The 57,550-nt window shown below is 59.6% G+C and carries 52 protein-coding genes, 2 pseudogenes and 1 riboswitch (2 of these 55 only partly in view); of the genes and pseudogenes, 14 read left to right on the forward strand and 40 right to left on the reverse strand.

Translation table 11 applies throughout. From position 1 onward, the window contains the following. From AK2_RS10075 to AK2_RS10115, 10 genes are all read right to left on the reverse strand, one after another. Positions 1–121 carry the 5' portion of an aldehyde dehydrogenase family protein gene (locus AK2_RS10075; protein WP_067933912.1) on the reverse strand. It extends 1,349 nt beyond the left edge of the window, so 121 of the gene's 1,470 nt are visible here — the first part of the coding sequence; it begins with the start codon at positions 119–121; its stop codon lies beyond the left edge, outside the window. A gap of 124 nt (positions 122–245) precedes the next feature. Beyond that, entirely contained in the window at positions 246–1,808 is a 1,563-nt protein-coding gene (locus AK2_RS10080) for a class I adenylate-forming enzyme family protein (RefSeq protein ID WP_067933914.1), read from the reverse strand. Positions 1,809–1,827: 19 nt separating this feature from the next. Beyond that, positions 1,828–3,012, reverse strand: a complete 1,185-nt coding sequence (locus AK2_RS10085) for an acetyl-CoA C-acetyltransferase (protein ID WP_067933916.1) — start codon at positions 3,010–3,012, stop codon at positions 1,828–1,830. 7 nt (positions 3,013–3,019) lie between these two features. Next, positions 3,020–3,805, reverse strand: a complete 786-nt coding sequence (locus AK2_RS10090) for an enoyl-CoA hydratase/isomerase family protein (RefSeq protein WP_169794770.1) — start codon at positions 3,803–3,805, stop codon at positions 3,020–3,022. A 41-nt stretch (positions 3,806–3,846) separates the two neighbouring features. Then, the gene (locus AK2_RS10095) at positions 3,847–4,686 is read right to left on the reverse strand and encodes a 3-hydroxyacyl-CoA dehydrogenase family protein (RefSeq protein WP_281180644.1); all 840 of its coding nucleotides are present in this window, start codon (positions 4,684–4,686) and stop codon (positions 3,847–3,849) included. Between the two features lie 135 nt (positions 4,687–4,821). Continuing rightward, the gene (locus AK2_RS16500; RefSeq protein ID WP_083521070.1) at positions 4,822–5,073 is read right to left on the reverse strand and encodes an amino acid permease; all 252 of its coding nucleotides are present in this window, start codon (positions 5,071–5,073) and stop codon (positions 4,822–4,824) included. Positions 5,074–5,115: 42 nt separating this feature from the next. Next, a complete protein-coding gene (locus AK2_RS10100; protein WP_067933919.1) occupies positions 5,116–6,153 on the reverse strand; it encodes a ribonucleotide-diphosphate reductase subunit beta in 1,038 nt (345 codons plus the stop codon). A 36-nt stretch (positions 6,154–6,189) separates the two neighbouring features. After that, positions 6,190–8,541: a ribonucleoside-diphosphate reductase subunit alpha gene (locus AK2_RS10105; protein WP_245632857.1), complete on the reverse strand. Its 2,352-nt coding sequence runs from the start codon at positions 8,539–8,541 to the stop codon at positions 6,190–6,192. A 227-nt stretch (positions 8,542–8,768) separates the two neighbouring features. Continuing rightward, positions 8,769–8,967, reverse strand: a riboswitch (cobalamin riboswitch). Between the two features lie 130 nt (positions 8,968–9,097). Further along, entirely contained in the window at positions 9,098–9,832 is a 735-nt protein-coding gene (gene nagB, locus AK2_RS10110) for a glucosamine-6-phosphate deaminase (protein WP_067933921.1), read from the reverse strand. A gap of 59 nt (positions 9,833–9,891) precedes the next feature. Then, positions 9,892–10,533 carry an SCO family protein gene (locus tag AK2_RS10115; RefSeq protein ID WP_067933923.1) on the reverse strand — a complete coding sequence of 214 codons (642 nt, stop codon included), beginning with the start codon at positions 10,531–10,533 and terminating at the stop codon, positions 9,892–9,894. 191 nt (positions 10,534–10,724) lie between these two features. Here AK2_RS10115 and AK2_RS16895 point away from each other — a divergent pair. From AK2_RS16895 to AK2_RS10125, 3 genes and pseudogenes are all read left to right on the forward strand, one after another. Further along, positions 10,725–10,927, forward strand: a pseudogene (locus AK2_RS16895) (DUF4004 family protein); the annotation flags it as partial. Between the two features lie 122 nt (positions 10,928–11,049). Further along, positions 11,050–12,066 (forward strand): ATP-binding cassette domain-containing protein, encoded by a 1,017-nt coding sequence (locus AK2_RS10120; RefSeq protein WP_067933926.1) that lies wholly within the window; start codon positions 11,050–11,052, stop codon positions 12,064–12,066. A 2-nt stretch (positions 12,067–12,068) separates the two neighbouring features. Then, a complete protein-coding gene (locus AK2_RS10125; RefSeq protein ID WP_067933928.1) occupies positions 12,069–12,884 on the forward strand; it encodes an ABC transporter permease in 816 nt (271 codons plus the stop codon). A 677-nt stretch (positions 12,885–13,561) separates the two neighbouring features. Here the strand turns inward: AK2_RS10125 and AK2_RS10130 are convergent. The 10 genes from AK2_RS10130 to AK2_RS10175 form a co-directional block, all read right to left on the reverse strand. Next, positions 13,562–16,129 (reverse strand): beta-mannosidase, encoded by a 2,568-nt coding sequence (locus AK2_RS10130; protein ID WP_067933930.1) that lies wholly within the window; start codon positions 16,127–16,129, stop codon positions 13,562–13,564. A 46-nt stretch (positions 16,130–16,175) separates the two neighbouring features. Next, complete coding sequence (locus tag AK2_RS10135) at positions 16,176–17,204, reverse strand: BtaManbiosPhlase (RefSeq protein ID WP_067933932.1); 1,029 nt, start codon at positions 17,202–17,204, stop codon at positions 16,176–16,178. Positions 17,205–17,297: 93 nt separating this feature from the next. Next, on the reverse strand, positions 17,298–18,140 hold the full coding sequence (locus AK2_RS10140; RefSeq protein ID WP_067933935.1) for a carbohydrate ABC transporter permease: 843 nt from the start codon (positions 18,138–18,140) through the stop codon (positions 17,298–17,300). A 5-nt stretch (positions 18,141–18,145) separates the two neighbouring features. Continuing rightward, the gene (locus tag AK2_RS10145; protein ID WP_067933937.1) at positions 18,146–19,030 is read right to left on the reverse strand and encodes a carbohydrate ABC transporter permease; all 885 of its coding nucleotides are present in this window, start codon (positions 19,028–19,030) and stop codon (positions 18,146–18,148) included. Between the two features lie 36 nt (positions 19,031–19,066). After that, complete coding sequence (locus tag AK2_RS10150) at positions 19,067–20,353, reverse strand: ABC transporter substrate-binding protein (protein WP_067933939.1); 1,287 nt, start codon at positions 20,351–20,353, stop codon at positions 19,067–19,069. 84 nt (positions 20,354–20,437) lie between these two features. Beyond that, positions 20,438–21,394 carry an ROK family protein gene (locus AK2_RS10155; protein ID WP_245632862.1) on the reverse strand — a complete coding sequence of 319 codons (957 nt, stop codon included), beginning with the start codon at positions 21,392–21,394 and terminating at the stop codon, positions 20,438–20,440. Between the two features lie 693 nt (positions 21,395–22,087). Further along, entirely contained in the window at positions 22,088–22,522 is a 435-nt protein-coding gene (locus tag AK2_RS10160) for a FixH family protein (protein WP_067933944.1), read from the reverse strand. Between the two features lie 6 nt (positions 22,523–22,528). Then, a complete protein-coding gene (locus tag AK2_RS10165; RefSeq protein WP_067933947.1) occupies positions 22,529–23,158 on the reverse strand; it encodes an SCO family protein in 630 nt (209 codons plus the stop codon). Positions 23,159–23,214: 56 nt separating this feature from the next. Beyond that, positions 23,215–23,928, reverse strand: a complete 714-nt coding sequence (locus AK2_RS10170) for a YcnI family copper-binding membrane protein (RefSeq protein WP_067933949.1) — start codon at positions 23,926–23,928, stop codon at positions 23,215–23,217. 43 nt (positions 23,929–23,971) lie between these two features. Further along, positions 23,972–25,864: a copper resistance CopC/CopD family protein gene (locus tag AK2_RS10175; RefSeq protein WP_067933951.1), complete on the reverse strand. Its 1,893-nt coding sequence runs from the start codon at positions 25,862–25,864 to the stop codon at positions 23,972–23,974. A gap of 268 nt (positions 25,865–26,132) precedes the next feature. On the opposite strand from AK2_RS10175, the gene AK2_RS10180 reads away from it, so the two are divergent. Continuing rightward, positions 26,133–26,720: a TlpA family protein disulfide reductase gene (locus AK2_RS10180; protein WP_067933953.1), complete on the forward strand. Its 588-nt coding sequence runs from the start codon at positions 26,133–26,135 to the stop codon at positions 26,718–26,720. 114 nt (positions 26,721–26,834) lie between these two features. On the opposite strand, the gene AK2_RS10185 is transcribed toward AK2_RS10180, so the two are convergent. From AK2_RS10185 to AK2_RS10205, 5 genes are all read right to left on the reverse strand, one after another. Next, a complete protein-coding gene (locus tag AK2_RS10185; RefSeq protein ID WP_245632858.1) occupies positions 26,835–27,836 on the reverse strand; it encodes a Gfo/Idh/MocA family protein in 1,002 nt (333 codons plus the stop codon). 42 nt (positions 27,837–27,878) lie between these two features. Further along, entirely contained in the window at positions 27,879–28,748 is an 870-nt protein-coding gene (locus AK2_RS10190; RefSeq protein ID WP_067933958.1) for a sugar phosphate isomerase/epimerase family protein, read from the reverse strand. A gap of 114 nt (positions 28,749–28,862) precedes the next feature. Continuing rightward, positions 28,863–29,696 (reverse strand): carbohydrate ABC transporter permease, encoded by an 834-nt coding sequence (locus tag AK2_RS10195; protein WP_067933960.1) that lies wholly within the window; start codon positions 29,694–29,696, stop codon positions 28,863–28,865. Positions 29,697–29,742: 46 nt separating this feature from the next. After that, the gene (locus AK2_RS10200; protein WP_217994687.1) at positions 29,743–30,576 is read right to left on the reverse strand and encodes a carbohydrate ABC transporter permease; all 834 of its coding nucleotides are present in this window, start codon (positions 30,574–30,576) and stop codon (positions 29,743–29,745) included. A gap of 180 nt (positions 30,577–30,756) precedes the next feature. Next, a complete protein-coding gene (locus tag AK2_RS10205) occupies positions 30,757–32,163 on the reverse strand; it encodes an extracellular solute-binding protein (RefSeq protein WP_083521073.1) in 1,407 nt (468 codons plus the stop codon). Positions 32,164–32,580: 417 nt separating this feature from the next. On the opposite strand from AK2_RS10205, the gene AK2_RS10210 reads away from it, so the two are divergent. Further along, positions 32,581–33,735 (forward strand): GntR family transcriptional regulator, encoded by a 1,155-nt coding sequence (locus AK2_RS10210; RefSeq protein WP_067933963.1) that lies wholly within the window; start codon positions 32,581–32,583, stop codon positions 33,733–33,735. Between the two features lie 161 nt (positions 33,736–33,896). On the opposite strand, the gene cimA is transcribed toward AK2_RS10210, so the two are convergent. After that, entirely contained in the window at positions 33,897–35,501 is a 1,605-nt protein-coding gene (gene cimA / locus AK2_RS10215; RefSeq protein ID WP_067933965.1) for a citramalate synthase, read from the reverse strand. A gap of 282 nt (positions 35,502–35,783) precedes the next feature. Between cimA and AK2_RS10220 the strand changes: the two genes are divergently transcribed. Continuing rightward, entirely contained in the window at positions 35,784–36,548 is a 765-nt protein-coding gene (locus AK2_RS10220) for a ZIP family metal transporter (RefSeq protein ID WP_067933967.1), read from the forward strand. On the opposite strand, the gene AK2_RS10225 is transcribed toward AK2_RS10220, so the two are convergent. From AK2_RS10225 to AK2_RS10250, 6 genes are all read right to left on the reverse strand, one after another. After that, positions 36,523–38,226, reverse strand: a complete 1,704-nt coding sequence (locus AK2_RS10225; RefSeq protein ID WP_067933969.1) for a glycerol-3-phosphate dehydrogenase/oxidase — start codon at positions 38,224–38,226, stop codon at positions 36,523–36,525. The genes AK2_RS10220 and AK2_RS10225 overlap by 26 nt on opposite strands. Before the next feature lie 148 nt (positions 38,227–38,374). Next, positions 38,375–39,868 carry a glycerol kinase GlpK gene (gene glpK, locus AK2_RS10230; RefSeq protein ID WP_067933972.1) on the reverse strand — a complete coding sequence of 498 codons (1,494 nt, stop codon included), beginning with the start codon at positions 39,866–39,868 and terminating at the stop codon, positions 38,375–38,377. Between the two features lie 22 nt (positions 39,869–39,890). Further along, entirely contained in the window at positions 39,891–40,478 is a 588-nt protein-coding gene (locus AK2_RS10235) for a glycerol-3-phosphate responsive antiterminator (protein ID WP_067934052.1), read from the reverse strand. Between the two features lie 212 nt (positions 40,479–40,690). Beyond that, on the reverse strand, positions 40,691–41,086 hold the full coding sequence (locus tag AK2_RS10240) for a hypothetical protein (RefSeq protein WP_245632860.1): 396 nt from the start codon (positions 41,084–41,086) through the stop codon (positions 40,691–40,693). A gap of 62 nt (positions 41,087–41,148) precedes the next feature. Next, positions 41,149–42,087 carry an AzlC family ABC transporter permease gene (locus tag AK2_RS10245; RefSeq protein WP_067933975.1) on the reverse strand — a complete coding sequence of 313 codons (939 nt, stop codon included), beginning with the start codon at positions 42,085–42,087 and terminating at the stop codon, positions 41,149–41,151. A 63-nt stretch (positions 42,088–42,150) separates the two neighbouring features. After that, entirely contained in the window at positions 42,151–42,483 is a 333-nt protein-coding gene (locus AK2_RS10250) for an AzlD domain-containing protein (RefSeq protein ID WP_067933978.1), read from the reverse strand. A gap of 88 nt (positions 42,484–42,571) precedes the next feature. Here AK2_RS10250 and AK2_RS17650 point away from each other — a divergent pair, with 88 nt between their 5' ends. Continuing rightward, a complete protein-coding gene (locus AK2_RS17650) occupies positions 42,572–43,144 on the forward strand; it encodes a helix-turn-helix domain-containing protein (RefSeq protein WP_067933981.1) in 573 nt (190 codons plus the stop codon). A gap of 80 nt (positions 43,145–43,224) precedes the next feature. On the opposite strand, the pseudogene msrA reads toward AK2_RS17650, so the two are convergent. Continuing rightward, positions 43,225–43,758, reverse strand: a pseudogene (msrA, locus tag AK2_RS10260) (peptide-methionine (S)-S-oxide reductase MsrA); the annotation flags it as partial. 167 nt (positions 43,759–43,925) lie between these two features. Here msrA and AK2_RS10265 point away from each other — a divergent pair. Continuing rightward, positions 43,926–44,363 (forward strand): YqzG/YhdC family protein, encoded by a 438-nt coding sequence (locus AK2_RS10265; RefSeq protein WP_067933985.1) that lies wholly within the window; start codon positions 43,926–43,928, stop codon positions 44,361–44,363. Positions 44,364–44,447: 84 nt separating this feature from the next. Here the strand turns inward: AK2_RS10265 and AK2_RS10270 are convergent, their stop codons facing one another. Then, the gene (locus AK2_RS10270; RefSeq protein WP_067933988.1) at positions 44,448–44,888 is read right to left on the reverse strand and encodes a PTS sugar transporter subunit IIA; all 441 of its coding nucleotides are present in this window, start codon (positions 44,886–44,888) and stop codon (positions 44,448–44,450) included. Positions 44,889–45,177: 289 nt separating this feature from the next. Between AK2_RS10270 and AK2_RS10275 the strand changes: the two genes are divergently transcribed. Genes AK2_RS10275 through AK2_RS10285 form a run of 3 tightly spaced genes read left to right on the forward strand, consistent with a single transcriptional unit; the run spans position 45,178 to position 48,463 of the window. After that, entirely contained in the window at positions 45,178–45,948 is a 771-nt protein-coding gene (locus AK2_RS10275; protein WP_067933990.1) for a DeoR/GlpR family DNA-binding transcription regulator, read from the forward strand. A gap of 11 nt (positions 45,949–45,959) precedes the next feature. Then, positions 45,960–47,036, forward strand: coding sequence for a 1-phosphofructokinase (gene pfkB / locus AK2_RS10280; protein ID WP_067933993.1), 1,077 nt, complete (start codon positions 45,960–45,962; stop codon positions 47,034–47,036). 14 nt (positions 47,037–47,050) lie between these two features. Then, a complete protein-coding gene (locus AK2_RS10285) occupies positions 47,051–48,463 on the forward strand; it encodes a PTS fructose transporter subunit IIC (RefSeq protein ID WP_067933996.1) in 1,413 nt (470 codons plus the stop codon). A gap of 242 nt (positions 48,464–48,705) precedes the next feature. On the opposite strand, the gene AK2_RS10290 is transcribed toward AK2_RS10285, so the two are convergent. Together AK2_RS10290 and AK2_RS10295 are read right to left on the reverse strand one after the other, a co-directional pair. Further along, on the reverse strand, positions 48,706–49,488 hold the full coding sequence (locus AK2_RS10290; RefSeq protein ID WP_067929154.1) for an Rpn/YhgA-type helix-turn-helix domain-containing protein: 783 nt from the start codon (positions 49,486–49,488) through the stop codon (positions 48,706–48,708). Between the two features lie 217 nt (positions 49,489–49,705). Continuing rightward, positions 49,706–51,169, reverse strand: a complete 1,464-nt coding sequence (locus AK2_RS10295; protein WP_067933997.1) for a catalase — start codon at positions 51,167–51,169, stop codon at positions 49,706–49,708. Between the two features lie 174 nt (positions 51,170–51,343). On the opposite strand from AK2_RS10295, the gene AK2_RS10300 reads away from it, so the two are divergent. From AK2_RS10300 to AK2_RS10310, 3 genes are all read left to right on the forward strand, one after another. Continuing rightward, complete coding sequence (locus AK2_RS10300; protein ID WP_067934000.1) at positions 51,344–52,138, forward strand: thymidylate synthase; 795 nt, start codon at positions 51,344–51,346, stop codon at positions 52,136–52,138. After that, a complete protein-coding gene (locus tag AK2_RS10305) occupies positions 52,135–52,713 on the forward strand; it encodes a dihydrofolate reductase (protein WP_083521074.1) in 579 nt (192 codons plus the stop codon). Before AK2_RS10300 ends, AK2_RS10305 begins: the two co-directional genes overlap by 4 nt. Before the next feature lie 95 nt (positions 52,714–52,808). Then, positions 52,809–53,132: a winged helix-turn-helix transcriptional regulator gene (locus AK2_RS10310; RefSeq protein ID WP_067934002.1), complete on the forward strand. Its 324-nt coding sequence runs from the start codon at positions 52,809–52,811 to the stop codon at positions 53,130–53,132. Positions 53,133–53,276: 144 nt separating this feature from the next. On the opposite strand, the gene AK2_RS10315 is transcribed toward AK2_RS10310, so the two are convergent. The 4 genes from AK2_RS10315 to AK2_RS10330 form a co-directional block, all read right to left on the reverse strand. Beyond that, complete coding sequence (locus AK2_RS10315; RefSeq protein WP_157076301.1) at positions 53,277–54,488, reverse strand: GNAT family N-acetyltransferase; 1,212 nt, start codon at positions 54,486–54,488, stop codon at positions 53,277–53,279. 183 nt (positions 54,489–54,671) lie between these two features. Then, the gene (locus AK2_RS10320) at positions 54,672–56,243 is read right to left on the reverse strand and encodes an MDR family MFS transporter (RefSeq protein ID WP_067934006.1); all 1,572 of its coding nucleotides are present in this window, start codon (positions 56,241–56,243) and stop codon (positions 54,672–54,674) included. A gap of 14 nt (positions 56,244–56,257) precedes the next feature. Then, on the reverse strand, positions 56,258–57,004 hold the full coding sequence (locus AK2_RS10325) for a hypothetical protein (protein ID WP_067934008.1): 747 nt from the start codon (positions 57,002–57,004) through the stop codon (positions 56,258–56,260). Continuing rightward, positions 56,991–57,550 carry the 3' portion of a polymer-forming cytoskeletal protein gene (locus AK2_RS10330; protein WP_067934011.1) on the reverse strand. The gene runs 181 nt beyond the window's last position, so only the last 560 of its 741 coding nucleotides appear in the window; its start codon lies beyond the right edge, outside the window; it ends in the stop codon at positions 56,991–56,993. Before AK2_RS10330 ends, AK2_RS10325 begins: the two co-directional genes overlap by 14 nt.

The following is a 57,550-nucleotide window of genomic DNA, read 5'->3' on the forward strand; positions in this document are numbered from 1 at the left end:
AGACGATCGTTTGAATAATGTCTCCCGTGAACGGATTGCGATTGACAATGGTTTGTTGGCTCGACCCTTCCTGCCACTTACCAGCTATGAACTGCTTGGAATACTGTGTTGCTCCGTTCATGCTTTCATCACCCTTCTTGATTGGCGAAAATACTGAATTCTAATTGCGAAGTTTGACTTGCGCACAGAAACAAGTTGCATTCATCCACATCAATCAAACACGGATAGATGAAGCACGAATTCTTCTATGTTCTCACCCCTCGATACCCCAGCTTCAATTTGCTCACTAGCTCCGGCTTAACTACTTTCCCACTGGGGGTCATCGGGAGATCCTCCACAAAGTACACCCGACTGGGAATCTTGTAGTCCGCAAGCTTGGTTTTCAGAGATTCCAATATGTCTTGCTCCGTACAAGATATTCCCGGCCGCAGCTTGACAACAGCGCACACCAGCTCGCCCATCACATCGTCTGGCACACCAACGACAGCACACGCTTCCACGCGATCATCTTGCGATATCATACCTTCCACTTCTTGCGGGTAGATGTTATACCCACCGCGAATGATCATCTCTTTCTTTCGTCCCAAAAACTTAATGTAACCGCTATCATCCAATACCCCAAGATCACCGGTATGGAACCACCCCTCCCTGTCGAAGTTCTTCTTAGTCTCTTCCGGGGAGTTGTAATATCCTTTTAGGATGCCATATCCCTTACACACAATTTCGCCAACGCTCCCGGCAGGAAGCACATGTCCCGCCTCATCGACAATTTTTACCTTAGTGCGGTCCATTACTTTGCCCACCGTTGTCATAATGGTCTCCACGTCATCATCATACAAGGTCTGTGTAACCGTTCCGACTTCCGTAAGCCCGTAACCCACCATAATCTTCATGTTCAACACTTCCTGAACCCTCTCCACCAGTCCAGGAGGAACGGGAGCGCCACCAGTTAACCCACACCGCAAAGATGATAGATCAAATGATTCACGTTCTGGGTGATTCAATTCCATGATAAACATGGATGGGACAGCATTCCAGACAGTAACCCTTTCCTTCTCAATCAGCTCCAACGTGCCCTTGGCGCTGTATCGCTCCTGTAGAATAATTCTTGACTGAGCGTATAATGCAGCCATCAGGCACGATCCCATACCAAAAACGTGAAACAACGGGAGGTTGATTAAGAAAACGTCATCGGCTGTGCACCTCATGGCCGTCGCAACACCGACAGCTCCCATGGTTAAGTTGCAATGAGTGAGAATGACACCCTTGGGGAGCCCCGTAGTCCCAGACGTGTACAAGATGCAAAATGTATCTTCCAATGGATCTATCGTGACGGCTGTAAAGTCCCGGCCGGCTTGCATGCTCATCAGGACGTCATAGGAGAGAGCGCCGTTCCATTCGGATCGAACAGCTACCACATTCGGTACTATCCTCTGGATGAGGTCCATCCCCACGCTTTGTTCAAATTCCTTATTCGTGAATATGAGCTTCGGTCGGCAATCCTTCAGAATGTGTTCAATCTCATGCAAGCGATATCGCGGATTTAAGGGAACAAGGATTGCGCCCATCTTGCAGACGGCAAAATAAATGGTCAGAGTCTCGATCCAGTTAGGCAACACGACCGCCACTCGATCTCCGCGATGGACCCCTTGAGCTATCAATGCGGAGGCAAGTTGATCACTTTCTGCATCCAATTGTTCGTACGTCAATCGCCTGTTTCCGTCGTACAAGGCTTCGCGAGTCGGCCGTGATGCCACCGCGCGCTTTAACAGTTCCACGAAACTCGGTGCCGCATCCGCCTGTTTCATCCTGTTCACCTCCTCAAATCTAGAGTCTCTCCCAAACAACCGCTATCCCTTGGCCGCCTCCGATACAAATGGCGGTGACGCCGATCTTCTTCTTCCTCCTGGCCAGTTCATAGAGCAGCGCCAAGACGATCCTGCCTCCCGTCGCGGCCATCGGGTGGCCCAAGGCAACGGCTCCTCCATTGACGTTGGACAGATCGGGATCAAAGTCGAGTTCTTTCAAACAGGCCAAATATTGAGCCGAAAATGCCTCGTTGATCTCCAACAAATCCACGTCAGCCAGGCTTAGATTCGCTTTGGACAGGGCCGCTCGGATTGCAGGAACAGGCCCAATGCCCATCACAGTGGGTTCAACGCCTACCACTCCCCAGCTGACCAGTCGCGCTATTGGACGCAATCCTCTCTCCTCGGCAAATCGCTCCGACACCAGAACCACAGTGGAGGCCCCGTCATTCACGGGACTAGCATTGCCCGCGGTGACAACCCCCCCTTCCTTGAAGCGCGGACGCAACCTGCTGAGCTTTTCCAATGACGTGTTTCTGGGTTGTTCATCCTCGTCCACGATAGTCTCTCCGTATTTGTCTGACACAGTGACAGGGACGATTTCTTGACGAAGATAGCCTTTCTCCTTGGCTTGCAAAGCTCTTTGGTGACTGGACAAGGCGTGCCGGTCAATCTCCTCGCGAGTCAATTCATATTGCACTGCCAGGTTCTCAGCCGTCATGGCCATAGTGCAACCAGCGTACGTGTCGGTAAGGCCCTCCCACAATACATCCTCGAAGACGCCACTGCCACCGTATGGGATTCCCCACCGAGCCCTGCGCAGGACAAAGGGAACCTGACTCATGTTCTCTGTGCCCCCTGCCAGAACTACGGTCGATTCGCCGGTTTGAATCAGCCGTCCACCCTGAATCATGGCCTCCAGGCCGGACCCGCAGAGTCGATTGATGGTCAAGGCTGGCGTCTCAATGCGCGCACCCGATTTGAGCGCAACGTGCCGAGCCAACAGGTGCGCGTCCTTACTTGATTGATAAGAGTTGCCAATGACCACCTGGTCGACTTCCTGTGCACTGACTCCCGACCGGGCCAGAGCCTCCTTAGCTGAAATTACGCATAAATCCGTGGCCGATACTTCACGCAGAGCACCACAAAACTTCCCGAACGGCGTACGGGCGCCTTCAAGCAAAACAACACCGTTTGAGGCCATGGTGTAACTACCTCCCAGAGAACTGTGGCTCCCTCTTTTCGCGGAAGGCCGCGAGTCCTTCTTTCCGATCCTCACTCAAAAAGGCAAGCAACGAGCATGCGTCTTCAATATAGAGCGCGTCCTGCAGGCGCATGTTCATGCCAACATTCAAGGAGCGCTTCAGCATGCGAATGGCCATTGGCGACTTTTGCGCCAACCGATTCCCCCATTCCAGCGCGGACTCTCGCAACGCGTGCGCTTCCACAACACGGTTCACCAAGCCAAATTCCATCGCCCGACTGGCGTCGACCCTATCGCCCAGAAGCATCATCTCTTTCGCGCGCGGATAGCCTATCAAACGAGGCAACCGCTGGGTTCCGCCTGCCCCAGGTATGATTCCCAACCCGACCTCCGGAAAGGCGAACTGTGCAGTGTCCGAACAAATCCGTAAGTCACAAGCGAGCGCCAGCTCACACCCGCCTCCAAAGGCCACCCCATTCACCGCAGCGATGACGGGCTTGGATGAATGTTCAATGCTACCGAACGCCGTTCGTGCTAGCTCTGAAAATCGCTCCAACCCACTGTAATCCAGACCGCCCATTTCCTTGATATCGGCCCCGGCTGAGAAAGCTTTTTCACCTTCACCCGTCAATACCACGGTACGTATCGTGTCGTCGGACTCCATCCGAATCATCATTTGCTGCAATTCTCGAAGTATCGTGCTGTTGATAGGATTGTAGGGAGGTCTGTTCAACGTAATCAGGGCGACCCTGTCGTACACTTCACAACGAACCTCATCAATTCCACTACTCAATGTAGGAAAACCTCCTAAGGCAAAAGGGATGACAACTCTGTTCAATATTCATACCAACCCGCACCCGTCTTTCTCCCCAACCTTCCTGCCCTCACTAACCTCCGCAGCGACTGAGGGGCAGCATATCGATCATCTTTGAATTCCTCGTAAAAGTAATCCATGACACTCAGCCCGACATCCAGTCCGCCCATGTCCTGTAACGCAAAAGGCCCCATCGGATAATTCAAACCCAGCGTCACGGCCTTATCGATGTCCTCAATGGAGGCTACTCCTTCTTCCACCAGCCGTATAGCCTCTATAAATTGAACGGTCATAATTCGGTTTACAATGAAACCCGGGGTATCTTTTTTCACCACAACCGGGGTTTTTCCCAGTTGTTCAGCCAAATCGACCGCTCTGCAAACGCTTTCATCGCTGGAATGGTACCCTCGAACAACCTCCACCAGCCTCATCACTGGAGCCGGGTTAAAGAAGTGTATGCCTACCACCTTGTCGGGCCTTGACGTCGCACGCCCAAGCAAGGTGATAGAGATCCCGGACGTGTTCGACGCGATAATAGCGTTTGGATGCAGCACCTGATCTAGCTTGCTGAACATATCCTGTTTCGCCGACGGGTCTTCGATGATAGCCTCGATCACCATATCAGCCCCAGATATACTCTCCAACGTGGATGTGACATGGATACGGTCTAAAGTTTCTTTGCCTTCTTCGACTGTCAGTCTGCCTTTCTCAACGCTGCGGTTAACCGAGGCCCGAATGCGCTGAAGAGCGTTGGTCGCCAATTCTTCTGTGATGTCCCACAGCACCACGTCCAGGCCCTTGGATGCTGCCAATTGCGCAATTCCACTGCCCATTGTGCCTCCGCCAACGACTCCTAACACTCACGACGGCCCCCTTCTAGTGGATTGAACTTCGCGATCGAACGGTTTATGACTCTGTTTCACAAATGTTGACACCATAATTGAATTCTTTATTGTTAACAATTTGATTGTACATCCAGCCTTGCTTTTAGTCAATCAAATCATGAGATTCCGTAGTTCACCTGGTGACGAGACGCCACCGGCGATGGCAGAAATCGCCACAGACAGGATGATCCCGCGTGGTACACGGCGGTCGGCAGGAACGGTTTCTTCGAACACGTGTGCGGATGCGTCATATCCGGTGAAGGTGTACTGGGCGGGCAGCAAGCCTCTCAAAAATCCGAACCATCCCCCAATCATCCACCGCCTGGCCGGACGGCGGCATGCGCCGCCAAACCGACTCCACATTCCATAGTGACATAGGCTCCGCGAGGACCGCGGCACTCAGGCTCACAGCTCGTCCCAGTTCAGGTTGGCCGACTTGGTGTAGCTGGTCACCTTCTGCTCAAAAAAGTCGGTCTTGGTCGAGTTGATGGCCGCGTATTGGTCAACCCAGCGCATGGGGTGATCCGTGACCGCGGGATAGAGCGGGTGAAGATCGAGGGACTTGAGACGCTGGTTGGCCAAATATTTGATGTAGCGGTCAATCAGATCGTCACTGAGGCCGGCGATCTCGCCCGCGGTCACGTATTGACCCCAGGCGATTTCGTGCTCGACCGCCTGGGCCATCATCGCGCGCAGTTCCTCAACCAGGTCGTCCGTCACCAGCTGCGGGTTTTCCTGCCGAATCTCCTGGAAGATATGGCGGAACAGGGCCAGGTGTGTCAGTTCGTCGCGCTGAATGTACTTGATCTCGGACACGGTGCCGAGCATCTTCCCCTGGCGGCCGAGGGCGAAGAAAAAGCTGAATCCGGAATAGAAGTAGACGCCCTCGAGGATGAAGTTGGCCATCACCGTCTTAACCAGGTTCCTGTCACTGGGATCGGCGATAAATTCCTCGTAGCGGTCGGTGATGAACTGGTTGCGGCGGAGCAGGTGTTCGTCATTTCGCCACTCGTTGTAGATTTGGTCCCGCACCTGGGCGGAGACGACCGAGTCGAGGATGTACCCGTACGACTGGGAGTGCACCGCCTCCTGGAAGGCGTGCACGGTCAGGCACAGGTTGACCTCGGGGGCGGTGATGTACTCATTGATGTTGGGCAGGTTGTGCGTCTGGATGCTGTCCAGGAAGATGAGAAAGGACAGGATTTTGTTGAACGCCCGCTGCTCTCCTGGCGTCAACTGTGGGTACTGGCGGGCATCGTCCGCCAGGGCAATCTCCTCGGGAATCCAGAAGTTGCTCATCATCGCCCGGTACATCCGGTACGCCCACTCGTACTTGATGTTGTTCAGCTCAATCAGGTTGGTGGTGTTGCCGCCGATGATGCGTCGTTTGCCCCAGTCACGCTCTCCGGCTTCGTTGAACAGCTTGGTTCGCTCCAATTGCATGGCTGCATGCTCCTTCCGCTTGTTGTACGTCGTCGCTCACGCCGAGCAGGCGGCGCAATCCTCCACTTCGAGCGACTTGTTGCGCACGTAGTAGATGGTCTTCAGGCCCAACCGCCAGGCCTGCAGGTACAAATCGAGAAAGTCGCGGACATGGATGTCCGGCGTGATGTACAGGTTGAACGACTGGGATTGATCAATGTGGCGCTGGCGCACCGCGGCCGCCCGGATGCTCCACGTTTGGTCGATGGTGTGCGCCTCCTTGTAATACCAGAAGGTGCGCTCGTTCAGGTTGGGCGCGGTCTGGGGGACGACGCCGTTCTTCTTCTCCTCGAGGAAGAAACGGGCGAATACAGGATCAATCCCGGCGGTGCTGCCGGCAATCAGGCTGGTGCTGCTGGTCGGCGCGACGGCAAACAGGTAGCCGTTGCGCAGGCCGAAGCGGGCCACATCCTGGCGCAGGCCATCCCAATCGGGGCCGCCAGGGCGCGTACGGTACCCGCGCAGGTCAAAGTAGGCGCCCGTTTGCCAGTCCGATCCGTCAAACAACGGGTACGCCCCCTTTTCCTGGGCGAGCCGCATCGACGTGCGGATCGCAAAGAAATTTATCCACTCGAACAGCTCATCCGCGGCCTGCAGGTGCTCCTCCGACTCCCAACGGATGCCCCGCTCGGCCAGGTACTGATGGTAGCCGCTGATGCCAAGCCCGACGGCGCGGTAACGGTGGTTGGTGATCTTGGCCTGCGGCACCGGGTACTCGTTTTGGTCTATCACGTTGTCGAGCATCCGCACCTGCCGTTCGACAACGCGCTCGATGTCCGCCAAGTCGCCGCAACGCCCGAGATTGAGCGAGGACAGGTTGCAAACCACGAAGTCCCCGGCTTGATAGCGGATGACGATGTCGCCCTCGTCGGTCGTCTCCTCCACCACCTGCATGGGGCTCATGTTCTGCACGATCTCGGTGCACAGGTTGCTGCAGTAGACCATGCCGGCGTGCTTGTTCGGATTCATGCGGTTGGCGGTGTCGCGGAAGAACACAAACGGTGTGCCGGTTTCAAAGGCGGACTGGAGAATGCGGCGCATGACGTCAATCGCCGGCACCTCCACCCGGTCGAGCTGCGGGTGGTCGATGCATGCCTGGTAGCGGCGCTCAAACTCCTCGCCCCAGCTGTCTTCCAGCCGAAAGCCCAGCACCTGCTCCACCTCGTACGGACAGAACATGTACCAAGCGTCGCGCCGCTCCACCCGGCGCATGAACTCGTCCGGCACGCAGACGGCAGGGAAGATGTCGTGTGCCTTCATCCGTTCATCGCCGTTGTTGGTGCGCAGCTGCAGAAAGTCGAGGATGTCCTTGTGCCACACATCCAAGTAGACGGCGGCGGCACCCTGGCGCATGCCCAGCTGGTTGCAGCTGACCGCGGTGTTGTTGTAGTTCTTGATCCACGGGATGACGCCTCCGCTGGCCCCTTTGTGGCCGCGAATGGCCGCGCCGCGGGAGCGGATCTTGCCGACGTAGATGCCCATGCCGCCGCCGTGTTTGGATACACGGGCGAACGCTTTGTCGGTCTCGTAGATGCTGACCAAGTCGTCCTGCGGCATGTCGATAAAACATGAGCTGAGCTGGTGGTGCCGCTTGCGAGCGTTGCTGAGCGTCGGGGTGGCGACCGTCATCTTCAGGCTCGACAGAACGTCGTAGAACTCCTTGGCGCGCTGGACCTTGTCCACCTCTCCCAAGGCCAGGTGCATGGCGACGCCCATGAACATCTCCTGGGGCATCTCCAGCAGTTCCCCGTCCAGGCCGCGAATCACATACCGGTCCAAGAGCTGCTTGAGCCCGACGTAGGTGAACAGGAGATCCTGCTCGGGCTTTAGGTACGCCTCCAATTCCGCAAGCTGCGCCCTTGTGTATCCCTGCCGGATGTATTCTCCGTAACGGCCGATTTCCTCCAGGTAGCCTATCAAACCGGTGAAGTTTTCGTATGCTTCACCGGCGATGCCGGCACGCTCCCGATTCTCGCGCACCTGCCGCTGGCTCCTATAGAGGAGCAGGCGGGCAGCCACATACTGCCAATCCGGGGCATCGACCGACGTCTGTTCAACCGCAGTCTGGATGACGAGATCCATCCAGGCGTCGACGGAAGCCTGCGCGGGCGCCTGGGCCCGGATGAGCGGCCACAAGGTCTCCGGCTGGCAGGCGGGAAACGCGTCACAGGCCGCTTCAACCAGGGTGGTCACCTCGTCCGGAATCCCTTCCGTCCCTGCGTCGATGGTGGCAAGATGCGGCAGTGTCGTATCTTGCAGCATCTGAATCCTCTCTCCCTCGGTATAGTGATGGATTTTTCCGATCCCGCCCGCAGACGGCGCCCCGGCGCCAATCCCTCGCCCAGCCATGTAAAAACCCCATCTCCGGGTGGAGAATGGGGTTGAGTCGGCGACACGCGACCTGGTTCTGCCGGATATGGTCTATTCAGGAATCACCAGCCGTCCCCAAGCCACCCTAAGCCCACCGGCTGCGACCAACGGCCGCAGGCCGGACGACCCGCAGGATACGACCGGATGCCAGCAAGGTGCACAGGTCAGATATGGTGTTCGCCCTCTCCCATCCTCGTGAGAGATCCGCTGGGCACGAGCTCTGGCAGGTCTTCGGACTTGGGCTTCATGCGCCAAGACCCGCCTTCCCCGGCTAGCGCCGAGTGGCTGAAGCGTCTGTCTGCTCCGCATGGGTCTTGGCCTCCACCTCACCGCGGCGGGACCGTTCCGGATTTGCACCGGATTCCCTTTTCAGCCCAACTGGGCACCAGAGGCTCGATATTCGTTTGTGGTGTGAGTATATCACTATATATAGTGCCGATCAAGGAATAATTCAGGCGTGGAAACACTACATCCAGACAAAGGGACGGCTGGCTTCATCGCCGCGACCGTCCGTCCCCGAGTTCGATGGCGGGTCTTAGGCAGGCGTCAATCGGACTTCGCGCGCACTCTCCCTGTCCAACACGAAGGTCACGTCCCGGTGCAGCTGCAGGATGCTCGCCGGAACGTCGGTGCGCACCTCGCCATGGATGGCGCGGGCCACGATGTGCGCCTTCTCGGGGCCAAACGCGAGCAAGACGATTTGGCGTGCCTGCAGGATGGCCTGCACGCCCATGGTGATGGCCTGTCGCGGCACTTCGGATTCGTCCTTGAAGAAGCGGGCGTTGCTGCGGATGGTCTGTTCGCTGAGTTGGACAACGTGCGTGCGCGAGACCAACAGGTCGTCCGGTTCATTGAAGCCGATGTGACCGTTGACGCCGATACCGAGGATCTGCAGATCAATGGGGTACTGGCGGAGCAAGGCGTCGTACGCCTCGCACTCGGCATCCAGGTTGTCGGCGTTGCCGTTGGGGATGTGAATCTGGCTCTCCGGCACCCGGATGTGGGCAAACAGGTGCCTGCGCATGAAATCGTGGTAGCTCTGCGGATGGTCCGCAGGCAGCCCTATGTATTCGTCCAGGTTGATGGTGACCACATTCTGCAAATCCAGCCCGCAACGATGCAGGCGAATGAGTTCCCGGTACAAAGGAATGACGGTGCTGCCGGTGGCCAGGCCGAGCACCGGCCTGGCCGTGTCCAGAACCACCCGCTCAATCAACGAAGCCGCGTACAAGCCGGCCTGGTCCGGTGTGTCAAAGACGCGGATTTTCATCTCTCCCACTCCTCCGTCCATCTGTCTCTCCATACGTCTCTTGCCTTTGGATGCCCCTCTTACGTTTCCAGGGACCGCACGGCCGCGACGATCTCCGCGTAATTCGGGTGCAGCCCGTCGTACACGTGGACGACCTTGCCGTCAGGGCCCACCAGGTAAAACTCGGTGGAGTGAGTGTACTGGTTGCTCTTGGGGATGCTCTCAACCACCGCCTTGAATCCGTCGCGGGCGAAACGGGTGATGCTCCGGCTTGAATAACCGGTCAGAAAGTGCCAATTCGTCAAATTCGCGTGATATTCCTCCGCATAGGCGCGCAGGCGCTGGGGCGTGTCATGGGACGGATCGACCGTGAAGGACACAAGCTGCGCGTCCACACCCGCCTGCCTGAGACGCCGCTGCAGCTTCGCCATGTGGGCGGTGGTCAAAGGACAGACGCTCGTGCAATTCGTAAACATGAAATCGGCCATCCACACCTTCCCGCGCAGGTCGGACAGGCTGAAGGGCTTGCCCTGTTCATCCGTATCGCGGAAATGGGGCACCGGCCAATTCAGATTCACCTGGCTGGAGTCCGATTTACCCGCCTGCATGGAGGTGGCGCCTTGGGCAGACCCGCACCCCGCCGCCAAGCCAGAACACAACAGGACGGCCGCCCACGCCCAAATGCGGCGGCGCCACGGCTGTCGTCCATACCGACTGACCACACCCGACACCTCCCAGGGACCAGGTTCTCCGACGGTGCCTTGTGCGTGCTTGCGATAGTCCCCAATGGTTGATCTCACCGTCACTATACTATAGGGATGTGCGAAAATTAAGCCATGCCTGTTCACAGATCCCGCTTTGGCTTGCTTTGTGTAACAATGTTATGTTACACTCCACGCGGAGAGGGGTGATTATGAAAGCCGGTCAGCATGGCTATGCGGACGAAGCCCTGATTTCAAAGAAAGAACTGGAGACCGGCGTCTCGTACGGGCAGCTGTACCGCCGGAAGCGAAAAACCTGACCCCGGAGGCGTGGTTCATTCGCCGCTCCACCTTCACAGCACAGGAAATGTTCTCCACTCTTCGGGAAATTCTGGCGCGATGGGGCCGCCTTCGCGTGAGTTGCTGAAACGAAACATTGTTACGAAAGAAGCCTCGACTGCTTGAAAGCCCTGTTCATATTCAGTTCATAAATATGGGTTATTGTTCCCATATGTTCAGCCTACAGGAGGAGTTGCAATGAACAGCGTACACACAAGAGAACCGGCGACGCACAGCCGGGATTGGGCCGTTGAAGCGCGTGGGCTCGTGAAGACCTTTGGCGACAACCGGGCGGTTGACGGCGTTGACCTGAACGTGCGGGCCGGTACCATCTATGGTGTGCTGGGCCCGAACGGGGCAGGCAAGACCACCACCATCCGCATGCTGGCGACCTTGCTGCGGCCAGATGCAGGTTCGGCGCGCATCTTCGGGCACGACGTGGTGAAGGAGTCGCATATTGTCCGCCAATTGATAGGCGTGACAGGTCAGTACGCGTCGGTCGACGAGACGCTGAGCGCCTGGGAGAACCTCATCATCTTCTCCCGCTTGCTCGGGCTGGGGCGCCAAGAGGCGCGGCGCAAGGCGTCCGAGTTATTGGAGGAATTCGGATTGGCGGAGGCCGCCAAACGCCCGTTGAAGAATTTTTCCGGCGGCATGCGGCGACGGCTGGACCTGGCGGCCAGCCTCATCGCGCAGCCACCGCTCATCTTTTTGGACGAGCCGACGACCGGATTGGACCCGCGCACGCGAGCGCAGATGTGGGATACCATCCGTCGCTTGGTCCAGACGGGATCGACCGTGCTGTTGACGACACAGTATCTGGATGAGGCCGATCAACTGGCTGACCGCATCGCGGTCATCGACCATGGCCGGGTCATCGCCGAAGGCACCGTGGATGAGTTGAAGGCTTCGGTCGGAAGCTCCTCCCTGCAACTGCGGATTCAGAATCCAGGGGACATCGAAGTGGCTCGGCAAGCCGTGGAACGGGTGCTCAAGGTGCAGTCCATCGTCTCGCCGGAGGCCGGGAAAATCACGGCGCCGATGACCAACGCCGATCTCGTTGCCGACCTGCTCATCACGCTGCGCGAAGCGGGAATCCGCCTGACCGAGATGAGCGTGCAAAAACCGACCCTTGACGAAGTCTTTCTGACCATCACCGGACACGGGGTGGAAGAAGACGCGTCCGACGAGGCCAAGCAAGAGGAGGCGATGTGAACATGAGCAGTCTGCCAATCACGCCCGTATCCGAGCTGCAACTGAAAAACCACGCGAGCCTGCGCCAATCGGTGCGCAACTCGTTCACGATGGCGTATCGAGGTCTGCTGAAAATCCGGCGCACACCGGAACAATTGTTCGACGTCACGTTCCAGCCCATCATCTTCACCCTGATGTTTACTTACATCTTCGGCGGCGCCATCTCCGGGAACGTGCACAGCTATCTGCCTCTCATCATCCCCGGCATCCTGGTGCAGACTGTGATCACGACCTCCATCGTGACCGGCGTCCAGTTGCGGGAGGATATGGACAAGGGAGTATTTGACCGATTCAAGTCGTTGCCCATCGCGCGGATTGCCCCATTGGCGGGTGCCCTATTGGCCGACACCGTTCGGTACACCGTCGCGACTGTGCTCACCTTCGTGATGGGCTACATCATGGGCTATCGACCCCACGGAGGATTCGGCGATGTCGTCATCGCCGGGGTGCTGGTGATTGCGTGTTCCTGGGCGGTGAGCTGGATATTCGCCTTCTTCGGCGTGATTGCCCGTACGGCTTCCAGCGTACAGGGCATCGCAATGCTGATCTTATTCCCGCTCACCTTTGTTTCCAATGCGTATGTGCCGGTCAAAACCATGCCAAACTGGCTTCAGTGGGTTGCCAAAGTCAATCCCATCTCGCACCTGATCTCGGCTGTCCGAAACCTGACAAACGACGGAACGATTGGCGGCGATTTCGGCATTTCTCTCATCGGCGCCGCCATCATCGTGGCCATCTTCGCGCCGCTCACCGTCCGCGCGTACATGCGCCGGACCTAACCTTGAACAGCTCAGGACGGGGATAGGAGGGCCTAGAGGAACTCGGGATGCACGGCAGCAAGTCAAGCATAGATGCACAGAAGAACGATGACCGCGGCCAACAGCCCGACACCTGAAGCTGCTGATCCTGCAGTAAAACCCTCTCGGGCTTTCCCCCCTGGTCTCCGGCCAGAGTCAACTGCATGTAGTAAAACACCCCGTACGCGACCAACGGCACGGTGACAATCAACGCGTGCCCGTGACCGGAGGAGAAGGTGAACATGGAGTAAGTGAGAGCTTTGGCCTCTCAACGCGAATTCTTACACCCAAGTTTGGCGCAACATCCGTCAAAATCCTCGCCCGTGGAAGGCTTACCCATTTCAAGCGACCGAACCCCGGACGGTCAGTTCGCGGGAGAACACCTCATAAGGAGAGAAGTGCACAGTATCGCCGGATCGGTCACGCCACACAATAGGGCTTACCCACTTTATTGCACAGCGGAGCGCTGCTTGCATGTTCGCCAGACGTTCGACGCATTCCGCCAGGACGTCTGCACTGGTGCCTAACGTCCCGAACACCGAATCTCCCGAGTCCGCGGGAATACCGGCATATGTTGCAATAGATGTTTAGGTTCCTAGCCACTCTATCTCCCCGCTGCAAACCGGTGACCCTCGGACCGATGACGCCCCCTAGACAGCTTATTCCCTAAGCTTCTCTTGTCGCCCTTGCTCTTTTTTAGAATTCATGGCGCTGACGCGCAAGCCGTCAAAGCGGACGGGCTCTTCTTCCAGGTGCTCGATATGAATGATTCTGGTCTCACCAGCTATGAGATCGAAGTAATTGTCACTGCACAACACCATCGGTTGGCTAAACTCCAGCTTAACCATGCGAGCGTGATTCGTCGTGGTGATGGTTACGATTCCTTTCTCCGGATCCACTCGCCAAGTTATGTGCGTTTCCGGCAACCTGAGTTCCTTGTGAGCCCGGAAATAATAGAAATTCTCATAGGCTTGCCCTGTCGCCGATCCGATTCTCAATGCAACAAAATCCTCAGGTCCCCCTTGGAGCAGTTCTTCTCGATTGAAATGCCCCACGCAGACCGATTCATTGCAGACGTCACGGACTGGAATGCGGCGCGACCAACGGACGGTTCCATGGAAATCGACGACGTCCACTTGGATTTCATCTGTGTACGGGTCACGTCCGTCGTGGACCACCCAGAAAGACACCTCGCCGTAGGGTTCAAATCTTGCCATCAATAAGACAGGATGATAGAAGCGCTTCGCGTAATAGTAAGCTGCCTTGGGTAGGAGATGATAGTCTATGATAGACCAGCTGGTTCCCGGCCAGCAGTCGTTCAACTGCCAAATGAGAGCCCCGCTGGTCTGGAACTTGCGACGCCGGTAATGTTCCACACCGAATTTCAACCCTTCGGCCTGGGTCAACATGGAAAAATCCATATATTCATCCAAGGTGAACGGAAGACCCGTATATCCTTCCATCATACGAAGGCCTTTCTCCGGGTGACTGTCCTTGTTTCGATAAGCCAACTCCGGACTTTCCCAGTACAGCTGCCCTTTGGGAATCCACCGTTCCAGGGTGTACCGGTTGGCCACCGCGTGGATGCCGAATTCACTCACGAAACGCGCTTCATCGTGACCATAATGCCTAAAGGACACTCCTTCCACACTGTAGTCAACCCGGTCCGGCTCCCCGAAACGGCGCGGATACGTCTGGCCGTGCCACACCTGCCAGTTGTGCCGGTCTCCTTCCTCCGCGGAATTGTGATCATTCCCTCCATACGGAGAACTGGGCCAGTAAAAGTGGTCTGGATCCAGCTCCGCCAGGATGTCCGGAATCAGTTGATGATAGATCCGTTCCCCGTAGAATGGCGTCGTAATCTCGCCGCTGGATCGACCACGTTCGTAAATCCAGTCGTTCTCATTGTTGCCGCACCACAGCGCCAAGCAGGGATGATTGCGTAGACGGAGCACCGTGTGGCGGATTTCAGCTGCCACGCTCTCCATGAACTCACGGTTAAAATCCGGATACAAAGCGCAGGCAAACATAAAGTCCTGCCAAACAAGGATACCCTGGCGGTTGCACTCTTGGTAGAACACGTCTTTCTCGTAGATTCCTCCACCCCACACGCGCAGCATATTCATGCCAGCCTCTCTGGCCAGCCGCACCAGGTGTTGATAGCGCGTATCCGGCGATGATGCAAAGAAGCTGTCGACAGGGATCCAGTTAGCACCTTTCGCAAATACGGGTACCCCGTTCAGGATGAAAGTGAATACAGGTTGACCTTGCTCGTTCTTCTGGCGAACCTCCAAGAGCCGGATCCCTACCTCGCACTCGGAGTGATCAACAGCTTCTCCCTCCACCAACAATTCTGTTACAAGCTTATACAGGTTGGGCGTGCCCATATCGTGGGTCCACCATAGCTTTGGATTCTCCACATGGACGGTGAATTCAACCTGCTGGGAACAGACTACTTGCTCTTGAGCCATTACACAGGTCCCTGCCTGTTCTAATTTGATGGAGGCTCTCAGTCTTGGCGAGAGCGCAGTCAAGTCGTCTGAACCCCCATACCTTCCTAATACATCCACATCCACGGTGATCAACAGTGTCGCACGTGTCTCCGTGGCCGACAACGTCCGAACAGCAACCGATTGGATTTTCGCCAGACGTCTTTTCTCAATATGCACGTCCTTCCATATGCCGGTAGTGACGAGCCTCGGTCCCCAATCCCATCCGAAGTTCATCTGCGCCTTTCGGGTCCAAATTCGCTCGCCACTGAAAGCAGACCAATAGCCAAGATTCTTATCACGTAATCGCTCCGCAATTGGGTCGAATTTTATGGCTATCACATTGCGGCCCATAACTAGCTCGTGTGTCACATCAAGTGTGAGACCGACAAACATGTTGTCAGAGGAAGCAAGTTCCAACCCGTTCAGATATACGGTCGCGAACGTGTCGAGACCCTCGAAAATCAACTCTACTCGTTCGTCCGTGCCAAGGCTCTCTTCCCAATAGAATTCTGTGCGATACCACCAAACTTTTTCCTCGACCCATCGACACCGTTGGTCATTGTAACCAAAGAATGGGTGCTCAATTACCTGATGACGAATCAGCGTGGAGTGAACGTCTCCCGGAACGTCGACATTCAGCCAGCCACGGTCGTCGTAATCCGGATTTGCCACCTTCACATCATTGCTGGCCCCCGGGTCGAACCAGTTCATCTTCCAATTCTCGTTGATCTTCATTCGCCGTTTTTTCACTCCAAATGAGCATTGTCACTATCAATTAGAATCACGATAAACACGATAGAATGTCTTTAAGACTGGCCGTGGCACACGCCATCGACGTATCAGCGACCCCGTAATACATGGTTACCTCATCATCCTGCACAATCACACCACACGAGAACACAACATTGCCAAAGAATCCGTCCACCTCGTAAGGCGCTTCCGGTTCAAGAATAGGATGCTCGGATCTGGCAAGCACTTTCCAAGGCTCCTCCAGGTCAAGCAAGATTGCACCCATGCAGTATCGATTGCGTTTGGACGCTCCGTGGTACAGCTCCAACCACCCCTCTTTTGTCTTAATTGGTACCGCCCCAGCCCCGATTCTTCCGTCATCCCATTTCCCTTCCCGTAAACCAAACAGGAGTCGATGATTTCCCCAACTAAAGAGATTGTCGGATTCGGCGATCCAAACCTCCGGAAGGCCAATGCTCTTGCCTATAGGTCGATGCAGTATGTAATATTTTCCCTGTATTTTCTCCGGTAAAATCACCACATCCTTGTTTTCTGGAGGCAGAATCAACCCCTGGCGTTGCACATTCACAAAGTCCTTTGTTATTGCCAGACCAACCCCAACACCAGCAGGCGAAACCGCACTATACGTGATGTAGTAAGTATCGCCAATTTGTGTGACACGGGGATCCTCAATGCCAAATGTCTCGAACGGTGTATTTGGAAACAAGAAGGGATTGGGATCCACAGTAAAATGCCGACCATCTCTGCTTCTAGCAATACGCAAATAGGAAAAGGAAGTTAAATAGCGAAACGTGCCAGGAGAATCCGACTTCAACCGGATCGCGCGTGTATCCGAGAACTCATACGTACCATCGGTTCGATCGATAACTTTGATTTGCAGTTTATTGGTTTCAGTATCGAAAATCGGAATCCGCGTATCACCGCCTTCCCATCCCACAGGGCGCTCCGCCACGCGAAGCAATAGAATAATTTCCCCTTGGTACCAAGCAGTGCCTGCATTAAACACTCCAATGACCTCAAAATCCGGTCGATGTGGCTGTACTTGGGCTGGCGTCAGCATGGGATTGCCACTACAACGTTTAAAAACGCTAGATGTCAACTCTATCCCTCCAAAAAGTTGCCTGCGGTACGTAGATTGTTGATGACAGTTGCTTTAGCCCTTAACAGCTCCTGCCGTCAACCCTTTCACGAAAAATTTTTGCAAGAACATGAACACCACCAGGACCGGAATAATGATCATGACAATCGCAGCAAACAACAAAGGCCAGTCGTAGGTGTACTGTCCCTGGAAATGCACCAGGCCAGTCGGCAATGTCATCATGTTTGGATCCGTCATGAATACTGTTGCATACAGAAACTCTGACCAGTCGGACATAAAGCTGAATATCGTCACTGTTGCTATCGCTGGCAACGCCAGTGGCATCATTACGTTCCAGAAGGTACGCATCATACCGCACCCGTCCATCTTGGCTGAATCTTCCAACTCATTAGGGATTGTCATAAAATAGTTTCGAAACACAAATATGCTAAAAGGCGTTTGCATCGCGATATATGGAAACACCAAAGCCAGATAGTTATTTAGCAGATTCAGGTGTTGTAAGAAAATGTACAGGGGGATAACAGTGACTTGGGAAGGAATGATCATCCCACTGAGCACAATCCCAAACAAGATGCCTCTCCCCCAAAATCGAATCCTCCCAAATGCGTATCCAGCCAAAGCTGTTACAACAACCGTAAGGAATGTAGAAATTGCCGTGATAACTACGCTGTTGATGAAGTAGTGACCCATTCCCGCCATTGACCAGGCGCGCTCATAGTTGGCAAAGTGAAACTGATTGGGAATAAGCGCGAACCCTCGCATTGCGGTTGCTGGTGTTCGCAGAGAGTTACTGAATACATATAGAAATGGAAAAACCTGAACCACAAACAATACAACCGCAATCAAGTACAGAACACCGCGACGTTTTGCGCGGAGGCTTACTCCCCCTTGCACCATTTACCTCACTCCGCATCCGTTCGACTAAACCACATTTGAAGTCCCGACCAAATCAGAACAATGATCAAAAGAACCACAGACATAGCGCTGGCATACCCAAATTTCATGAACTGGAATCCCTGTTGAAATAGATCCAAGACTATCACCGTCGACTTCTCAAACGGACCTCCCCCTGTCATCACGTACACCAAATCGAAAGCCTTGAACGAACCAATGATGGTTGTAACGATGACCACGATGCTGACGGGTCTCAACAACGGCCAAGTGATGCGAAAAAATGTCGTGAACGCTGATGCTCCATCCACCCGCGCCGCCTCAATGATATCGTTAGAAATGGTTTGAAGCCCGGCAAGAAACAGCATCATGTTGTAGCCCCACCATTGCCAAATGTTTACGAATATCACGCAGTACAGGGCTGTTTTGGGATTTGCTAACCACTGCAACGCTAGGGAATTCAGACCCAAGAAACGAAGCAACGTGTTGAGCAATCCGTTGCTGGGATCAAAAATGCCCTGCCAAGCAAGTCCGATGGCCACCGTTGGGATTAAACTAGGAAGAAAATAACTGGTACGAAAAATGGATTGTCCTCTCAGAGACTGATTCATCAACACTGCCCCCAATAAGGAGGCAGTGTAAATGAAGATCAAACTGAGGGCCGCATAAACGATGGTGTTAGCGATAGCCCTAAGGAATGTCGAATCATGGAGTAGGGCCAAGTAGTTCCCTAAGCCAATCCAATGTTTGCTTCCCATGATGTCCCATTGCAAAAAGCTGTACTGGATGACCCGCAACATTGGATAGATTGTAAAGAGCGCCAGAATGACCAGAGCGGGCAGCACAAATCCATAGCCCACCAAGGTGGTTTTTAGTTTGCCGCGTACAGAATTCATTACTGCGCCCCCTGTTCTGTCGGACATATACCTAATTCATGAATTGTTTCCTTGCAGGGCCGCGTTTGCCTGTTCTGTAGCGGCTTTCAGTGCAGCCTTGGGTGAGACTTGTCCGACCAGGGCTTCCGACAGTTCTTTGTACAAGATATTACGAGTCTGATCCTCATTGGCGATAGCATTGTAAGGTCCATAAGACAGTGTGTTCTTCAACAATTTGGCAAACTGCTGGGCATGCGTATCGGTCAGGGTCTGATCTGAATTAGCATCCGCAACCGGAGACAATTGCTGCGTTGATTTCACATATTGCTTAGCCTGCTCCACCTGTGTGATGTAGTTCAAAAAGTCAATCGCTTGTGCGGCATGGGGTGCCTTAGCTGGTACCACAAGGGTCACTGCGGCCCCTCCATACAGTTGACCCTTGGGGTTGTCGGTTGGGGCAGGCCACTTGATAAGCCCATAATGGAGGTTCGGGGCCTTGGAAGCCAAGTCTCCAACTTCCCAAGATCCTTCGTCAAACATAAATGCCGCCTGTCCATTCATGAAATCCTGGTTTGCCTGATCCCAAGTTTGTGACAGAGGACTGGGCATAAATACTCCGGCCTTATACAAATCAGCCAAAAAAGTCAACGCTTGGACACTCGCCGGCGAAGTGAAGTCAAACTTTCCGTCTTTCATTTGAAAGACATCGGTCCCCTCCATTCCTGCCAAACCCGACCATGCATCCAGCAAAGGCCACCCGTCTTTCACCCCGAACACCACACCGTAGCGGCCGTTGCCGGTCAACTTTTTGGCATCTGAAAGCAATTCGCTCTCGGTCGTAGGTGGCTTTAGACCAGCCTGCTTGAGCATGGCCTCGTTATATGCAATCAAGCGGGTGTTCATTTGAAACGGGATGCCATAGATTTTTCCGTTGTAAGTTGAGAATTTCCACGACGATGGAATGAATCGGTCTTTCATGTCATACTTGTTGACTGCCGAATCCAGGTCCTTTAGTTCACCGTCCTTGGCGGCCTGGTCTAAAAATCCTGCTTCAGTCACCCACATAATGTCCGGTGGATTATTGCTCTGCAAGGCGAGCGGATACTTTTGTTTCCATTCTTCCCCCATCATAACCCATTTAATTTTTACGTTTGGATGAGCGTGCTCGTAAGATTTGATTGCATGAGTAAAGAACGGAACCTCTTCTTGTCCACCTCCCCAGAAGGTTAAAGTGATCGACCGGGACCCTTGACTTGTCGAATTGCTGCTACTCGAAGAAGTTCCGCAGCCGGCGAGTAACCCTGTGACGACAATGGCAGCTCCAACAACTGACAGCGATTTCATTTCGTCAACTCCTCCCCCTATTCACATAGAATCTATTCCTTGAAATAGCAGACAGCCAGAACAGATTGACTTCTCGCTGTCACGCTATCCAGGCTGCTGTGGAGTAATCAATCGTTGAGGATTATAGACATTTTGGAGAACTAACGTCGCAGCGCCCACAGCTACCGCATCCATTCCGAAATGGGTAACTTGAATCTGGATGCCGGAGTGAGGGATAAGGCGCTGTACTTCATTGATGACCCCGTTGGCTACGAAGTCATTCGCTAGCATCAACCGACCACCAAGAAGAACAGAGCCTGGATCAAACGCTTCGACGAGATTTGTAATAGCGAGTCCGAGAAACTGAATGGCGCGATTGATCACAGAATGTTCTGGTTCTATACCAGCAGAAGCTCGCTGGAGTATCTCCAGAAAAGGCTCGTCAATGGCCGAGGGTCTAACCTTACTCAGGGCCGTTCGAATCGCCTGCATCGAAGCAACAGCATTCACGCAGCCGCGTCGCCCGCAAGAACAGAGGGGACCATCGAAATCTACAATCATGTGGCTGAATTCACCAGCACGCGACTTGGTGCCTCTGTAAATCATTCCATTAACAATGATACCTGCACCAGGACCGGAATCAGCCAAGATGAACAAGACATTCTCGGTATTGAGTTGTCCAAACCAAGCCTCGGCTAACGCTGCAGAATTTGCGTCGTTCTCCAGCCACGCAGTTTTGTTAAACCGTTCACCGACGAAGGAAACAATGTCAATTTCATGCCATTCTCGGGGCATATCCTCAAGTACAAGCAACTTTCCTGCAGCGGGATCGAGCGGTCCAGGCGCCGCAATACCCAATCCCAAGATGGACTCTGAAGAAATTTTGTTCTCTTCAATGAAGTCTTCAAGTAAATCCACCAATCCTCCGGGTCCCTTTACGTCACACAAACGAAGCTCACGGCGAAGGACCGGTACGGCCAGAAGATTCGTATGAATAAAGGTCACTGTGTTGCGTCCCAGTTCGATTCCAATCGCTCCTGGTCCACACGGATTGATCTCCACCAACTCAGGCGGTCTCCCTCCGCGGGAATCACCCATTCCGGCTGACCGAACCCATCCCAGGTTCATTAGATTTTCCACAATTTGAGAAATGGTCGGAAAGGCGATCTTAAGCATTTGCTGGAGTTCAGCCCGGGATACAGGTCCATGTAACCGGATGGCATCCAGCACCCGGCGCTCATTTAACTGCCTCAGTAGCGGTGGTGCTCCAATCACTCCAGACACTCACCTAACTTATTTAAGTTTACTAAGTAACCGAGGTCAGAATACTACTCACCTCGTTAACCTGTCAAGTGCTCGTGAGCCCTGTAAATCGTGAAGAGCGAGAAAAATACCCGCCCTGTGCGGCTAGGGAGAACGTCAAATTCAATTGAAGTGTGCGTGTAATTCAACGCGTTTCCAAGAGCTGGTCGCGGCTCAGATCGTTTCGGATTCTCTCTAGCGGGTACCGCCGGTACAATCGGCATACTATCCGGAATTTTACAATCGGATCAACAGATTGTATCGGTACCCACACAGTTCACCAAACCCAAAGGAACGCGGTTCGTTGAAACGCCGGCTCTCTAGTTCAAACTTCACATAATGCCGGTACCCCAGTCATGAGTTGTGGCTCACCCAGCACGTGCGAAAACCATTCCATACAGCCCCCGCCGGATGCCCATCGCGGAGAAGATAAACTCCCCCAGCTCCCCATACCTACTTCACTGTCACCCGCGTCGGTTCCATCACGTGCGTCCCGCGCGCGGTCACATGGTACATCACCTGCCAAGGGCCGGCAGCAGGGAAATGATAGACGGCCGAGTACACCCCGTCGCCGGTCCGCTTGGCGGTCAAGAAGTGATGCTTGAATGCGGGCGCACCTTGCTGCCAAAGCTCAAACTCGACCATATCCGCGTCATTGACCGGCTGTCCGTTCTGCGTCACGCGTACGGAGATGGTCACCGGTTGGCCGTGGCTGATACCGTCTGGCCCGTCCAGATGCAGTTTGACCTCGGGCAGCGATTGCATCTGCGAAATGTGCGCCTTGGCCTGCGCCTCGTTCACGTGGTTGGTGGCTTGACCGCAGCCGGTGGCCAGCCCAAGGGCAGCCGCGCCGACAGCCGTCAGGACGACCCGCAAATCGCCTCGCATGCCTGGTTATACCCCCCACTTCTCACGCTGTATCAACCCGTTCACGTCGCTCGCCACCTCGTCCACATTCAGGTTGGCCGTGTTGTACGTCTTGCGAATGTTCCCATCTTCGTCTACGAGGACAGTCTTGATAGTGTGAGAGACGTAGACGCTGCCTGGAATCAGCTTCCGTTCCACCCCCCACGCTTTCAATATACGTTTTGTATGCTCGGGATCCGTCCGCACAAAGTACCAGCCGTGGTAGTTCGGGTTGAAGTGGCTGGACCAGACGCGAATGTCGTGCAGGGAATCGCTTTCAGGATCCAGGTCGATGGCCACAATGTCGACCTTGCTCGCAAACACGCCCTCGGCCTCTAGCTTCGTTTGAATCTGTTGCATGCGATGGGCGGTCAGCGGACAGACGTCAGGGCAGTGGGTGTAAAACCAAGTGACAAGACGGATCTTCCCATCCAAGGAAGAAAAGCGAATGTTGCGCCCATCGACGTTGATCGCGGTAAAATCGGACGCCTGCCCTTCAATCGGCAGGGTGCCGCCGGCGGCCCGGACCATATAGACCAGGCCGCCGGCGATAGCCACCACCAATACAGTCACGATGCCGATAAACGCCATGTTCCACCAACGTGTCCGTATGCGCATGGACAACGCCCCCTCCGCGTGTCCTCCGAATGACACGCGCAGTGTCGGGTCAGGGGTCAGAGCCGGCGCTTGCGCAAGCCGACGGCCGAAAGAAACAGACTCACGACGCCGATGATGAGCGCGGCCAGCGAAACCGGCGCCAGCCAGGACGGACCGGTCGAGTCCTGCGCCGGAGTGGCGGACGCGCCGGGCGTCGTCGATTCCTGCGCCCCGCCTGATGCGGTCGCCGTGCTGGTGGACCCTGCCGCCTGCTTGCGGATGATGGTCAGCGAATGCGGGGTGTCGCTGCCCGGCTTGCCAGTCCACTCGACAATCGTTCCGTCCTTGTAATACTGGTACGCGTTCCAGGCGATGCTGGTGTCATGAGACGGGTTTTGCGCAATGAACGGAAACTCCAGGAACTGCCCCGGTTGGATGCCCCCTCCCGTCGCAGTCCAAGTGGCTGTCGTGACCTCACCGGAAGCGTTCTTCTGCTCGCTGAACTTCCATCCGGCAACCGGCTCGTACTGCTCGAATTCCACCCCGGATGGAATCTTCAGAACCACTTTGACGGTCGGATCGTTCCGTTCCGTGGGGACGCGCATCGTGTATTTCTCCCACGCCCCGGGGGTCGATGTCTGCGGCCAGACGGTCACGTGCGCGCTGGCCACTCCCGCCCACAGCAACATCGCCGCGGCTCCGGAGAGAGCGCCGGCCGTGGCCCTGCCCAAGCGCCGGCGCGTCCGGCTCCCCTGACCCTTGCCCCTCCAGTATGCCATCTTTCTGACCATTCGGTCATCCCCTTCTCAAAAAGTTTCCGCTCCTCCCCCGACCTCAATCCGCGCTCTGACTGCCGACGACCATTTGAAACTCGGCGTTCTCATCCGTGAACTCCTGTGTCAAGACGTGCACACGGACCCGCCAGTGACCGGCCATCGACAACCAGGCGCCACGGGCCGTGTAGCGTCCGGGATCGCGCTCTTGCAAGCGCACCGTCTCGTCTGGCATCGACATGTCGAGCATCGTGAACGTGACCGTCACCTGCTGGGCGTCGGTGTCGGGCCTGCCGTTGTGCGTCAGCTGGACGACCAGGCGATTGACGCCGAGCACGTTGGGCGTAACCTGCACCCGCGCCTGCACGTCCTTGGCCAGGGCCACCGTCTTGTCGACAGGCCCGGGCGCGGCCATGGCGGTCGGCAGATTGGCCAGGACGGCGGTGACGGCGAGAATACACACGCCAAGGCCCGCCTCCACCCATAGGGTGGGCAAGCGTCTGCGCAGGCCGCCAGCACTGGCCGGCGCCTCTGGGCCTGTGCTGCCGGCCGGTGTGTCACCCGTCTTGGCAGTCGCGCCCGCTGCTGCGGACTGGCCCGCTGACCCAGTATGGCTGCGGCGGACCAGCCAAAAGTGCAGGGCACCCAGGAGCGCCATGATGAACACCAGCACGACCTTTACGAGAAGCGTTTGCCCGTAGCTGGTGCGCCACAGCGCATACCAGGTCGGCACATGCAGCAGTGCCGCGTACAGCCCGGTGCCAGCGAGCACCACCAGACTGGCCCCCGCCCAGGGCCCGAAGCGCCGCAGCGCCGACACCCAGAGCCGGACATCGCCAACAAAGGCCAGGAGCAGCAAGCCTGTGACACCACCGAGCCAAACCGAGGCGGCGAGCATGTGCGCCACGTCCGCGATGACCGGCCAAGCGGGCGCGCTTTCGGCGCCGGCGTGGCCACTGAGCGCCTGGCATAACAGCACCGCCGCCGCCACGGTACAAATGGAAATCTCAAGCATACCCATCCAAACAATGGTAAGGATGTATGTATCCGCGGCCACCGTGGGCGTCTCCTCCGCCCGCTCCCGGTCCCAACGGGTCAGCGCCCGGTCCGCCGGCAGGGAGAAGCACGAAAGCGCCAGCAGCGCCAGGGCGAGGCCGAATTGCCAGGGCCAGATGTGGCCGAACTTGGTGGCCGACAACATCAGGCCAAGGAGACCAGGTGAAAACGCCTGCCCCCATCCGATACCCGCATCCACCCGCGTCTGCAGCGGCAGACTGAGGCCCACGCCAACGAGCAGGGCGCACGCCCCCGCCACGCGCAGCCAGCGCAGGCGCCGGCGCGCCCGCTGCACGCCCGGAAGCCTGGCCAGCACGGCCGTGACGAGCAGGGTTGCGCCCAGACTGACGGCGATGCCCAGGTAGCTGAGTGCGCGGATGACCACCATGTCCGGCCCCGGCAGGTACCCGCTCGTCACCTGCGCCGGTGCGGTTTCCGCCTGTCCCTGTCCCGCGGCGGCGCCGCCCGGTGCGGACGCGGCACCGGCGATGCGAAACGGGATGTCGCCGCTGACCGGATGCCCGTCGGCCGAAATCACGCGCCATTCCACGGTGTACAATCCCGGCGGAAGATGGGGTTGCAGCGTGCACTCCAGCAGGTGGCTGTCCCTGGCGTCGATCCGGGCGTCGTGCTCGTCCACCCGCTGCCCGGTCTGGTTGACCACCCGCATCGCGTCGAACACCGCCTGCACCGACTCGTCAAACCAGATCTGCACCCGCCGGGGTTCCTTGTGGACGACGGCGCCAGCGGACGGATTGGCCCGCACGATGTAGGCATGGGCGGAAACAAATAGCGGTTGCACCCACACCAGCAGCCCCGCCGCCAGCGCCGCGACCAGGGCGCGCCAGCACGTGTTGAACTTGAAGTCGCGCAAGGAATGCTCGGCAAACGGTGGCATCCTGAGCCCCCCATCCGTGCGTTCGCCAGGGATAAGCTGTCCAACTCCAGTATAACGCCCGCCTGTTGGGCCGGAACCGGCACACCTGGCCTGTCTATGACAATCTTGAGACATTCAGCCGGAAAGCCACACCCTAAACCCGCTGCGGCCGCTGTCTTCAGACCGCCGGATGATTATAATGAGAGCGGACGGATTGCATCGGGAATCCTGATCCCCCGTTGCCCAGCATGAAGGCCGACGGGACGGCTGACGGACAGGAGGCGTGATCGTGCTCATGCGGCGTGTATGGACCGGACTGGCGGTGACGCTGACTGCTGCCTTCGCGCTGGCGGGTTGCCAGCCGCTGCAAAAATCCTCCTCTGTGCCCACGACCTTCACGAACCGGTTAGCGGATGAGAAGGCCACTCCCGTGGCCAAGTTTGATGCCACCACCAAGGGCGCGTCGCTCTACGAACGCGTGACCGTGTACGACGCATCGGGCCGCAAGGTTACTCTGGACGCGCACAAGCAGCCGCTGTTGTTTGAGGCGTATTGGTGCCCGCACTGCCAGCGTACCATCGTGCTGTTGCACCAGCACGCGTCCCAACTGCGGAGGCTACCGGTGTTTGTCAGCGTCGGCTTCGCAAAAGGAACCACGCTGGCAGAGGCCAAGCGCATCAACGCGCAGGAGATGCGGGCGTTTGGCATCCAACACGCCAAAGTCTACTATCTGTTGGAAGGCGATCACGGCCAGTACTCGTTCCCCACCCTGGCCTTCGCGCGCGGCGGACAGGTGGAATTGCTCAAGGGCGAGCACACCTTGGCGGTCTGGAAACAGGCGCTGGGCGCCACCAACGGGAACGGCTTGACCACCTGAAGCCACCCGGCCTGCCTCTTCAGGCGTGCGTGCACCACGACCGTTTGCCCCCGCACTCATTCCCCTAGACAAAATATAGTAATTCGTTAATTCAGGCTGCCGCTTTGAAAACCGTCAAGCCTGCGGGACAAAGGGCACCCACGTCCCAGTTTCGGCGCTCTGCCAGGCGGCCTCGGTCAGTCTGGCCACCCTGTAGCCGCACTCGGCAGGCGCGGCGGCCGCAGGGACGCGGCCCAGCACCAGATCGACAAAATTGGCGTCGGGACTGCTTTTGGCCGGCAGTCGGTCCGCGTCCACGCGGTTGAGCGGCTGGTTCAAGCCGGTGGAGACGAACAGCTCGCCGTTGCGGTAAAGCGCACTGCCCCGCGTGCCATGAATCGAGACGTCCTCCCACCAGGCGATGCTGGCGCTGCCGACAATGCTGAAAACGGCCATCGCGCCGCCGGCAAACTGCACGGTGAGGGCGCTGTCGATGTCCACTTCAGTGCCGCGGTTGTCCACCTGGGCCAGCACCGCCTGCGGCTCCATCCCCGTCAGCCACAGCACCACATCCAACAGGTGCGATCCGGAGTCGTTCAGCTGCCCGCCGCAGGAAAGCGCCTTGTTTTGCCGCCAGGTGCCCCGCTGCGACTCGAGCCACGACTGCGCCTGATACGCGGAGACAAACCGGATCTCTCCCAAAGCACCCTCGTCAATCAGCCGCTTCAGGTACAGATACGGCCCTTCCGTGTGACGCTGGTAGCTGACCGCGACGTGCAGCCGCCGCGCCTTCGCCTCGTCAATCAGTCGGCGGGCGTTCTCGCTCCCCGCGACGAACGGCTTTTCCATCAGGACATGCAGCCCGCTGTCCAGACAGGCCATGCCCTGCTCGAAGTGTTGGCTGTGCGGCGTCACGATGACCGCGGCGTCCGCCGTCACCGACGCCAAGGCGTCGCTGAGGGCGGCAAAGCGCGGCACGCCCACGAGTCGGGGCGAAAGCGACTGCGCGCGTTGGAGCGCGGGAGCGGACGGATCGACCAATGCGACAATCTCCGCGTCCGGCACGGCCAACAGGCTGCGGATGTGCGCCTGTCCCATGCCACCGACACCGACCACGAGAAACCGGACTTTCGCCATGCCCATCCATCCTTTCCAGGTAGGTAAGCCGGGGGTTCCCCATCAAACAAAGCATCGGCGCAGGTGGGCGAACGCGGTTTGGATGCCAAGCAGCTCCCGCTCCAGGCTGCCCCAGTAACCAGCGTCCTCCAGCTCGATGCACACACACCCCGAATAGCCGATGCGTTGCAACCGGTAGGCGACGCGCCGCCAGTCCACCTCGCCGGCGCCGGGAATCGTATAGCGCCATGGCCCTTCCGAAAAACGAGGCGGCGGATAAAGCCGCGCGGGCAAAGAGCCGTACAGGTACCGCTGTTCCGGCAGAAGCTCGGTGTCCTTGCCGTGGCAGTGGACGATTCTATCGGCGAACTCCTCAAGCACGCGCAGGTAGTCGATGCCCAGGCGAACGAGATGGGACGGATCGAAACAAAGACCGACGGCTGGAGAGGGGACGCGCGCAAACATGGCGCGCCACACCTCTGGCGTGTACCCGAGCGTTGGGTAGTGGGGAGCGGGCCCGGGCCAGCCCTCAAGCGCGACGCGGACCTGCGCCTGTTCGCAGGCTTGCGCGATGGGCGTGAAGCTATCCACGAAATATTCGAGGGATTCGGGGATGGGCTGCTCAAGTCGCTCCGGCACCAAACACGCGAACAGGGCCCGGCATCCGGCAGCGGCTGCGCGCCGGACTTGTTGACAGACTGACTCGACCGCCTCCCGGCGGGTGTTGGCGTCAGGACTCAGGAGCTTAGGCACCCCTTGCATGTCGACCGTGCCGATGGTCAGGTCGTGACGCCGCACGGCCGCCACCGCCTGTTCGTTCAGTTCCGGAAGGTCGATTGCGGTCAACCCCACACTCTTGAACAGCCTCACAGCTTCATCGATGCCCTGGCGCATCACCTGCGGCGGGATGCGCGCCCCAATCGGTATGGACATGGGTCTTTGCGCCTCGCTTCCTTTAGAAATAGAAATTCCGGCCCTCATAAGTTCGTCCGTCACGCCATCTCTCTCCGGCAACCAAGCGGCATGCCCTCATCGAGCGGCGGTTCATCACCCCTTGGTGGCGCCGCTGAAGTTGAAACCGGCCGACATGTAGCGCTGGCCGAGGATATACAACACCACCGCCGGAATGGTGTAGAGCATGGAAAAGGCGGCCAGCTGCCCATACGCGACAGAACCGTACTGGCCAAAGAACTGAAAGATGGTCACGGACGCCGGCAGCTTCGCCGGGTTCTGGATGAGGATGAACGGGACGAAAAAGTTGCCCCAACTGCCGGCGAAGGTGAAGATGCCGACCGTGAAGATGCCGGGCACCATCAGCGGAGCCACCACCCGGCGCAGACTGGTCAGCGTCGAGGCTCCATCCGTCCACGCGGCCTCTTCCAGTTCCAAAGGCACCGAATCCATAAAATTTTTCATAATCCAGATTGCGTACGGCAGACCGGACGCCGACAGAAACAGCATGGTCCACCACAGCGAGTCGGTCATATGCAGGAAGACGAACAGCTCGTACACCGGCACCATCACGGCCGTGATCGGCAGCGTGGTGGAAAACAGGATGATGTACATGAACGGCCGCTTGTACTTCAACTGGTAGCGGGACAGGGGGTAAGCCGCCAGCCCCGCCACCACCACGACCACGATGGACTGGCCCAGCGACAGCAGGAGGCCGTTCAGAAACGCCTGCTGATTGGCGGGCTGCTGGAGAATTTGCGCAAAGTTCGCCAGCGACCACGACCGCGGGAAGGTGATGGAAAGGGTGGCGTTGGGCTCGAACGATGCGAAGATCATCCACAGCAGCGGGACGAGAAACACAATGCCGATGAGGGCGAGAACGCCGTAGGCGAGCACCTTGTCCAGGGTGAAGCGACTGACGCGCGGCATGCGGCCGCACCTCCTTAGCCACAGCGTGATGCCGAAGCCACACGCCTTACAGATCGATTTTCAGCATGCGCATGTAGAGCAAACTGGCGAGGATGCCGATGACCAACAGGATCAACGAGATCGCCGTGCCGTAGCCGAGCTGGTAGTCGGCAAACGCCTGTTGATACATGTAAATGGGCAACGTCTCAGTCTTGTTCCCCGGCCCACCGCCGGTCAGCGAGTAGATCAGGGTGAACAGTCCCAGCGTCTGCAGGGTGATGAGCACCACGTTGGTTGCAATCGATCCCTTGATGATGGGCAGAGTGACCCGCGCCAGCCGCTGCAGGCGGCCCGCGCCGTCTATCTCGGCCGACTCCAGGATCTCTTTGGGCACGTCGCCCAGCGCCGCTTGATACACCAGCATGGAAAACGCCGTGCCGTGCCAGATGTTGGCCACGACGACGGCGGTCATGGGAAACGTGTACAGCCACGCGACGGGCTTTTGATGCAACCAGCCGAGGACCGTGTTGAGGGTGCCTTGGTCACTGAAAAAGGCGTAGAAGATGAACGCCACCACGATTTCCGGCGTCACCCAGCCAGCCAACACCAGCACGCCCACCACGCTGCGGAACACCCGGTTCCGTTCGTTCATGAGAATGGCCAACAGCAGCCCCAGCACCTGTTGGCCGATAATGGCCGAAAACACCAAGAACGTGATGGTGCGCAGGATGCTGACGCGGAAGGTGGGATCGGAAAACATGGAGGCGAAGTTGCGAAACCCGACAAACGTCACCGCGGAACTGGAGGTGCCGGTCAGGGACAGGTTGGTGAAGGCGAAGTAGAACGTCAGCACAATCGGCACAAAGAAAAATACCAGCAGCAGAATCCAGGACGGCAGCATGAACAACGCCGCCTTCCAACCGTTGCCCGCCCCGCGCGGCGACACGCGCATAAGGCGCCCGCCGCCGACACTGGGCACCGAACTCGGATTGACCGCCATGTGCATCGCCCCCTCACTGGCCGAATCTAGCCGTACGTTGGGCGCCTGGATTGCCCGGGCGCCCGCGCATAAGGCTTGGCGTCACTTGCTTTCGGTATGGCTCTGGCCGACGATGCGGGCCACGTTATTCGCGTACTGCTGCATGGCCGCTTGCGGTGTAGCCGATCCGGTCGCCACCGATTCGACGGCGGTCTGAATCTGGGTGGACACGCTCGGGTACTGCGAATTGGCCGGCCGGAAGTGGGTGAACTTCTCAAACGACGTGGCCACCTTGAAGAACTGCCCAGGGGCATTTTGGTACTTCGGATCGGCCGCGATGTCCTCACGCGGCGACAGGTTGCCCTGATGGACGTCGTACCACTCCATGTTCTGCTTGTTGGTCGCCACCTTGATGAACTCCCAGGCCAAATCTTTGTGGGACGACTTTTTGGCAATCGAGAGCGCCCAGCCGCCGGACATCGAGGTGTACCCCGGCGCCTGGCCGTGTTGGGTTGGCATAGCGGTTAACTGGTACGCCTTGGTGCCGTCGGGCCACGGCGACGGTCCCGACTTGAGCCAGTTGCCCGGCAGCCAGTTGCCGTCCAGCGCGATGCCGATTTTCTGCTGCGGCATCAACTCCTGCGACTCCGTGTTCCCCGCCTGCGCGTTGAGGATCTGCGACAGACTCGGCCCCAGGTTTTGTGAATACACATCGTGAATGAACTTCAGGGAATCGAGAAAGCCCGGACTCTTGACAATCCACTTGTTCGTCTTGGCGTCGTACAGCGTATCCCCCGTGCCGTAGAGCAGCATCTCAAAGGTCTGCATCGTGGTGGCTTCGCCGGTGGCCTTGCCGACTTGTATCCACAGCGGCACCACGCCCGGCACCTTGGCCTTGATGGCCTTGGCCGCCGCCAGGATGTCATTCCAGTTTTTCGGCTGCCAGGGGACCGGCAGCCCCGCCTCCTTGAAGATTTTGACGTTGTAATACAGGCCGCGCGTGTCGGTGCTGAACGGCACTCCGTAGACCGTCCCGTCGTTGGAGGTCGATCCGGACTTCATCGCGCTGCTGAACTTGGACCAGTCACTCCAATGACTGACGTAGCCGTTGAGGGACTGCAAATACCCGGCCGATCCGTCCGCGTTGATGAGGAATGTATCTTCGGTCACCACATCCGGTGCCGTGCTGGCGGATTTCATCATCAGGTCAATCTTGGTGTAGAAGTCGTTTTCCGAAGCCTGTATCGGCTCCAGTTTCACGTTGGCGCCCGGGTGCTGCTTTTCAAACTGCTTGGCCGCCTTCTCCAGCCACTCGGCGTTGTAATACGGCGGCTTGCCGAACTGCTGATAGGCCACTGTGATGGTCTGCTGACCCGAATTTCCGTTGCCGTTGGCAGACGCATTGTCCTTGTTGCCCCCGCCCGAGCCGGATGTCCCACACCCCGCCAGCACGACCCCCGACAGCGCCAGCGTCGACACGACGCTCCAGACAACCCTCGTTTTCTTCATACACACGCCCCCTCTGGTTTTTTTGGACCGTCAGACTCGACCATCCGACAGCGCCTAGGCCCCGCCATCTCGACGCGCGCCGACACGCGCCGACAATTTTGAGTAAGCGTTTACATCAGACATGGACAGACCCCCTTGCTGCGAGTCGGGTTAGGGACAATGCTCTTGGAGCTATATTAATATCAATAATATCTTTTGTATATTCATGTATCAATACCCGCTGAACAAATCTTTTTGAAAATGGGCGCTATGCCCTTGCCGAGACCGCAGAAAATCCTTGCTCGCAAAGCCCTTGATCTCTTACCCGCCAGCAAGGAACTGGAAGAGGAAATTGAATTCGTAGGGAGAAAGTTATATTGTATCAAATATACATGAATGGACAATCAACCCGAACATTTCGCGTGAAGAGGGACTGAGATGAAACCTGAGACTCCCCTGCAACGCCGCGTCTACAACTTCATCCGCGAGCGGATCGACTCGCGCGAACTGCTGCCCGGCCAACAGTTGCCGACCGAACAAGAGTTGAGCGAGTACCTTCAGGTCAGTCGCATCACCGCACACCGGGCGCTGCAGCGCCTGGCGAAAGAGGGATTGATCCAGCGGTTTCCGGGGAAAGGGTCGTTTGTGGCCGAGGCGGCGGCCACCGAGGTGGCGCGACCGACGCCCCACATGGCCGGCGCCGCGCCAGAACATCCAGGAGCCAGTCGTCTCCTTGGCTTCATCTGCCCAGCCGTGTCGGACGATTTTGGACTGGATGTGCTGGCCAGCGCGATTGCCCGCGCTGAGGAACACGGTTGGTCGATGATTGTCAGCTTCACCCATCAATCGCAAGCGGCAGAGGAGGCCGCAATCCAGCGCGCCGTCCGGGCAGGCGTCAAGGGGCTCTTGGTCAATCCGGTGTACGGGGAGTATTACAGCGACCAGCTGTTGTCCCTGCACCTGCGCCAATTCCCGCTGGTATTGGTCGATAAGCGGCTGGACAAGATTCCCATTCCCTACGTGAGCACCGACAACCGGGCCGCCGCCTATGACCTGACGCGGCACCTGATAGACCTCGGGCACCGGAAAATTGGCTTCATCTCTCCGGGGGTGACAGCCACCGCGACCCTGGAAGACCGGTTTGCCGGCTACCTGGCGGCCCTGGAGGACCATCGCATCCCCTATGACCACACGCTCAACCTCTCTTCCCTGCCCACGGGCGGCGGTGTCAACTGCCCGCAAGAGCAAGACGTCTACCAGACCATCCGCCATTATTTGCTGGAACACCGGGAGTTGACAGCGGTGCTGATTACAGAATACGTGTTCGCCGGCATCATCTGTGAACTCTGCCGGGAGCTGCAGAAACAGATCCCGGAAGACCTGTCCGTGGTCTGCTTCGACAGCCCGCGATCCGCTCCGTTTATGAAGTTTACGCATATTGATCAGCAGCAGGCGGAAATTGGCCGTACGGCGGTGGACATGTTGCTGGACCTGATTGAAGGAAAGCAACCGACCGACTCGTCGGTGCAGCTGCCCGGCCAGTTGGTCGTCGGCCACTCCAGCGGGCGTGCACCGGCTGGATTTGCAACCTGACCGAGGCATCCGAGTACGTGGGGCGGGAAGACGCATCCTGGCACCAAGCCCGCGTCGCCACCTTCGCCCAGCGCCCGCGTGGCGCCGGGCAGGCGTAAACCAACCCAACAAGCAAGCAGCGGCCAAGCGGAACACCCTGCCGCAACCCGCGCTTGCCGACCTCAGTAGGTCAGCACCCCATTGGCCGCCGACCCGGGCTTGTTGACGCACAACAGGTAGTAGCGGACGCTGTCGGCGAGCGCCTCCCAACTCGCCTCGACCACGTTGCGCGAGACGCCGACGGTTCGCCATACCTGACTGCCGTTGGTGGACTCAATCAAGACCCGCACCTTGGCGGCGGTGCCGTCCTTACCGTCAAGCACACGCACCTTGTAGTCCGCCAGGTGCATCTCGTCGATGGCCGGGTAAAACGGGCGCAACGCTTTGCGCAGGGCGTTGTCCAGCGCGTTCACGGGCCCGTCCCCTTCGGCCACCGCATGCACCACCTCGCCCGAGACGGACAGCTTGAGCACCGCCTCGGCCACGATGTCCTCCCCCGTCTGCTGACTCACGTGGATGCGCAGGGACTGGACCGTCAACACGTCTTCAAAATCGCCAAAGGCCCGCAGCAGCATTAATTCTTGCGACGCCTCGGCGCTCTCAAATTGGTACCCGAGGTGCTCCAGCTCCTTGATCTCGGCCAACAGCCGCCGCGTCTCGACCGGGCGTTCCTTGAGGTTGAGCCCGAGCCGCTCGGCCTGGTGCAGAAGGTTGGACACCCCGGCCAACTCGGACACCAGTACCCGCCGGACGTTGCCCACCTTTTCCGGCTCAATGTGCTCATAGGTGCGCGGATTGCGCAGGATGGCGCTGACGTGGATGCCGCCCTTGTGCGCGAAGGCGCTGTGGCCGACGAACGGCTGGTATCCGTGCGGAACGAGGTTGGCCACCTCGGAGACAAAACGCGACACCTCGGTCAGCCGCCGCACATGGTGTGGCGTGGGCAGACAGCGCAGGTCCAACTTCAGTTCCAGGTTGGCGATGATGGAAGTGAGGTTGGCGTTACCGCAGCGCTCCCCAATGCCGTTCATGGTGCCGTGGACCATGGTCGCCCCCGCCTTGATGGCGGCCAGGGTGTTGGCGACCGCCAACTCGCAATCGTTGTGGGCATGAATGCCGACCGGGATGCGGAGTGTGTCGGACACCGCCCGCACCGCGGAACGGATGTGATCCGGCAGGCTGCCGCCGTTGGTGTCGCACAGCGTCACCCAGTCGGCCCCGGCTGCCTCTGCCGTGCGCAGCACCTGCAGCGCGTATTCCGGGTTTTCCCGAAAACCGTCAAAGAAGTGCTCGGCGTCGAAGATCACCTCACGGCCATGCTGTTTGAGCCACTGGACCGAATCGCGGATCATCTCCAGATTCTGCTCCAGGCTGACCTGCAACGCCTCCCGCACATGCAAATCCCAGCTTTTCCCTACTATCGTCAACACCGGCGCCTCCGACGCCAGCAGGGCCTTGAGCCCTTCATCCTGCTCGGCCGACGAGGAGGGGCGGCGCGTGCTGCCAAACGCGGTCAGGCGGGCGTGCTGCAGGTTGAGCTCCGTGCGCGCCCGTGTGAAAAACTCGTGGTCCTTCGGATTCGCCGCCGGAAATCCACCTTCGATATACGTGATGCCCAGTTCATCCAGCTTGGCGGCAATGCGCAACTTATCGGAAACCGACAGGCTCACACCCTCCGCCTGGGTGCCGTCCCGCAGCGTCGTATCTAATAGGGCGATACGCTCCATTCGACTTGCTCTCCTCTCCCAAATCGCCTTTCCCAAACAAATCTGTCTTTTCTCCGCTGTCCCGTCTCCGCCTGAACTCAGCACCCCGGCGAGCGCAGCGATTGTAAGGATTCCTATTCTCCACATAGTACCGGAAGTTTGTGAGTTCTGGCAACCGAAGGCCCATCGCGCCCCTGCGCTCATATTCCATAGGCTCCTGTTTACACATCGGCCCGCTTCCTGGTATGATGGGTTCGCTTTGTTGAAAACTGTTTTCTATAAATCGAGAGCGGGGAATCGTCTATGTGGGTCATCTTTCTACTCTGCGTCATCGCTGCGTTCGCCGATGTCATTGGTGGGGCCCTGACCGTGTTCAAACGGTTGACCGACAAGCAGGCGATGCTGGTCACCAGCCTGGGCGCTGGATTTCTGCTGGGGGCGACGGTGCTGGACAGGCTTCCTGACGCGATGGACGCGCTGCCGGCCACCGCTCCGGTCTACATCCTCGCCGGCTACCTGAGTCTCCTTCTAATAGACAAGTACGGCGCCGGCCACCAACTGCACGCGCACAACCACGCGCCAGCCGGGCCGATAGCCCGGACCGACGCCTACCTCATCAACCCCAGGGCGGCTCTGGTCTCGTTCGTCGGCCTGCTGTTCCACACCTTCATGGACGGCGTGGTCATCGCCGGATCGTTCAACATCAGCCTGTCCACCGGCATCCTCATCTTCTTCGCCATCGCGCTGCACAAAATCCCGGAGGGGTTCAGCATGGCCAGCATCAGCCTGGCCGCCGGCACGTCGCGCAAACGCGCCTTTCTGACCGCTTTCGGCCTGGCGCTCTCGACCATCTTTGGCGCCGCCGTGACCCTGGAAATTGGCGCCCTGGGCCCGTCATCGGTGGCCATCTTGATGGCCCTCGCCACCGGAACGTTCTTGTACGTGTCGACCACCGACATGATTCCCGCCATCCGCGACCGCGGACCAGCGGCCATTTTCCCCATCATCGTCGGCGTCGCCTTGTTCTACGTCTCGCTGCGGCTCATCCAGCATGTGGGCTTGAGTTAGCCGGCCGGGGGCGGTCCCCAGCCCCCAAAGGCACCGTCGCGTCCTCCAGGCTTTGCGCCAACTCGGCCTCCATCTCGGCGTACACCGCCGCGTCCCAGCCCAGCCAATCCGCCATGCACGCCAGCACCCCGTCGCGATACCGCCGCACCCCATCCATGTCGAAGTACATCATCCCAGTGCGGCGGACGAAAAAGTCGCTCGGCTTGACCACCATCTCGGCCTCAAGTCCGTACACCAGGCGCGCATACAGGTCCCGCGGCAGCCCGTACGATTCCGCTTGGCCGCCCGCGTCCGCCAGCACAGCGAACACCTTGTCTGTGTTCGATCCGTACGTTTGCGCCACCTGCAGCGCCGCGTCCCAATCCAACCCCAGCCGCGCGCCTTCGTCCGCCATGCGCGCGACAAAGCCGGGAAAACGGGCAGACCCGCCCACGTCCCCGCCGGAATACGGGATGTGCGCCGTGCTGCAGTCAGGAAACGGGCCCACCCCCGCCTTGGCCAACTCCCGCGCGACGAGACTGACCACCTTGTCAGCCATTTTGCGGTAGCCGGTCAGCTTGCCGCCGGCAATCGAGATAAGCCCAGACGGAGACACAAACACCTCGTCGCGGCGAGAGATCTCGGACGGACTTTTGCCCGCCTCGTGAATCAATGGCCTCACCCCGGCCCAGCCGGATTCCACATCGCCGGAAGTCAGGTGCACGCTGGGGAACATGAAGTTCACGCAACGGACGAGGTAGTCCACATCCTCCACCGTCATCCGCGGCCGCGCCAGGTCGCCGTCGTAATCGGTGTCGGTGGTCCCGACGTACGTCTTGCCGGCGCGCGGCATAGCAAACACCATCCGCCCGTCCGGGACGTCAAAGTAGACCGCGTTTTGCAGGGGGAAACGGCTGCCGTCCACCACGATGTGCACCCCTTTGGTGTGATGCAGCGTCTTCCCAGACTTGGACCCGTCCCACTCGCGGAGTTCATCGACCCACGGTCCGGCGGCGTTAACCACCTTGCGCGCCCTCACCTCGTGCCGGCGACCGGTTAACCCGTCGCACACCGTGGCGCCGACCACGCGCCCGTGCTCGTACAAAAGCCGCTCGGCGCGCGCGTAGTTGACCGCAATCCCGCCTCGTTCCACCGCCGCCTTGAGAATCTCCAGCGTCAGCCGCGCGTCGTCCGTCCGGTACTCGACGTAATACCCGGCTCCGAGCACATCCGGCCGCAATAGCGGCTCCTTGGCCAACGCCTCCTTCCTGCGCAGCATTTTCCGCCGCTCATGGCGCCGTACGCCCGCCAACCGGTCGTAGAGGAAAATCCCGAACGAGGTCGTCCACCAGCCGTAGGTCCCGTCCGCGAGAATGGGCAGGAGCATCCAGATGGGGGTGGTGATGTGCGGCCCGTTTTCGTAGACAATCGCCCGTTCTCGGCCAACCTCCGCCACCAGACCGACCTCCAGCTGCTTCAGGTAGCGCAGCCCGCCGTGTACCAGCTTGCTCGAGCGGTTGGAGGTGCCGGCGGCAAAGTCCTGCATCTCGACCAGGGCGGCCCGCATCCCGCGCGCCGTCGCATCGAGCAGAATTCCCGCCCCGGTGATGCCGCCGCCGATGATGAGGACGTCGAACAGGGAATCTGAAAGCTGCGTGAAGAGAGCGGATCGGGAAGATACAGAAAAAGGCGTCGACACCGCGCATCACTCCTTCCAGGGATAACGTTGAAAAAGACAAAAACCACAGCGCCTTACGCAGCCCGCGCAAAGCCCGTGGCTTTCTCCGAGGTCTCAACCGAGTTATGAACTTGTCCGCAAGGCGGTCATGCGTCTGTCGCCCCGCTTGTCAGCGGAACGCCCGCGCCGCCTGCACTGCCTTCTGCCACCCATTATACAGCGCCGCCCGCCCGTCGTCATCCATCTTGACAGCAAACACCCTCTCCATTTCCCAATTGTGGGCGATTTCATCCCGGCTCTCCCAAAACCCGACCGCCAAGCCGGCCAGGTATGCGGCCCCGAGGGCGGTGGTTTCAAGCACCCGCGGGCGTTCCACCGGGACGCCGAGGATGTCCGCCTGAAACTGCATCAGGAAGTTGTTGGCCGCCGCGCCGCCGTCCACCCGCAGCCGCTTGAGGGCAATCCCCGAGTCCGCTTCCATGGCGGACAGCACGTCCTTGGTCTGGTAGGCGAGCGATTCCAGCGTGGCGCGAATCAGGTGCTCTTTTTCCGTCCCCCGCGTCAGCCCGAACACCGCACCGCGCACGTCGCTGTCCCAATATGGCGTCCCGAGCCCAACAAACGCGGGCACCACGTACACGCCGCCGCTGGATGCAACCTTCTGCGCGCAGATTTCGCTTTCGGCCGCCGTGCGAATCAGGCGCAACCCGTCACGCAGCCACTGGATGGCCGATCCGGCCACAAATATGCTCCCTTCCAAGGCGTACTCGACGCCCCCGTCCAGCCCCCAGGCGATGGTGGTCAACAGGCCATGGCTGGAGGTCACCGCCTGGCTTCCGGTCTGCATCAGCATGAAGCACCCAGTCCCGTAGGTGTTCTTGGCCATCCCCGGCTCAAAGCAGGCCTGCCCGAACAACGCCGCCTGCTGATCCCCAGCGACACCGGCAATCAGCACCCGCTCCCCAAAAAACAGCGCCGACTCTGTGTAGCCAAAGTGCGCCGAAGACGGTTTCACCTCCGGCAGCATCGCCCGCGGCACGTCCAGGATGGCCAGCAGCTCGTCATCCCAATCGAGTCGGAAGATGTTGTACAGCATTGTGCGCGAAGCGTTGCTGTAATCGGTCACGTGCGCCTGTCCGCCGGTCAGCTTCCAGATGAGCCAGGTGTCGATGGTGCCAAACAGAAGCTCTCCCCTCTCCGCCCGCTCCCGCGCCCCGGGCACGTGCTGCAAAATCCATTTCACCTTGGTGCCGGAGAAGTACGCGTCAACCACCAGGCCGGTCTTCCCGTGGATGGTGGATGCGAGCCCCTGGGCGCGCAGGTCGTCGCAGATGTCGTCCGTTTGCCGCGATTGCCAGACGATGGCGTGGTAGACGGGCTGACCGGTGCGCTTATCCCAGACTACCGTCGTCTCCCGCTGATTCGTGATGCCGATAGCAGCAATCTGCGCCGCCGACACAGCGTGGGCCGCCAGCACCTCGGAGATGACGCTTTCCACGGAGGCCCAGATCTCCATCGCGTCATGTTCAACCCAGCCGCTGTGCGGAAAGTACTGCGTCAACTCGCGCTGCGCCATGCCCACCATGCGTCCCTGATGGTTGAACAAGATGGCGCGCGAACTGGTGGTCCCTTGGTCAATCGCGAGAATGTATCGATCCGTCATGTGAGTCCCCCTTTACCGGCGCCTACTCCAGCTCCCACAACTCCTGCTGCGACGTGGTCACGGCCGCCGCCCCGGCTGCGAGGGCCCGCTCCACGTCGTCCCGCGTGCGAATGAAGCCGCCGGCAAGCAAGGGCACCTGCACCCTGGCCTTGATCTCCGCCATCACGTCGGCCAGGACGCCGGGAATCACCTCGACGAAGTCGGGCGTGGCCGCCGCCAGCAGCCGCAGACTGGTGTCGAGCGACTGCGAGTCCAACAAAAACATGCGTTGGATGGTCGTCAAGCGATGCTTGCGGGCCACGGCCAACACGCTCGAATGGGTGGAAATCAAGCCGTACGGGCGGATGTACTGACACAGGAACTGCGCCGCCGCCTCGTCGTGTTTCAGGCCTTGAATCAAGTCGGCGTGCAGCAGCACCCGCTTTTCCTGTTGGCACGCCAATCGAAACAAGGGCGGCAATTGGGCCAGGTGCGTCTGCAGCAGGATGATGTATGTATGCCCGGACGACAGGAGCCGCTCAAAGTCCTTCACGGTCTTTGCGGCTGGTATCACACGCTGACCGCCAAACGCAGATGCGCTCACTGCAGGCCACCCCCAACGGCCCGTCATCACCAAGTCTATTTGTGATTTGCATAAACCAAGGATAATCCAGCTTCACAGAAAAGTGTAGCCGAAAGGCCTCGCCCGCAGGAGTGATGGACGCTGAAACCACCGCCGGACTGTTGCCAAAGGGACGAAGGAAAGCCAAAACAACAAGAGCCGCTGGCGGATGCGGCTCTTATCCATTCGCATGGCGTGCTGGGTTCGCGACAGGCGGGTGTCTACCACCACAGTCCCAGCCCCAACAGCGTAAAGATGATGAGAAAGGAAACGGCCCAACGCCCCCAATAGGCGCCTGGATAACCCCAGCCATACCCACCGCCATACGGCCCGTAGCCGGAAGCCAAGACGGCGTCAATGCGCTTCTCCTCATCGGCCTTGAGGCTCTCGGTGGCAAATTGGGCCGGGATGTATTGACGAGGCGACAGGACGATGGCATGCCGCTGCGTCACTCGTTCCAAGATTCCGCGGTGGACGCCGTACGGTGTAGAAAATTGCACCCATTGTCCAACGTATCGCTCACAGTCGCGCTGGCTGCACATGATAAGCTCACCCCCCATCGCGTGCTTGCTCCAGGGTACGCAAGCCAACGCCACCAGGGGACGGTGGATGTCCATGGGCGGGGCACCATGTTCCCAAAAGGCCCTTGGTTCCACAAGCTTCGCCGGTCCGTTTGGAATCAGTCCGAGCCCACAGGCGGAAGTGGCGTCTGGGCACGTGCCTCCCGCCATACGGACAGGCCGCAACCGACGGCCGCGCCGACACCCGCTCCTATCAGGACGCTGAAACTGCCGAGATGAACCTGGGCGGATGCGACGGCAGCCAGGGCGCCGGAGACCGCCGCCGCGAAATGCGGCACCGTCCGTTCCCCCAACAGGATGAGCGCCAAGAACAGCGCCGGCAGCGCAAAACTCAGGATGTTAGCCACCGGTTCCGGAATCACGGCACCCACACCAAGCCCAGCGGCCGTCCCGGCGAGCCAGGACGCGTAACAGGCGAAGGTGAGCGACAAGTGGCGGGCTGGCTCCGGCGGATGCGCCCGAACGCGGCCGGATGCCAGGGCGAACACCTCATCCGTGAGCCCAAAGGCGGCCCATAGCCGCAGCCGCTCAGGCCAGGCGGACAGTGCCGGTCCGAAGGCAGCGCCGTACAGGAAGTGGCGCAGATTCACCAGCAGCACGCTGGCCGCCGCCGGCAATGGCGGAACACCGGAAGCAGCCAGGCTGACCAGCATGAATTGGGCACCGCCCGCGTAGACCAGAGCCGAAATGAGAAATCCCAAGATGGGTGGCACACCGCTCGTGGAACAGACGACGCCAAACGTGGCCGCAATCGGAAAATAAGCCAAGATGATGGGGGAACCATCCCGAAGGCCAACCGCGACCTGCCGTCCCAGGGACAGCGGCATCCCACCATCCGCAGGCACCTCCCCGGCCGTAGCCTCCCCGCCTACCGCAGCCGCCTCCGCGGCCAATCCATAGGAGGCCACGCCGGGTGCCGAGGCAGCGGCCTCCGATGGGTTCATACCCGCATGACCGACACCAGAATTAACCTTGGGTTTGTTGTCTGTGCTCCCCTCTTCCATCGCGGGCACGCCTGGATACCTCACTTCTGCCACCGCCACTCCCCCCTTGGTCCAACGTGTAGGCCCCACACAACGGGCTCTGCGCCTTGTCGCACCTCATCCGAGCGTGACACGGCCCGAAACCACTCCGGCCAGGGCATACGCCGCCACCCCGACGCCGACGGTCCATAACAGCTGCCGCGTCCACCAGGCGGCCAGAACTGTCGGTATCGCCGCCCACAGGGCCGGGTTTCGCCACGGCGCGACCGACGCTCCGGTCGACCACAGCATCGGGCCGACGAGCGCGCCCAACACCGCCGGCGTCACAAACGCCATCACCCGTTTGAGCCAACCTGGCCACACCAGGCGACTGCCAAAACTGAGCGAAACGGCGCGAATCAGATAGGTGCCGAGTCCCACGCACAGCACTTCCCAAAACAACGGATGCACAAAGGGCGCCCCCTTGAACCTCGGGATCGTATAACATCTATTTGTATGTTATAGTATACAAGAACATCGGTACGGAGGGAATTCCCACATGGAGACAGAGAAGTTATCGGCACATATCGGACAGGCGCTGCGGCGCCTGCGCAAACAGCGGGGCTGGTCGCTGGATCAGTTGGCAGCCGCAAGCGGCGTCAGCAAACCGATGCTGGGCCAAATGGAGCGCGGGGAATCCAACGCGACGGTGGTCACCCTGTGGAAGGTAGCGAAAGGGCTGCGCGTGCCGTTTTCGGCGTTGCTCCAGGACGTCGAGGAACCTGCCGTGAACTTGGTGCGCCGGGCGGATCAGCCCGTGGTGGCGGATGACGACGGGCAATACGTGGTGCGCAGCGGGTTGGCCATTCCATCCCGACATCCGGTGGACCTCTATCAAGCCCGGCTCTCCCCCTTAGCCACTCATGAAGCCGACAGACACGGTGCTCACGTACGCGAAGCGGTCTGGGTGCAAACCGGGGAACTCGACCTCAGCGTGCTGGGCGAGACCTTGCATCTGCAAACGGGGGACGCGGCCCACTTCCTAGCCGACGCCCCCCACACGTATCACAACCCGTCCGCGGATAAGTTCTGCGAATTCCTGATCATCATGACTTACGAGCAGGTCCCTTGATGGGCCCCGCAAGGCTTGGGGTTTTATCCTTGATGGCCGCTTGTGAACCCCAGCTGGCGAACGGACTGGGCAGCCACCTATGACCAATGTTTGGCGAGAAATTCGTCACGCCCGGACGCCGACCGATAACGATGGTAGTGTTCCGGGTTCTTGCGGTAAAACCCCTGGTGGTATTCCTCCGCCTCATAGAACGGGCCGGCAGGCAGGATGGGAACGACGATAGGTTTGTCGAACCGGCCGCTTTTCGCCAGAGCTTGCTTGGAGGCTTCCGCTTTTTCGCGTTGCTCTTCATTGTGGTAGAAGATGGCCGTGCGGTAAGAAGAGCCGCGATCAACGAATTGCCCGCCGTTATCCGTCGGATCTATCTGTTGCCAGTATAGTTCCAGCAGCCTCTCGTACGGGAACACCGACGCATCAAACGTGATCTGGACCGCCTCGACGTGGCCTGTGGTCCCGGAACAGACCTCTTCATACGTTGGGTTCTCCTTGTGGCCGCCTGTGTATCCGGAGACGACCTTCAGAATCCCAGGCTGCTCCTCAAACGGCTTCACCATGCACCAGAAACAGCCGCCGGCAAAAGTCGCCACTTGCATGCGGTCTGTACTTTCCGTCATGTCTGTCCCCTCCTTGCTGCGCCCCATTATGGCACATTCCGAGTCCATTTGCACCCCGAAAAGGCGGCACCGCACCCACTCCCGGGGCGTGCATAAACGCCCGCTTTGCATGCAACAATATCCCTGTTGGACCAGAAAATTCCTCACCCTCGCCGAGGTGATGCGCCGTGTTGCCTGCCCTCCTGTCTGCGCTCTGCAGCGCCTTGTTTGCCGCCGCGCCTCCAGTAGCGACCTGTCCGATTTCGGCCGCCTGGAGGCCGGCCGCGACCTGTGCGACGGCCTCGCACATTCCGGATGCCCGCCTGCTTGACTCGGGGACGCGCCACGCGCCGGTCAATCGTTCGCCGCAGATGAGTGACACAACCCCCGAGTACGCGCGCTGGGGAAAGATTGCGGTCGATAGGACGGCCACCCGCTACCCGAACGCACGGGTGGTCGATTACCTGCACGTAGGCCGCAGGACTCTGAGCGAAACCCGGGCGGTGGAGCGCTTCAAGCTGTGGTTGCGCGGAGGCGGCAAGGAATTCGGGGTCTATGTGGACGTCACATTCAACCCGAAAACAGAACAGTTGATATCGGTCGCTTTTCACGAGACGGCTCACTGAGCAGCGGGGGGTAGACGCGGTAAGCCCCCCTCCGCCCCCCACGGGTCACCTTTCGGCTGGGAAGATTGCGCTCGGATGGGGAGCTCAGCAGAGCTCGGCCTGCACGTATTCGGACAGTTGCCCGGCATCCGAAATCGTGCTGACTTTTTCCACAAAGTCCGCATGCATCAGGCGGCGCGCCAGTTTAGCCAGCATCTGTAAGTGTTCATTGGGACTGGCTTCGGGTACCAAAATCATGAACAAGACGGACACCGGCTGACCGTCCATTGCCCGCCAATCCACCGGTTGGGCTATACGACCGTAGATGAGTGTCGGCTCGGTGACGGCCGCCGATTTTCCGTGCAGAATGGCAATGCCATGGCCAAAACCGGTGGTTCCCTCCGTCTCCCGCTGCAACACCGCCGCCACCACGGTGTCCACGTCACGGACGCGTTTGAGGCGCGCCGCTTGTTCGACCAGATAACGGACGGCCTCCTCCCGGGTAGCGCCGGGAACGTCAAAGAAGACAAACTGTTTTTCCAGCATACCTCGCATCTCTCCTTTTCAACACGCACAGTGCCCTTCCGCACCAGGCCCTCCGTGCCGTCCACTTATCCGCTTTCACACACTGGTTGACACGCTTTCATGGTACACCATATAATGAGCCCAATCAATCATATTCATCTATATTCAATCATAATCAATCAGTACAACGCGTTATACCACGCCTATTCACTCGCTAGTTTGATTGAATGAACTCGATTTCCGTCCGTCCCGCGTACAGTCTCGATGGACACGGAGGGTTGGACAACCCCGGAGAAAAGAGGGACGCAACATGTTTGCCGACGAACGCAAAGCACTCATTATGGCGCAACTGCAAGAGCGGCACAGCGTCTCTGTCGCGGAACTGGCCAAACAGCTGACCGCCTCGGAGTCGACGATACGCCGGGACCTGCAGGACTTAGAAGAACAGGGCCGGCTCAAACGCACGCACGGGGGCGCAGTGTCGATTGAAGTGGCCGCGTTTGAACCGTCGATTCAGGAAAAGAGTGTGCAGAACCAGGTGGAAAAGTCCATTATCGCCAAGGCGGCCCAATCATTCATTCAAACGGGCGACACGGTGCTGTTGGACGCCGGCACCACCACGTTGCAGATAGCTCGCCAGTTTGCCGGCCGCGGCGTCACGTTCATCACCAACAGCCTCGCTATCGCTGACGAGCTGGCGAATCGGATGGACATCCAGGTCCTTCTGCTCGGAGGCGAATTGCGCCCCACCACGGGCGCGATGGTCGGCCCGTTTTGCGAGCAGATGCTGGCCCGCCTGCACGTCGACATCCTGTTTTTGGGGGCCAACGGCATTGACGCAGAGCACGGCGTGACAACCCCCAACGTATCGGAGGCCGCGACCAAGTCGGCGATGATCCGCGCCGCGAGGCGCGTCGTCCTGGTGACCGACCACAGCAAGTTTGATCAAACCAGCCTGGTGCAGGTCTGCCCCCTCGGCGCCATCGACACCCTTGTCACCAATGCGGAGGTAGGAGGAGACCTGCGGCAGGCTCTGCTGGAAAACAAGGTTGAAGTCGTGGTGGCCAAACGCAACAGCTAGGAGCGAGACAGATGACTGAACACCCAGGTTTTCAATCCAGCCCAGCGCCCGCCGCCATCCGTCCGGGCGCGTTCACGGAAGCTGCGCTGCCCGTTCGGGCCACGGCGACGGATGGACGCGAGCGGCACCAACACCCGATGGATGGCGGGGCCGCGGTCGTGACGGTGACCGTGAACCCGGCCATGGACCTGTTCCTGCAGGTGGACCGGCTGGTGCCGGGGACCCTGCACCGCGTGCAACAACCGCTCCCGTATACGGGCGGTAAGGGCATCAACGTCACTAAGGCCCTCCATACGTTTGGCATTCCGACCGTGGCCACCGGCTTCCTCGGGGGCAGCCGCGGAGCGTGGATTGAACAGGAACTCCGGGAGAGCGGCATCTCCGCCTCGTTTGTATGGACGCACGCGCCGACGCGGGTCAACGTCAAGGTGACCGAGGCGGACGGGCGGTTGACCGAGTTCAACGCGTCCGCCCCCGGCTTCTCCGGCGCCGACTGGCGGTCTCTGGAAGATCACCTGGACAACCTGACCGCACCCGGCGGCTGGCTCGCGCTGTGCGGCAACCTACCTGAGAGCGCCAATCCGGACTGGTACCAAGGTCGTATTGAATGGGCGCGGGCCAAGGGCCTGCATACCGTCCTGGATGCCAGCGGCGAGGCGCTGCGCCGAGGCATAGCCGCCACGCCCGACGTGATTAAGCCGAATCTGACGGAGTTAGAAGAATACGTCGGAGACAAGCTGATCTCTGTGAAGGAGGTGGTTCGAGCCGCTGCCCGGCTGTGTGAACAGGGCATCCGTTTCGTGGCCGTATCCATAGGGAAGAGCGGCCTGGTGGCGGTGACGCGCAGCGAACGCATCTGGGCGCATGTGCCCAAGGTCCCTGTGGTATCCAGCGTCGGCGCCGGAGACACGGTGGTGGCAGGCATCGTCTACGGACTTCATCATCAATTCTCACTTGCCGACACCGCCCGCTTCGCCGCCGCCGCCGGAACAGCCGCCGTACAGACGGACGGATCGAGGAGGCCGCTTCTGCAAGACGTACAGGCCGTCATCCCGCAGGTGGAACTGGAATCTCTCCCACAACCGTAAACGAGGTGAGGAGCATGATAAAGTTGGTTGCCGTGACCGCATGCCCGACTGGCATCGCGCACACGTATATGGCCCAGGAGGCCCTGCAACAGGCGGCCAAAGCCGCCGGTTATGAGATCAAAGTGGAGACACAAGGAGCCTCCGGCGTCGAACAGGCGCTGACCGAGGAAGACATCGACCAAGCCGACGCGGTCATCATTGCGGCGGACAAGAAGGTGGAACTCGAACGGTTCCTAGGAAAGCGGTTGCTGGAGACTTCCGTATCCAGCGCCATCAAGAACCCTGCGCAGTTGATAGCCGACGCCCTCGAGCAGCCGGTATACGGCGCCAAGAGAGACACGGACGCCACCGGAGAATACTTGGAGCGCATGCAGCGGGAAAAGGCGCAGCGCAAAGCACAAATGCCAGCCGGCTACAAACACCTGATGAACGGCGTCTCGCACATGCTGCCGCTGGTGGTGGCGGGCGGCATCTTCATCGCCTTTTCGTTTGCCATCGACATCGACAACAAAGCGCCGCTGGCGCAGGCGTTCATGAACATCGGCAGCGGGTCGGCATTTGCCCTGTTTGTCCCGATTTTGGCAGCCTACATCTCCATGTCCATCGCGGACAGGCCGGGGCTTGCTCCGGGTCTTGTAGGCGGGTGGATTGGCACGCAGGGCGCCATGTATGGCGATCCGCACGCCAGCGCGGGTTACCTGGGCGGCATCATCGCGGGCTTCTTGGCGGGCTACGTGACCAAGTGGCTGCGCGACTGGATTCGCCTGCCGAGAACGCTCGAAGGAATCAAACCGGTTTTGATTCTGCCCGTGCTGTCGGTGGGCATTGTCGGGCTGCTGATGATTTACGTGCTGGGGCGGCCTATTGCCTGGTTGATGCAGGCCATGACCAACGGGCTCGCGCACATTGGCGCAAGCGGATCGATAGGATTGGGACTGTTGCTGGGCGCCATGATGGCGTTTGACATGGGTGGCCCGGTCAACAAGGTCGCATACTTCTTCGCGGTCGGTCTGCTCGGCACGCATACGCACGAGGCGGAGGTCATTATGGCAGCCGTGATGGCGGCGGGCATGACGCCCCCGCTCGGCCTGGCGATTGCGACCTTTGTCAACCGCAGGAAATTCTACAGCGAGGAGCGGGACGCCGGCAAGGCGGCGCTCATCCTCGGGCTGTGCTTCATCACCGAGGGAGCGATTCCGTTTGCCTCGAACGATCCGTTCCGTATCATCCCGAGCATCATGGTTGGTTCTGCGGTGACCGGGGCGCTGACGATGACGTTTGGCGCCACCCTGCCGGCGCCGCACGGCGGCGTGTTCGTCTTCCCGTTGATGGGGAACCTCGGCTGGTACTGCGTCTCCATTCTCATTGGCGCCCTCGTCACGGCGTTGTGCGTGCTGGCTCTCAAGAAAAACGTGGTGGAGGCTTGAAAAAAGAATCAAGGCAAGCGGTCAAGGCGGCGCACATTCCAGCATAGATTCCGGAACGGCCGCTAGGCACCGACGTACGCAAGACGTCCAAGCAGCCGCAGGCAGGGACAGCCTCCCTCGCCTGCGGCTGTAGTTGCTCCGTGGAGCCAAGCAATAGATTACCATCATGAGTATACTTGCATCCTGTCAGGATAGATGACGGAATTTTCCTCGGCTCTATTGCTCATTTTCGCACTTCCCGCTCACTGCAACTGTTTGCCGAGTTCCTCGACCTTCGCCCGACTCAATCCGGTGGCCTTCACGATGACGTCCACGCTCACGCCCTCCGCCAACAGGTTGCGCGCGACTTCTTCCCGGCCCTCTTCCCTGCCTTCCTGATACAACTCCTCGACAATCTTGGACACTCTCCGCAACTCCCTTCGCAACCGCGCCCGCTGCACATCCGTCAATGACGGGGCGCCGAGCACCAGGATTGCGCTCACGACCAGGTCCCTCTCCGCCTCGTCCGATAGGGCGGGTACAAGCGTCAACACCCGCTCAAACGCCTCTGCCGCGTCCCTCACCTTCATGTTTAACGCCAGTGCAAGGCGGAGTCGGTCACCAGGCTCCCACTCTCCCGACCACACGTGCCCCTCCACCTGATCCAGTGCCTTATCCCCGTCCAAATTGGACAGGAAGACGTTCTCCACCTGATACAGTGCAGTTCCAATGTCGAGTGTTGCGGAGGCGCTGGTTACACTCGCATGATACAACACCACCGTCCGAATGCGCGCCATGTGTTGACGCGCCAAGCGGGCGTCGTACTCAAGAAAGCGGTGCAGCGTTGGCTCACGATAGCTCTGAAACTCCAGGTGGAAAACACAACCGTCGCGCATACGCCAAGCCTTGTCTATCCGCAGCGTATTCGCCGGCAGTTCTGTCGGCAGGGGCGACTCCAGTTCCACGCCACGAACACCGAGCACGTCCAACGCACCGTCGGACAACGAACGGGTGAGAGCCTTCATCACCGTATCCTGTCCCGCCATACGTACACCTCTTTATGTGAGTGTACGCCGGGATCGCCGGCCGCTCAATGACGTTCAGGGAAGCTTGCGCAACCTTAGTAAAAGTGCAGGGGAAGGCGGCCTGTCGGGTCCGCGCCGCTCCGGCAGACTCCAGTACGGTCCGACGCACGCCGGCACTGTCCGACCAGGCCGGACCAATGCGGTCCGACGAACTTCGATGCCTTCCGATGCGCCCCCATTATCGCCTGGCGGCCGCCCTTGCCGCCGACTCGAGCCCGAGGGCCTTCGCGACGCGCTCGCCGTAGTCTGCGTCGGCACGGTAAAAGTGCGGCAGCATCCGCTCCTGGATGGCGCGATCCGCCTGTCCCAGCGAGGCCGCGATGTTGTCAATCAAGTCTTGCCTTTCCGTCTCCGCCAGCAACCGATACAAATCGCCGGCCTGCGTGTAGTCGTCTTCGTGGGCGTCGGGGTGAGCCTGGGCCCAGCCATCCACAGGCAGCGGCGGCGCCTGGACGGAACGGTCCTCCACCGGTCCCTGGAAGCTGTTCGGCTCGTAGTTGACCTGACCTCCGCCGTTGGCATCAAAGCGCATGTACCCGTCCCGCTGGTAGTTGGCCACGGGAGCGAGGGGCCGGTTGACCGGCAGCAGGTTATGGTTGACGCCAACCCGGTAGCGGTGTGCGTCCGCGTACGCGAACAGTCGGCCCTGCAGCATCTTGTCCGGCGAGAAGCCGATGCCGGGCACGATGTTAGCCGGAGACAAGGTCGCCTGCTCGACCTCCGCGAAGTAATTCTCCGGGTTGCGGTTGAGCACCAGGCGCCCCACCGGAATCAGCGGGTAGTCCTTGTGCGACCACACCTTGGTCACGTCAAACGGATCGAATCGATAGCTGTCCGCGTCCGTCAGCGGCATGATCTGCACGTACAGCCGCCACACGGGATGGTCTCCGCGCTCTATCGATTCATACAAATCGCGCGTGGCATGGTCTGGGTCCTCCCCGGCGATGCGGATGGCCTCTTCGCGGCGCAAGTTCTGAATCCCCTGCTCGGTCTTGAAGTGGTACTTGACCCAGACCGCCTGCTTGTCGGCGTTGTACCACTGAAAAGTGTGGCTGCCGTACATGTGCATGTGGCGGTACGACCGCGGCGTGCCGCGGTTGGTGAACAGGATGGTGAGCTGGTGCATGGCCTCGGGAGAGAGCGACCAGAAGTCCCAGACCGCGTTGGGGTCCTTCAGGTTGGTGGCCGGGTTGCGCTTTTGCGAGTGGATAAAGTCCGGGAACTTGAGCGGATCGCGGATAAAGAAGACGGGCGTGTTGTTGCCGACAATGTCGTAATTGCCGTCTTCGGTGTAGAAACGGATGGCGTTCCCGCGCGGATCGCGCTCGGCGTCGGCTGAGCCTTTCTCCCCGGCGACGGTCGAAAAGCGGATGAAGACCGGTGTCCGCTTGCCGACCTGGTTGAGAAACTTGGCGCAGGTCCAGCGGCTTACGTCATGCGTGACCTCGAAGTACCCGTACGCTCCTGCCCCTTTGGCGTGCACGACGCGTTCCGGGATGCGTTCGCGGTTGAAATGGGCCAGTTTCTCCAGAAGATGAACATCCTGCAGCAAGACCGGCCCGCGCACGCCCGCTGTTTGAGAGTGTTGGTTGTCAGCCACAGGCGCACCAGAGGAAGTCGTGAGACGATATGGTTCCTGCATAGAGACACCTCCAAATAATTTATATTTAGACTGAATCTAAATTTATATATAAGATACATCCTGGAACGGATTTGTGCAAGGGCGCTGGACGTCATCCCGTGCAAGGGCTAAGATAGGCGTGATGCGTGCAACGCGGCGCCATGGGCAGCGCCGACTTTTTTGGGAGGCCGCGGGATGAAACAGTACCTGGATTTATGTCGGACCATTCTCCAGCACGGCGTCAAGAAGGAAGACCGCACCGGAACGGGAACGCTCAGCATCTTCGGCTACCAGATGCGCTTCAACCTGGAGGACGGGTTCCCGGCCGTGACCACCAAGAAGCTGCACCTGCGCTCCATCATCTATGAGCTGTTGTGGTTTCTGCGCGGAGACACCAACATTAAGTACCTGCATGACCACAAGGTGACCATCTGGGACGAGTGGGCGGACGAAAACGGCGATCTCGGCCCCATCTACGGCAAACAGTGGCGATCATTCCGCGGCGCCAACGGCAAGACGGTGGACCAGATTCGATGGGTGACGGAAGAAATCAAGCGCAACCCCAACTCCCGCCGTCTTGTTGTCAGCGCCTGGAACCCGCCGGAGCTGGATGAGATGGCCCTGCCGCCGTGCCACGTGCTGTTCCAGTTTTACGTCGCGGACGGCAAGCTGTCGTGCCAACTCTACCAGCGCAGCGCCGACACGTTTTTGGGTGTGCCTTTCAACATCGCGTCCTATGCGCTGTTGACGCACATGGTCGCGCACACAACCGGGTTGGGCGTGGGTGAGTTCGTGCATACCCTGGGCGACGCGCACATCTACCTCAACCACCTGGAGCAGGTCCAGCTGCAGTTGCAGCGCAACCCTCTGCCCCTGCCGAAGTTGGTGCTCAATCCGGAGGTCAAGTCGATTTTCGACTTCCAGTACGAAGACATCCAACTCGTCGGGTACCAATCCCACCCGCCGATTCGCGGCGAGGTGTCGGTATGAAGCCGGATGCCATCAATCTGGTCGTCGCCTACGCGAACGGGCGGGTCATCGGCAAGGATGGCGGTATCCCCTGGCACCTGTCGGACGACCTGCGCCGCCTGCGGCGCTTGACCCTGGGGCACACGGTGGTGATGGGTCGGCGCACCTACGAGTCCATCGGCCACCCGCTCGACCAGCGCTTGAACGTCGTGTTGACCCGGGATACACGCTTCCAACCCGATGGGGTGCGCGTCCTGCACGATCCGCTTGAGGTCCAAAACCTCCCTGGCGAGGTGTTCATCCTCGGCGGATGGGCCCTCTACGAATGGTTTCTGCCGCGGGCGGACCGGTTGTACATCACACGGGTGCACGCCGACTTCGCGGGCGACACGTTCTTTCCAGAGTGGGATACCGCAAAGTTCCGCCTCGTCTTTGAGGAACCAGGCCGCGTGAATGAAAGCAACCCGTACCCGCATACCTTCTTGGTTTATGAACGGATCAAACCCGAGGGGGAGTGGACGAATTCCGCGCACCGGCCGAGCGCCCTCGCGGCCGGGGTGTGCAGAGCCGGCATGCCGCTGCCGACACCGATGTAAGTTGTGGAAACGTCCTCGACAGACGTGGCAGCCGGTCACTTACACTCCCATTCGTGGTAAAATAGAGGAAGGGCAACGAGTGAGGGGGTGTGCCCATGCACCGGATGTGTCCGAAATTCGAATCGGCCTTCAACATCCTCGGCAAACGTTGGACAGGGCTCATCATCCGCGTCTTGCTGGAAGGGCCGAAACGGTTCAAGGAAATCGCCGATGCGATTGAACACATGAGTGACAAGATGCTCTCGGAGCGTCTAAAGGAATTGGAAGCTGAAGGAATTATCCGCCGCACGGTTTATCCAGCGACGCCAGTGTGCATCGAATACGAGCTTACAGATAAAGGGAAAGAATTGGCGCCCGTCATGGACGAAGTGCAGAAGTGGGCCGACAAGTGGATGGCGCAGGGCGTGACGGAGCGGTAGCGGGCGCAGGCGTCTCGCCTGCACCCGCCCGCAGGATGGTGAGTGCTGCCGCAGAGTCCCTGCTTTCTGCCCTCTGCACGTAGGGTGCCTATGCCCGGTTCACACCGGGCGCGAGGCGCCTGTCCCCCGCGACTCAGCCCGGGTTCAAAAGAAGTCCAGCAAGTACGGGGTCTGTTCCGGTATCAACTGCTCTAACACTTCGACACCAGCGGATTGCGCGCGCAGCCGCCCCAACTCGGCCAGCTGCCGCGGCCGCCGATACCCCAACAGCATCGCGGCCAAGTCCTGCACGTCCACATCCACGGCGGCGCCACCCGGCGCGCTGGAGACGGTCTCCCACACCCCATCCGCTTCTCCCAGACGATGGACACCGACCTGCCCGTCCGCACCTACGCGCACGTGAAAGGACGCCTGGTTCCAATCCGCGTGCGGATCGGCGACAGAGAGAGTGACACCCACGGTCTCGCCAAGCACACGAAACGGGTACTGGCGCAAGAACGATTCGACATCGACAATGCGGGCCATGAAATACGGTTCTACCTCGTGCTGGATGCGCGGGTTGTCCAGCAGGTAGAGCAACGTGTCGTCCGCGGGCGCTGTCAACTTCGCCTCGCGCGCCATCGAGTCGTGGTTCGCTATGAAGTTCCACAGGCCCCGCCGCGCGTCCTCGTCGAGATGAACCCATTCGTGCACGGTCAACAACGAATCTTTGACATGGTACAAGACATAACCGGTCTCCTCTCCCGCGGCGTTGATGTACACCGCCCACACCCCGGCTTTACGCTTGGCAATCCGCTGCTGCCACCAATCGCTTGTACGCCGCAGCATGCCGGTGTAGCGCCGGGCATACGCCTCATAGATGGGAGCAAGGCGCCGTCCGTCCTGACAGCGCTCCATGCGTCCGCCGGTGTCGGGAAAGCGCGGCCACCACCGCTCAGAGATGGTATAGAGGCGCCGCTCCATCAGCATCTCCCATCCGTACTTTCGATAGAAGGAAAAGGAAAACGGCGACAGCATCGACAACGACTGACCGGCCGCCCGCATCTCGACCAGCGCCCGCCGCAGGAGCCGCGCCACCTTGCCGCCGCGCCGGTGCTCCGGCCAAGTGGCCACCGACGCAATCCCCCCCATCGTGTACGGCACTCCCGCGACATAGGCGGTCAAAGGCAAAACCTGCGCCTGGGCCGCAAGCTGCCCATCGGCAAAACAGCCGAGAATGGTGGATGCGTCTGTCTGTTCGAGCAACTGCTGACGCGTATGGGGATCAAACTGAAACTGGAAGGCAAACTCGTCAAGCGCCAGGTGCTCTCCCAGTTCTTCCTGCGTCAAGCGGCGAATCTCCTCCAAGCTCGTCACCGTCCCCCGTGGTCCAGCGATGAAATGCGCTGTTGCTGCCAGTATAGACCACGGGAAGGCCAGCGGCCAACAGGGTGGCGCGGCTGTGTCGTGCCAGCGGCGTACGGCCGGCCGGGCTCCGGGAAGTCCGCCGAGTGCCCGGCGCAGCACCGCCAGCGCGCCGTCGGGCCGGAGCCGGCAATCTCAGCCAGCGCCGCCCACCTGCTTGTTGCCCGCCTCGCGGGCCCCGCTTGGCCCCGCGAAGCCGGCGGCGTCCGGTGTCATCTTCCACGGCCCCATGAGCACGGCGCACAGGAGCGCAAACGCGGCCGGGAACAGCGTCCAGGTGAACGTGTGCGAGATGGACGCTGACAAGGCCGGAACCAGCTCATCCAGCACAAACCCCGGGATGTGCGCGCGCAGGGCCGGGGTAAGCATGGCGTGCGGATCGGCCAAGTTGACCCCCCGCGGGAGCCGGGCCGCCAGGGCGGAGAACAGGGTGCTCAAGCGGTGCTGGAACAGGTCACGCTGAATCACCCCGAACACGCTGATGCCAAGCGTCATGCCCAGCATGCGCAGGAAGCTGGCGGTTGAACTGGCTTGCCCGCGCTGCTGTTGGCCGAAATGGTGGATGGCGGACATCCCGAGCACCGAGAACGAGGGACCGGTCCCCAGGCCGACAATCACCATGTACACGGTCAACCAGACACGCGGCGTGCTGGGCGATAGGGTGGCCAAGAGGGCCAGGCCCGTGCACAAGACGAGCGCCGAGACGAGCATGACGCTACGGTAGCTGACCTTTTGCGAGAGCTGTGCCCCAATCGGCGCGGCGACGGTGGTGCCGAGCAGCATCGGCAGCAGCAGGAGCCCCGAATTGGTGGCCGATCCGCCCATCACTCCCTGGATGAAAATGGGGATGTACACAGTCGCGACAACAAATGCCGCGCCGTAAAACAGCCCGGCCAAGCAACTGGTGGCAAACAGACGGTTGCGGAACATGGCGAATGAGACAATCGGCTCAGCCGCCCGGCTCTCGGCCCACAAAAAGCCGAGGAAGAGCGCCGCAAACGCCACCAGCAGAGCGACGATGGGCCAGGAACCCCAGGCGTATGTGGTGCCCCCCAGCTCCAGCGCAAACATCAGGCTGCCCACGGCCAGCGTCAACAGCCCTGCGCCCCAAGCGTCGATGGTCTGACGCTCGTGGCGCGAGGACTCATGATACCCCACCAGGATGAGGAGAAACGCGATGAGTCCGAGCGGCAGGTTGATGTAGAACACCCACCGCCAGTTGACATGATCCGTCAGGTACGCGCCGATGAGCGGCCCGGCGATGCTGGAGAGCCCGAACACGGCGCCGAAGATGCCGCCCAGTTTTGCGCGCAGCTCGAGCGGAAACACGTCCCAGACGATGGTGAACGCAATCGGCATCAGGGCGCCGCCGCCAATGCCCTGCAGGGCCCGGTAGAGACTGAGCTGGACGATGTTCTGGGCGGTGCCGCAGAGCGCCGAGCCGAGCAGGAACATACCAATCCCGAACATAAAGAACCGCTTGCGGCCGTACATGTCCGACAGCTTGCCGAAAATGGGCATGCCGGCCATCTGTGTCGCCATGTACGCCGAAGTCACCCAGACGAAGCGATCAATGCCGCCCAAATCGGCGACAATCGTCCCCATCGCGGTGGAGACAATGGTATCATCCATCGAGGCGATAAAAATGCCGAGCATCAGTCCCGCGAAAATCCAGGACAGACGGTTTGGTTTCGCGCCTTGCGCCATACATTCTCTCCCCCTCATACCCGCAGAACTTCTTCGACCGTGGCGCCGTCCGCCTGATGGTAGACCGATTTGTATTCCACCCGGCGAATCCGGCAACCCGGTCCGATTTCCACTTGGTCCCCCCGGACCACATCGGCCTCGGTGTCCTCCAGCGTGACCACATCGCCCTCGATGGTCCCCGCGCTAAGCCGGTTCGACGCTCCCGGACGGAGGATGCGGTGGATGATGGCCGCCACAAAGTCGCGGCGTCTGCGCACCTCAAGCCGTTCGGCGCCGATTTCCCCGACCACGCAGGGCAAACCCGAGCCGCCCAGGTCAAAGCGGATGGTGCCCGCATTGAGCAGCCCCTCTATCTGCACCCCGCCCCGACAGCGGACCCACTCCGCCTGGCAGTCTCCGTCCACCGTCACCACGCCGTGAATGTTCAGGGTGTCCACCGCCAGGCCGCCGTGCACCTCCATCAGGCCAAACACCCGCACGTCGCCGCCGCGCACATCCCCGCCGGCGCTCAGCGTGCCCCACACGTGCAAAGCTCTGGCGTCCATTCCCTGCCGCACATTCAGGGTGCCAAACACATGCAGCGAGTCCGCGTCTATGTGGCTGGCCAGCTCTGCCTCCCCGTGCACCTTGAACCGGCGGCAGCGGCACTCCCCCTGGATGACCCCGCTGCCCAGCACGTGGACATCCCGGTACCTCCCGGGACCCAGCGTGCCTTCGCCCATGATACGCACGTCGCGCACCCCTGCTTCACTCCGATGCATCCGGACCCCCCACCTTTCGCTCTTCGGTCACGCGCGCTTCCGGAGCCTTTTCCAGGGTCCCCGTATACTCGACCAGCCCAATCTCGCAGCCGCGGCCGATACGGACGTTTGCCCCGCGCACCACCTGCGCCAGTGTGTCCTCCAGGTGGACCTCGTCCCCTTCAATCACCCAGGCCCTCAGTTTATGCCGGCGGAACACGTGGACCCACCGGAACCAGCCGCGCCGGCGCCCCGATCTGATGGACACATGATCCCCGCCGAGCTCCTGCACCTGCGAAGGGCCGTAGAGTTGCACGTCCAGCCGCCCGACGTTCAGCAATCCGTCCACCGACAGCACGCCGCGCATACGCATCTGTTCCGCCTGAAAGTCCGCATCGGCGCTCAGCACGCCTTCCATATCGACCCGTTCAGCCTTCACCGGCCCCGCCACGCTTATCCGTCCGCTCACCGACAGCAATTGGCTGTCAATCTGCCCATCCACCGAGGCGCTGCCGTGCACGGCCAACTCTCTGGCTGCCACGTCCCCGTGGCAGTGCAAGATCCCGT

This window comes from Alicyclobacillus kakegawensis NBRC 103104 (assembly GCF_001552655.1).
GTDB classification, from domain to species: Bacteria; Bacillota; Bacilli; order Alicyclobacillales; family Alicyclobacillaceae; genus Alicyclobacillus_G; species Alicyclobacillus_G kakegawensis.

What these genes read in the sequence shown, in the direction of transcription:
- AK2_RS10080 (WP_067933914.1), bottom strand. Translation starts at nt 1,808, where the DNA reads ATGAAACAGGCGGATGCGGCACCGAGTTTCGTGGAACTGTTAAAGCGC.
- AK2_RS10085 (WP_067933916.1), bottom strand. Translation starts at nt 3,012, where the DNA reads ATGGCCTCAAACGGTGTTGTTTTGCTTGAAGGCGCCCGTACGCCGTTC.
- AK2_RS16500 (WP_083521070.1), bottom strand. Translation starts at nt 5,073, where the DNA reads ATGTGGAGTCGGTTTGGCGGCGCATGCCGCCGTCCGGCCAGGCGGTGG.
- AK2_RS10100 (WP_067933919.1), bottom strand. Translation starts at nt 6,153, where the DNA reads ATGCAATTGGAGCGAACCAAGCTGTTCAACGAAGCCGGAGAGCGTGAC.
- AK2_RS10105 (WP_245632857.1), bottom strand. Translation starts at nt 8,541, where the DNA reads ATGGCTGGGCGAGGGATTGGCGCCGGGGCGCCGTCTGCGGGCGGGATC.
- nagB (WP_067933921.1), bottom strand. Translation starts at nt 9,832, where the DNA reads ATGAAAATCCGCGTCTTTGACACACCGGACCAGGCCGGCTTGTACGCG.
- AK2_RS10120 (WP_067933926.1), top strand. Translation starts at nt 11,050, where the DNA reads ATGAACAGCGTACACACAAGAGAACCGGCGACGCACAGCCGGGATTGG.
- AK2_RS10125 (WP_067933928.1), top strand. Translation starts at nt 12,069, where the DNA reads ATGAGCAGTCTGCCAATCACGCCCGTATCCGAGCTGCAACTGAAAAAC.
- AK2_RS10130 (WP_067933930.1), bottom strand. Translation starts at nt 16,129, where the DNA reads ATGAAGATCAACGAGAATTGGAAGATGAACTGGTTCGACCCGGGGGCC.
- AK2_RS10135 (WP_067933932.1), bottom strand. Translation starts at nt 17,204, where the DNA reads ATGCTGACGCCAGCCCAAGTACAGCCACATCGACCGGATTTTGAGGTC.
- AK2_RS10140 (WP_067933935.1), bottom strand. Translation starts at nt 18,140, where the DNA reads ATGGTGCAAGGGGGAGTAAGCCTCCGCGCAAAACGTCGCGGTGTTCTG.
- AK2_RS10145 (WP_067933937.1), bottom strand. Translation starts at nt 19,030, where the DNA reads ATGAATTCTGTACGCGGCAAACTAAAAACCACCTTGGTGGGCTATGGA.
- AK2_RS10150 (WP_067933939.1), bottom strand. Translation starts at nt 20,353, where the DNA reads ATGAAATCGCTGTCAGTTGTTGGAGCTGCCATTGTCGTCACAGGGTTA.
- AK2_RS10160 (WP_067933944.1), bottom strand. Translation starts at nt 22,522, where the DNA reads ATGCGAGGCGATTTGCGGGTCGTCCTGACGGCTGTCGGCGCGGCTGCC.
- AK2_RS10165 (WP_067933947.1), bottom strand. Translation starts at nt 23,158, where the DNA reads ATGCGCATACGGACACGTTGGTGGAACATGGCGTTTATCGGCATCGTG.
- AK2_RS10170 (WP_067933949.1), bottom strand. Translation starts at nt 23,928, where the DNA reads ATGGTCAGAAAGATGGCATACTGGAGGGGCAAGGGTCAGGGGAGCCGG.
- AK2_RS10175 (WP_067933951.1), bottom strand. Translation starts at nt 25,864, where the DNA reads ATGCCACCGTTTGCCGAGCATTCCTTGCGCGACTTCAAGTTCAACACG.
- AK2_RS10185 (WP_245632858.1), bottom strand. Translation starts at nt 27,836, where the DNA reads ATGGCGAAAGTCCGGTTTCTCGTGGTCGGTGTCGGTGGCATGGGACAG.
- AK2_RS10190 (WP_067933958.1), bottom strand. Translation starts at nt 28,748, where the DNA reads ATGTCCATACCGATTGGGGCGCGCATCCCGCCGCAGGTGATGCGCCAG.
- AK2_RS10195 (WP_067933960.1), bottom strand. Translation starts at nt 29,696, where the DNA reads ATGCCGCGCGTCAGTCGCTTCACCCTGGACAAGGTGCTCGCCTACGGC.
- AK2_RS10200 (WP_217994687.1), bottom strand. Translation starts at nt 30,576, where the DNA reads ATGCTGCCGTCCTGGATTCTGCTGCTGGTATTTTTCTTTGTGCCGATT.
- AK2_RS10205 (WP_083521073.1), bottom strand. Translation starts at nt 32,163, where the DNA reads ATGAAGAAAACGAGGGTTGTCTGGAGCGTCGTGTCGACGCTGGCGCTG.
- AK2_RS10210 (WP_067933963.1), top strand. Translation starts at nt 32,581, where the DNA reads ATGAAACCTGAGACTCCCCTGCAACGCCGCGTCTACAACTTCATCCGC.
- cimA (WP_067933965.1), bottom strand. Translation starts at nt 35,501, where the DNA reads ATGGAGCGTATCGCCCTATTAGATACGACGCTGCGGGACGGCACCCAG.
- AK2_RS10220 (WP_067933967.1), top strand. Translation starts at nt 35,784, where the DNA reads ATGTGGGTCATCTTTCTACTCTGCGTCATCGCTGCGTTCGCCGATGTC.
- glpK (WP_067933972.1), bottom strand. Translation starts at nt 39,868, where the DNA reads ATGACGGATCGATACATTCTCGCGATTGACCAAGGGACCACCAGTTCG.
- AK2_RS10235 (WP_067934052.1), bottom strand. Translation starts at nt 40,478, where the DNA reads ATGACGGGCCGTTGGGGGTGGCCTGCAGTGAGCGCATCTGCGTTTGGC.
- AK2_RS10240 (WP_245632860.1), bottom strand. Translation starts at nt 41,086, where the DNA reads ATGGACATCCACCGTCCCCTGGTGGCGTTGGCTTGCGTACCCTGGAGC.
- AK2_RS17650 (WP_067933981.1), top strand. Translation starts at nt 42,572, where the DNA reads ATGGAGACAGAGAAGTTATCGGCACATATCGGACAGGCGCTGCGGCGC.
- AK2_RS10270 (WP_067933988.1), bottom strand. Translation starts at nt 44,888, where the DNA reads ATGCTGGAAAAACAGTTTGTCTTCTTTGACGTTCCCGGCGCTACCCGG.
- AK2_RS10275 (WP_067933990.1), top strand. Translation starts at nt 45,178, where the DNA reads ATGTTTGCCGACGAACGCAAAGCACTCATTATGGCGCAACTGCAAGAG.
- pfkB (WP_067933993.1), top strand. Translation starts at nt 45,960, where the DNA reads ATGACTGAACACCCAGGTTTTCAATCCAGCCCAGCGCCCGCCGCCATC.
- AK2_RS10285 (WP_067933996.1), top strand. Translation starts at nt 47,051, where the DNA reads ATGATAAAGTTGGTTGCCGTGACCGCATGCCCGACTGGCATCGCGCAC.
- AK2_RS10290 (WP_067929154.1), bottom strand. Translation starts at nt 49,488, where the DNA reads ATGGCGGGACAGGATACGGTGATGAAGGCTCTCACCCGTTCGTTGTCC.
- AK2_RS10295 (WP_067933997.1), bottom strand. Translation starts at nt 51,169, where the DNA reads ATGCAGGAACCATATCGTCTCACGACTTCCTCTGGTGCGCCTGTGGCT.
- AK2_RS10300 (WP_067934000.1), top strand. Translation starts at nt 51,344, where the DNA reads ATGAAACAGTACCTGGATTTATGTCGGACCATTCTCCAGCACGGCGTC.
- AK2_RS10305 (WP_083521074.1), top strand. Translation starts at nt 52,135, where the DNA reads ATGAAGCCGGATGCCATCAATCTGGTCGTCGCCTACGCGAACGGGCGG.
- AK2_RS10310 (WP_067934002.1), top strand. Translation starts at nt 52,809, where the DNA reads ATGCACCGGATGTGTCCGAAATTCGAATCGGCCTTCAACATCCTCGGC.
- AK2_RS10320 (WP_067934006.1), bottom strand. Translation starts at nt 56,243, where the DNA reads ATGGCGCAAGGCGCGAAACCAAACCGTCTGTCCTGGATTTTCGCGGGA.
- AK2_RS10325 (WP_067934008.1), bottom strand. Translation starts at nt 57,004, where the DNA reads ATGCATCGGAGTGAAGCAGGGGTGCGCGACGTGCGTATCATGGGCGAA.